We start from the raw sequence: 44,919 nt of genomic DNA on the forward strand, positions 1-44,919 counted from the left end.
CTCGTCGCCGCCGCGATCGCACAAGCCGACCCCGCTCGCGCTCAGGCCGACGCGGAGGCGGCCGCGAAAGCGCGCGGGGTGTATGTGTCGCAGTCCGATGAGGCCGGCACCAAACGCATCTGGGTGCGGGCCGCGGCGGGTGCGGTGATCCGCTTCGACGCCACCATCGATGATCTGGCCCGGGCGTTGAAGGCTTTGGGTGACACCGACTCGCTGAACCAGCGCCGCGCGAAAGCGATCGACTGGATCGCCGACCCGGCCGCCGCCCACCAGTTGATCGAGGTCGCCCGTCACCTGGCCACCACCCAAGCCACCCCAGACAAGGCGGACGCGTCGGACACGGCAGCCCCGACGGGTGGCCCGGGCTCGACCCGTACGCCGAAGGTGACGGGTTCGCCGGACATGACGCCTGCGCGGGATGCGGCGGGTACGCCGGGCACGGCTTCCCCCAATGTGACAGGTACGCCGGACCTGCCGGACGCGCAAGCTACACCCGACGCGGGCGGTGCGCCGGACGCGGACGCTGCGGAGCACCCGGTCGCCGCGACGGACCCCGCCGCGAACAACGCCCACACCCACCCAGGCACCAGCACTCCCTCAGATGCCGCCCGCGCTGCCACAGGCAACGACACCGAAGCCTCCCCGGGGACCGACACGGGAGCCGACCCGGGAGCTACCCCGGGAGCTGACCCGGGCGCGGCAGCCATGTCGCCGAGCGCGTTCGGTGCGCGCGGCGCGTCCAGCGCGTTCGGTGCACGCAGCGCGTCCAGCGCGTCCAGCGCGTCCAGGACGGGCGGCGCCTCGAGCACGGGCCATGTGTCCAGTGCGGGCGGCGTGGCCAGTGCGGGCGGCGTGGCCGGCACGGGCAGCATCGCCGAGCCGTTCGATGAGGAGCACGCGCGGCTGGAAGAGGCGTATCTGATGGAGTCCCTCGGCTGGGAACCCACGTCCACCGACGCTACCTGGCAGCCCCCGCTCGACGACACCTTCGCCACAACCCAGCCCGCACCACCCCAAAAGCCCGGCCGCACCTCCGACTGCGACACCGGCTGTGACACCGACTGGGGCATCGATTGGGACGGCGACCAGGACACGAACGCGGACGCGGACGGGGAAGTCGGCCCCGTCGGCGCGGGCGGGGCCGCTGATGCGGGTGCACCCGTGGACGAGGACACGTTCACCCGCCGCGGCCTGGCCGCCACCCTCACCGCCCGGCTGGCCGCGATCAAACACGACGCGCACCGCACCGGCCTGGGTGCCGGTTCCACAGGCCGCGGACGCGCCCGGCACACCGTCTACGTGCACCTGACCGACCTCACCCTGGCCACCGGCACCGGCGTACTGCGCGTCGAACAACTCGGACCGCAACTGGCCACCCAGTTGACGGAACTCCTCGGCCACGACCATTTCGTGGTCAAACCGGTCATCGACCTGCACGACCAAGTCAGCGTCCACAGCTACGAAATCCCCGACCGCATCCGCGAACGCGTCCGCCTACGGCACCCGGTCGACATGTTCCCCTACAGCGGCGCGGAAGCCACCGTACGCATGGACCAAGACCACATCACCCCCTACGACCACACCCGCGACCGCGGCGCCGATCCAGAACCACCAGGCAACCAAGCCGACCAGAATGACCAGGCTGACCGGGGTGACCGGGGTGACCGGGGTGGGCAAGGGACCCAGCCCGGCCAGACGAGTGTCGACAACCTGATACCGCAAGGCCGACTCCACCACCGGGCCAAAACCTTCGGTGGCTGGCACAACCGGCGCCTGCCCAGCGGCGCCGTCGCCTGGGTCAGCCCGCACGGGTTCCGGTTCATCGTCGACCACACCGGCACACACCAACTCCCACGCAACCGAACCGGCTAACGCCAGTGCCCGCCGCATCGCCCGGCCGACCGACCGAATCAACCAAGGTCGTCGCCGGGCGATCAGGCATGTCCCCGTCCAAAAGGCCGCCCGGTCACGGACGTGGTGCAGGAACCCCTGGCTCATCCCACACGACCAGCAACCAACGGCCGGCGCGGCAGCGAATGGTCGGCACACCGACGAGCGGCCGGCGCGGCAGCGAATGGTCGGCACACCGACGAGCGGCCGGCGCGGCAGCGAGTAGTCGGCACACCGACGAGCGGCCGGCGCGGCAGCGAATGGTCGGGCGCACCGACGAGCGGTCGGCGCGGCAGCGAATGGTCGGCGCGCCGGCGAACCGAGCGCGCGGAACGGATCTGCCCTGCCGACCGACCCCGAGCTCGACCGCCGCCACCCGGCATCACCGCCCGGCACCACCGCCCGCCGTCACGACCTCCACCAAGCACGCGAACCCGCCCGGAGCACAGCCAGCGCCGCGGAGCCGAGGTCCAGGAACGGCCCCGCCGGCAGCAGACCGACCCCGAACCCGACCTCGTACCCCGCCTCCTGGCATCACAGCCCGGCGTCACGACCTCCACCAAGCGCGCGGACCACCCGGCACAGGCACAGCCGGACCCGGCGAGCCGAGGACAAAGAAGAGCCATGCCTGCTGCAGACCGAACCCGAGTTCGAAGGCTCGAGCCGAGCTCGAACGCTGCCCGACACCACCGCCGGACGTCGCCGCCGGACGTCGCCGCCGGACGTCGCCGCCGCCTCCGTGCCCGCGGTCTTGACGTGTACATCCAGGCGCCGAGAATCACCAACTGTCGATGTGCAGGACCTCGTCCAGTGGCTGTCGTGGTGCGGGCTTGAAGTCGGTGCCGATCGAGTACGCGGTCGGGATCAGCACGGTCTGCCGGATCTCCTCGGGCAGGCCGAGCAGTTCGCCGACCTCCTGCTCGTAGTTGAGATGCAGTGTCGTCCACGCCGTCCCGAGGCCGCGCGCCCGTGCCGCGAGCATGTAACTCCACGCCGACGGCAGAATCGAGCCCCACAGGCCGGACTGGTTCCCGGCGGGCAGCTTGCGCGCCTCCAGGCACGGAATGACCAGCACCGGCACCTGTCCCATCCGCTCGCCCAGGTAGGCGACGCCGTCACCGATGCGGCGCTGGATCGGTCCGCGGACCGGGTCGTCGGCGTACAGCTTGCTCGCTGCGCCCGGACCGGCCAGGTACTGCTCGACAGCCCGCCGGTAGTACTCGCCGATCGCCGCGCGCTTCTCGGCGTCGGTGATGACCAGCCAGTGCCAGGTCTGGCGGTTGCTCCCTGACGGCCCCTGCAGCGCGATCTCGATACACTCTCGCACCAGCTCCATCGGCACCGGCCGTTCCAGGTCGAGCCGTTTGCGGACGGTTCTGGTCGTGGTGAGCAGCTCGTCGGGGTTCAGGTCGAGTGTGTAGGTCACGGCGACCAGTCTGTCAGTCGAGCAACCACGTCCGGCGTCACTCGAACGGCGTCGGATCCCCCGCCCCCACCCGGACCACCTCGGGGACGTCGTCGGAGAAGTCCACGACCGTGGTCGGCTCGGTGCCGGCCTCGCCGTCGATGACCGCGTCGATCTGGTTGTCGAGCTCTTCCTTGATCTCCCAGCCCTGCGTCATCGGCTCATCCTGGCCGGGCAGCAGCAGGGTGCTGGACACCAGCGGCTCACCCAGCTCCGCCACCAGCGCCTGCGTCACCACGTGGGCCGGGATGCGCACACCGACGGTCTTCTTCTTCGGGTGCAGCAGCCGGCGCGGCACCTCTTTGGTGGCTGGCAGGATGAAGGTATAGCTGCCAGGTGTGGCCGCCTTCACCGACCGGAAGACCGCGTTGCTGATGTGCACGAACTGCCCGAGCTGCGCGAAGTTCTCGCACACCAGCGTGAAATGGTGCCGATCGTCCAGTTGCCGGATCGTGCGGATCCGGTCGATGCCGTCCCGGTTGCCGAGCTGGCAGCCCAGCGCGTAGCACGAGTCGGTCGGGTACGCGATCAGCCCGTCCTCCCGCAGCAGGTCCACAACCTGGCCGAGCGACCGGCGCTGGGGGTTGTCGGGATGGATGTCGAAATACCTGGCCATGACCGCCGAGCCTACTGCGCGGGGCCGAGCGGTTCAGCCGTCACCACCAGGTTCTCCTCGTAGCCGCCGCGTGCCACGTCGTACGCGCCGGTGCAGGTGATCAGGACGAGCCGGTGCGCGGTTGTCTGGTCGAACGCCCCGCTCTGCGTCGCGAGTGCGTCCTTCCGCACCGATCCGATCGAGACGACCCGGTACGACGCAGTACGGCCGGCACCGCGCAGTACGACGACCTCACCGCGCCGTACGCCGAGCAACCGGGCGAAGAAGCCGACGCCCTCGGTCTTGCTGTCGACGTGTCCGGCCAGCACCACCGAGCCGAACGGATCACCCGCCTGGGCGCCACCGTCCCACCAACCGACCCGCCGCGCCGTCGCTGGTAACTGCAACTGCCCGTCGACCGTCACCGCCGGTACGACGGGTGCCTGCGCACCACCTGGTAGCAGGACTCGTTGGGGAACGAAACGAATCCGCTGACTGGCCGCCGGCGTGCCGACCCGCCCCGGCGGTGCTGGAGTGCCGAAAGACGGAGTGCCGAAAGTCGGGGTGCCGAAAGTCGGGGTGCCGAAAGACGGGGTGCCGGAGGGCGATGTGGTCGCGGGTGGCGTGCCACGGAGGGCGAAGAAGTCGTACGTGCGCACCGGCGACGGCGGTGCCGTAGGCGTCGCGCTGCCCGCCCCGGACGAGCATGCGGTCAGGGCGAGACAGCACAACGCCGTACCGGCGAGCCCGAGCTTCAGCGACGTACCGCCTTCCGCGCCGTCACCACCGCGACGCCGAGCGCGGCCAGGAACACCACGACCCACAGCCCCGCCTGGCCGGCTGAGCTCTGCACCTGCTGAAGCCCGGCCGCCTGGCCGCCGGTCCCTGCGTTCACCTCACCCGGTTTGTCCGACCCGGTCGCCGGGAGTTTGATCGTGCCGAGCGCGACCGTCATCGTCTGCTGACTCGGGACGCCGATCGCGAACACCCGGGTCAGCACCCCCGCCGCCACCGGCAGGTCGAGCGGACCGAGCACCACCGGCGACGTCGCGCCGGTCGGCACGATGTCGACCTTGTAGGTGGCCGCCGGCACAACCAGGTCCAGGGACTCGCCGTTCGCGACGTTCTGGAACAGGACCTGCCCGTTCACCCGGATGTCGGCCGGACCGACCGCCGCGTCGTGCGCGACCCGCAGTGCCCCCTTGTCCTTCGGCACCGCGTCCAACTTGTTCGCGTACGTCGTGATCACCGGCGCACCGCTCGGCGAGACCGGCAGGTGAACGACCACGTCCAGGCTCGCTCCGGAACCGGCTGTCACTTCACGCTGAATGACTACCTGACTGCCCTGCCGGGCAGTGACCAGATGCTTCCCGGCTGTCACCGCGAACGGACCGACAATCTTCGCCCCGGCCACTCCGGCGGCAACCTGGCGGCCGTCGACGCTGAGATCCAGAGTGCGTCCGGGCAGCCCTTGAACGAAATACAGATTGGCGCCGGTCGCCGCCTCGGCCGGCGCCGTGACCAGCGCGGGAGCCGCGACGACGGCGATGGCGACCAGCGCCGGAAACACTCGGCGAATTACCGGACCGGAAATTCTCGAAATGCTTTTGTTGACCACCCGGAATTGCTCGGACACACTCCGTCCCCGCATTGTGATTCCCCCTCCGAAGTTCCTCGGAAATATGCTTCGGAAATTCCCCACCCCGAGAATTGGGGCGTATCGTATGCCCAAGTCAGACCCGACCGCCAGGGGATACGGTCAGGTCCGTATGGGGGCGGTGGCGGCGTGTCGACAGCCGGGCGTGCCGGGTTCCTCCCGGCGAGCACGACGGGGGTGGAGGAACCCGGACGTGCCGATGCCTGCCACCCGGGCACCCAATCGCCGCGGGCGCGGCTCCTGACGGCGGCCGCACTGCTGCCGGTGTTGGTCGTGGCCGCGGGCTGCACGAGTGACGACGCCCGGCCGGTTGCGCCGAGCCCCGGTGTGGCGACGTCGGAGTTGCCCGGGCCAGGTGGCGTGCAGCCGCCGGCCGCAGACCGGACCACTCCGGGAATCACGCTGACCGCGGTACCCCGCGCGGACGGCGCGTTCGATGTCACCGAGAACGTGCTGTTCGCCGAGGCCACGCAGATTCTGTTGTTGCAGCCGCCCGCCGCAGGTGACCAATTGCCCGGACTGATGGCCCCGACCATGCCGCGGGTGACGAATCTGAAAGTCATTGCCGACGACCGGTCCGTGCCACTGGACGACGCCCAACTGACCGGTCCCCGCAGCGTCCCGTTGATGGCCGCGGCCACCAGGATCCGGTTGACGTACCGACTGACCGGCTCGACGGTCCGCGCCACTCCGTCCCGGGCCACGCGCGCCGGCGCGGCGGTCCGGCCGCTCGCGTCGAGTACCGAGAGCACGCTGCCGACCGACGTCGTCGTCACCAGCGGACTGCTGAACGCGGTCTGCCCGTTGCTCGACGAGTCCCGGTGCGCGGTCGGTAACCCACCCCGCCTGGCGATCCGCCGCGGCATTCCGGCCGGCCGCGCCCTCGTCGTACTCCAACTCGATCTGCCACGCTGACCGCATGACACAACAGCCGATCGCGCTGGGCACCGCGCGCGGGCGGTGGGTGCTCGCGGCCACCGCACTCGGGTCGGGGATGGCCTTCCTCGACGGAACGGTCGTGAACGTCGCCCTGCCGGCGATGGGCGAGGACCTCAACGCCGGGATGGCCGGCCTGCAGTGGATCGTGAACGGCTACATGCTGATGCTCGCGTCGCTGGTGCTGCTCAGTGGTTCGCTCGGCGACCGGCTCGGACGGCAGCGGACGTTCGTGGTCGGCGTGATCTGGTTCGCGCTGGCCTCGATCGTCTGCGCGGCGGCGCCGAACCTCGAGGTGATGATCGCCGGCCGCGTCCTGCAAGGCATCGGCGGGGCGCTCCTCACGCCGGGCAGCCTCGCCATCCTGCAGACGTCGTTCCAGCAGTCCGACCGGGGCAAGGCGGTCGGCGCCTGGTCGGGTCTCACGTCGGTCGCCGCGGCCGTCGGTCCGTTCGTCGGCGGCAGCCTGGTCGACCGCGGCTCGTGGCAGCTGATCTTCCTGCTGAACGTCCCACTCGCTCTGGTCACCGTGCTGATCACGGTCCGGCACGTGCCCGAGACCCGGGACGAGCAGGCCGCGGGCAAGCTCGACGTCACCGGCGCCGTCCTCGCGACCGTCGGCCTGGCCGGTCTGACCTACGGCTTGATCAGCGCGGGCGACCACGGCTTCGGCGACGCGATGGTGCTGTCCAGTCTGATCCTCGGCGCGGTGGCACTGGCGGCGTTCGTCGAGGTGGAGCGGCGCGGCTCGCATCCGATGCTGCCGCTGAGCATCTTCGCCAACCGGCGCTTCACCGGCGCGAACCTGGTCACGGTCGTCGTGTACGGCGCACTCGGTACGGCGACCTTCCTCGTCGTCGTGTACCTGCAGACCGCACTGAACTACTCCGCACTCTGGGCCGGCGCGTCACTGCTGCCGATGACCATCCTGATGCTGTTCCTGTCCGGGTACGCCGGTGGTCTGGCGGACCGGATCGGGCCGCGGATCCCGATGACCGTCGGCCCACTGCTGATGGCCGGCGGATTCCTGCTGATGCTCCGGATCAACATCGGCACCAGCTACTACACCGCAGTACTGCCGGCCGTGATTCTGCTCGGGCTCGGACTGGTCTCGACGGTCGCGCCGCTGACCGCCACCGTCCTGGCGTCGGTCGCGGACCACCACGCCGGCATCGCGTCCGGCGTCAACAACGCGGTCGCCCGGTCGGCGCAGCTGATGGCGGTCGCGGCGATCCCGATCGCGGCCGGCATCACCGGTGACACCTACCGGGATCCTGTTGCCTTCCACAACGGATTCGGCCGGGCGCTGTGGATCTCCGCCGGTCTCGCGGCGGGCGGCGCCGTGATCGCCTGGGTGACCCTGGGCGGTCCGCGCCGGCCACGCGAGGCCGAGATCGTCGAACATCACGTGCACTGCGCGCTCGAGGCGCCGCCGTACGCACACGGGAGAGCGCCAAGCTGATTTGTCGACATATCGCGGACGGGCTCAGCGCGCGAGGTAGCGTCGGCGGCTGTCCGGATCGAGGCGTTCGATGGCGTAGCGGAGCATCGTGCGCGGCATCCGGGACGAGTAGCGGTCGAGGAACGCGCGCAGTTCCTCCTCGGACACCCGCTTGCCCGCCTCGCGCAACATCCACCCGGAGGCCTTGTGGATCAGGTCCTCCCGATCGTCCAGCACCTCGACGGACAACGTGTAGGTGTCCTCGGTCTGCCCACGCCCGATCAGGTACTGCGTGGCGATCAGTGCGATCCGCCGTTCCCAGAGCGACTCAGAGCGGATCAACGTGTAGAGCGGATCGCGCGGCTTGTCGAACAGGTACCCGCCGACCACCTGCGGGGCGCTGCAATCCACCAGATCCCAGTTGTTGATGTACGCCGTACTGCGCAAATACAGCTCGTAGATCGCGGCGAGCTCGTCCGGGTCGACAGTGCGCGGTTTGAGACTGCGCGCCGCGCGATCGGCCAGCAGGCACAAAATCGCGAGACGGTGTTCGTGCACCGGGCTGGTAAGAGCGCGTTCGAGCTCGGGCAGCGGCAGGCCGGCCCGCAGGTACGGCTTGAGGATGCCGCGGATTGTCGAAAGCTTGACGCCGATCATCCGGTCGCCATGACCGTATCCGCCCGGCTGCAGCTGGAAGTAGCGCGCGAGGGCCTCCGCCACCGCGGGGTCGGCGACCGCGTCGACCTCCGCGATCAGGCTCTCCGTCGTGAGCACCGTCAGACCCATACCACCTTGTCTATCACCCGGCCTAGGTCGGGCGTTTGCTCGACTTCGGCGAGGTCACGCTCCGGGGTCGATCGTCGACAGAACCGTTGTGACACAAGCACGTTGGGGCATACGGTGGGAGTGCAGGACAGTTCCATTCCGCCAGAACCCACCCGCGTTCGTGGCGCTACCCCGGGGGAGAGACCCGCGTGACCAGCCACCCAGAGCCGCGGGACGGCGAGATGATCCGCACCACCTTCGACGCGGTGACCGAAGAGCTCGAACCAGGCGTGCTGCTGGTTCGGATGTCCGGCGAGATCGACATCGCGAGTACCGAGTTCGCCGCCGAGTCGATCCGGGCCGCCGTCGCACCGCCCGCGCGGCTGGTGCTGATCGACGTCTCCGCCGTCACCTTCTGCAGTTCGGCCGGGCTCGGCAACCTGGTCGAGGCCCGCAACCTGGCCGGCCGGCACAACATCACCCTCGCCCTTGTCGGCGTCGGCCGCCCGGTCGACCGCCCGCTGTCGGTGACCGGCCTCGGCGGCCAGTTCCGCATCTACGGCAGCGCCGCGGAGGCACTGGCCAGCCTCTGAGCACCGGCCAGTGCGTTGCCAGAGGCAACGATCACGGGCTTGGCGGCGACCGGCAGTACGCCGAATCCCGGCCGTTGGCGTCCCCCCGCTACCATCACCTTGCTGTGGTTCGTCGTCCCGACATCGACACCAAGCGCTATCACCTGCACGACCGTCGACCGGCGATGCGATAGCGTCCGGTGTCTCCGACGAAGGAAAGTCATGGGTGAGCTAGCCAAGATCGTGGTCGTCGTACCGACCTACAACGAGCGGGAGAACCTGCCCGTGCTGGCCGGGCTGCTGTCCGACCTGAACCTGCCCGGCCTGGAGCTTCTCGTCGTCGACGACAACTCCCCCGACGGCACGGGCGACGTCGCCGACGAACTGGCGAAGGAGTCGCCGGACAAGGTCAGCGTCCTGCACCGCACCGCGAAGGACGGCCTCGGCCGGGCGTACGTGGCCGGGATCACCCGCGCGCTCGACGAGGGCGCCGACATCGTCATCCAGATGGACGCCGACCTGTCGCACCCGGCCTCGGTCATCCCGACCATGGTCGAGACGCTGCGGACCACCGACGCCGGCGTCGTGATCGGCTCGCGCTACGTGCCCGGCGGATCCGCCGCGGCCGAGTGGGGCTGGCACCGGCGGGCGCTGTCCGCCTGGGCGAACTTCTACGTCAACGCGATTCTGCGGCTGCACGTCAAGGACGCCACCGCCGGGTTCAAGGCGTGGAAGGCCGACACGCTGCGCTGGATCGACGTCGGGTCGATCGAGAGCAACGGGTACTCCTTCCAGGTCGAGATGAACTACCGCACGGTCAAGCGCGGCCTGAAGATCGCCGAGGTCCCGATCCGGTTCGAGGAGCGCACCGAGGGCGTCTCGAAGATGAGCCTGAAGGTTCAACTCGAGTCCGCCCTGATGCCGTGGAAGCTGCTGTTCGGCCGTTCGTAGCCCGCTGCGCGTCCCCGCCCGCTCTCAGATCGAGCGGGCGATCGAGGCGAGCATGCGGTCGCCGTCGCGGAACACCACCTTCTGCGCGTCCCGCCGGGCCGCGACGCACAGCGTGGCCGTCACGTTGTGGATCGACTCGACGCCGGTCATCGTCGTGCACTTCGCAACCAGGGTGAAGACCGCACCGTCCGCCGAGGTGTAGCGGCCGGAGTACGTCGTCTGCGCCTGCGCACCGATGTTCGAGTTCGCCGGGCTGACGGTGCGGACCGGGCCGACCTTGGCCGACTTCAGCTTGTCGGCCTTGATCAGTGCGCGCGCCACCGCGACCACCTGGGTGCGTGGCGAGACCCCCGCCGGGGTGACCACCACCATGGCGGCGCCGGCCTGCGTGCCGGCGCCCAGCGTGACGGAGAACGTCGTCGAGCGGCTCTTGCGCCAGCCCGCGGCGGGTGCCACGTACACGTCGTCGTACACGAGGATGCCCTGGTCGATGTCCTTCAGCGTCCGGCGGCGCTCCGGGGTCGTTGACCTGGCCGACGGCGATGGTGGCGTTGTTGGTGTGGTCGAAGGCTCGGGCGACGGGGCCTCGGTCGTCGGGTTCGTCGTCGGGTTCGTCGTCGGGTTCTCGGTAGGCGTCTCGGCCGGGGCCGTGGCGGTCGGGACCGGCGGGTCGGCTTCGGCTGTGTCGCCGCCGCGGGTCAACAGGACGACGCCGCCTCCGACGAGCGCCAGCACCACAGCGGCCGCGGCTGCGGCGAACCAGGGTCCTTTGCCGCGCGGGGTGGGCGGCTGGGTGGCGTATGTGTCGTACTGCGGCGGCTGCGCGCCGTACTGCGGTTGCTGGTTGTACGGCGGCTGCTGGTTGTACGGCGGGCCTTGGTTGTACTGCGGTTGCTGGCCGTACGGCGGTTGCTGGCCGTACTGCGGTTGCTGGCCGTACCCAGGCTGCCCGTACTGCGGTTGCCCGTACTGGGGTAGCGGGCGGGTGGGTTCCGGAGGAGGGCCGTCCTGGCCGGGGCGGTTGTCCGGGTTCCAGGCGGGCGGTTGCTGATCGCTCACGGCGAGAGCCTCACTAGATCGTTCGAACGACAGGACGGACCGGTCCCCGAAACCGGGCCGCCCGAGGCTACCTCACCCGGCGCGTCCGGCCTACGGTCAGCCGTAGCCGAGTTCGTGCAGGCGGGCGTCGTCGATGCCGAAGTGGTGGGCGATCTCGTGCACGACGGTGATGTTGACCTCGTCGACCACGTCGTCGACGGTGTCGCAGATCGCCAGCGTCGGGTTCCGGTAGATCGTGATGCGATCCGGCAGGACGCCGCCGTAGTAATGCCCACGCTCGGTCAGCGGAACGCCCTCGTAGATCCCGAGCAGCTCCGGATCGTCGGCCGGCGGCTCGTCCTCGACGAAGACCGCCACGTTGTCGATCAGCGCGGCCAGCTCCTCCGGCACCTCGTCCAGCGCCGCTGCGACCAGCACCTCGAAGTCCGCCCGGCTCATCTCGATCACGGTGCCAGCGTAGTGACTCAGAGCCAGCCCTGACGGGACGCCTGGACGCCCAGCTGGAACCTCGTCTGCGCACCCAGCGCCTCCTGCAGCCGCCCGATCCGGCGGGCGATCGTCCGCTCGCTGACGCCGAACTCGCGGGCGATCGACTCGTCGGTCAGCCCCGCACTCAGGTAGGTCAGCAGCCGCTTCGCCTCCAGGCTCGGTCCGGCCGTCACGTCGTTCAGCTCGGTACCGCCGGTGATCGGTACGGCGATCCGCCACAGCGCCTCGAAGATGCGCTCCAGCCCGCCGAGCAGCGGTGAGTCGTGCACCACCAGTGCGACGAACTCAGGTCCGCGGCGTACATCCGTCCGCGCCCCCACCAGCGCCCACCGGTCGTCGACGATGTGATGTTCAGCGGTACGTGCGGAAACACCCGCGCCTGCTCGCCCGCGTCGATGCACTGCTGCACCAGGTGCAGTGCGCTCGCGTCCTGCAGTACATGCGCTCCGTAGATGACGTCGTACCGCACGCCGCGGTGCAGCGCGTCGAACAGCCCCTCCACGATGCGGAGTTCCTTCGCGGCGATGTTGCCCATGGTCATCGCCCGTACGTGCTCGTTCGCGTCACCCTGGACCGAGTTGAGCACGGACTGCGCGGCCTCGTACGTCGGGAGCACCTCGAGGTGGTCCTGCTTCCCCATCGCCGTTTTCCACAGCTCGGTGAGCAGGTCGGCGCTTTCCCTCGCCAGAGCGGCCTGTGCGGTGTGGCGCTCCGCTACAGCGTCCATGGCGAGGCGGGGCGGCTGTGCGCCGCCGTCTGCCCGCTCCACGAGCCCCAGTGCTGTCAGCTCGGCCAGACAGGTCTCGCTGTCACCGTGGCGGCCGCTATGACGTCAGACGGCGTACCCGGGTTCTGCAGCAGGTCGAGGTACAGCGTCTCGGCCGGTGCCGAGACACCCAGCGCCTGGAGCGGCTCCATGGCCTCTGTGTATCAGTCGGCGACAGGTTCCCGCCATGCCGGATTCCGACAGCACAACACCTCGTGGCGCCCACCGGTACGTGCAGATACTGATGCCGCTTTCTCCCCTCGGTCCCCCTAGGAGTTGTTTATGAGAAAGAGCATGGTCTGGTCGGCGGTAGCAGCCGTCGGCCTGTCACTCGGCCTGACGGCCACACCGGCCGCAGCCGATCCCGCGGCGCCGGCAGCGGTCCAGAGCCTCTCACCGGACGTCCAGCAGGTCGTTGACAACCTGCCGGCCATGCGGGCCCGCGCAGAGGCTCGGCGCGCCGAGCTCGGCCTGGCCGACAGCCCGGCGCGGGACGCCTTACTCGCAGCGATCGATCCGACGCAGTACGAGTGCTCCAGCGAGACACCGCCCGTCACCGCGGCCATCCTGCCCGACGTCGCCAGCTGGACCTTTGAACAGCGCCTGGCCGTTCTGCACGTGCTGCTGTTCGACATCGCGATGCTGGACGGCGTCTACTTCCCGCAGAGCGGCCCGCTCACGTACGGCGTACGGGGTGAATTCACTCACACCGTCGACAAGACGTTCCGCAACCTGAAGCGCTTCTGGGACATCTCCTCCGCCGACATCGACGTGGTACCGGCGCACGGCCGCATCATGCTCGACTCGGACCGGAACTACCGGGTCTTCACGGTCCTGTACGGCGCCGACCCGGCCGCCTCGCGCGTCTCGGCCGACCTGGTCGCGCACGAGCTGAACAGCGCGGCCCTCGGGTACGGCGACCTGCCCGTGTTCACCTTCAACGCCTACGCCTCCCCCGGCGGCGAGGACGTCCCCGGCTACGGCCTCTCGCACCGGCGGATCACCTTCGGCGACGGCGTACTCAAAGGGTTCGCCCGGGTCGGACTCGGCGACGTGGCGCCGCAGGCGATCCTCGCGCACGAGTTCGGCCACCAGATCCAGTACGGCGAGGACCTGATGAACAGCGACCTGCCCGCGCCCGAGGCGACCCGGCGGATCGAACTGATGGCCGACGCGTTCAGTGCTTACTTCCTCACCCACGCCCGCGGCGAATCGATGAACTGGAAGCGGGTGCAGGCGTTCGGCCAGATGTTCTACCAGCTGGGCGACTGCGGCTTCACCGCCGACGGCCACCACGGCACCCCGAACCAGCGGATGAAGTCCGCACTGTGGGCGTACGGCGTCGCGGACACCGCCCGGCCGCAGGGCTTCATCCTTCCCTCGTTGACCTTCGCCGACCGCTTCACCGCCCGGTACCCGCAGCTGATCGCCCCTGACGCGACGTCCTGACCGTCGCTCGATCAGCCGCCGCCGGCCGGTCACTCACCACCGGCCGGGGCGCCGTACGCCGAGTTCCTCCCGGCGTACGGCGCCCTCGCGGGACGGCGTTCGGCGCCCTCGCGGGACGGGGTTCGACGCCCTCGCGCGACGGGGTTCGGCGGCCGCGCGGGAACTCGTTTTGGAGCATGGCGGCAAACCCTCTATGCTTACGGCTGTCCCTGGAGCTTCGGCTCCCGCGGGTCCGAGTCCCCATCGTCTAGTGGCCTAGGACGCTGCCCTTTCAAGGCGGTAACGCGGGTTCGAATCCCGTTGGGGATACGGCCGAAAGGCCGGTGCAAGAAGTACCTCGAAGATGCTGTAAGATCATCGAGTCATCTGGCCCAGTGGCGCAGTTGGTTAGCGTGCCGCCCTGTCACGGCGGAGGTCGCGGGTTCGAGTCCCGTCTGGGTCGCCAGGAGAAGGCGGCGGTGTCCACAACAACACCGCCGCCGAGTTTTCTCCCCGGTCAGGTAGCTCAGCTGGTAGAGCGTCCGCCTGAAAAGCGGAAGGTCGGCGGTTCGAGACCGCCCCTGACCACCACCACCCTCTCCACCACCGGAGAGGGCTTTTTTATTCCGCAATCGCCACCCGACCAATCGGCGCGGCGAGCCCTTCTACTTCACCTCAGCACCAACGGCTTGTTTCACCGTTAGCGAGTTGTTTCACGCCAGCGCCGCAATAACCCGCCGACCAGTGGGGTCGCGGTTCTGGCCTCGAAGTCCACGTCGACGTCGAACACATCGAAAGGTGAACTGCGCCAGCCGGCGTTCAGGACCAGGTGCCGCAAGCTCACGACGATTGCTGCCGCCATCAACCCGTCGTCATCGGCGCGCATCAGCTCACTCCAGAGATCCCCGCCTGAGTCTGCAACACCCGAGTGGAGCGTTCGGCGTGGCGGGGCGTTACAGTTGGCTTCAGGTCGACTTCGGTATTACGGTAGACCCACGGTGTAACTGCGGTCGACCGCTACTTTGTCAGGAGCAGTGGTGGTCGGACCGTACGCGCGCGAGCCCCCAGCCCGACCACGGCGAACACGAACCGGGTGAACCTCGGTGGTGCGAAGTACAGCAGGGCTCGGTGAAGTCGGGTAGAGCGGGTGGCGGATCGGCCGGTCCTGGGCACCCGTAGTTGGTTGACCATTGACGGGAGTGACAGTGGCCCCTTCTCCAGAGGCCGTACGACTCGCCAGACGACTCCGGGACCTGCGGGAGACCGCTGGGCTGACCCAGAAGGACGTGTCGCAGGCGCTCAGCGCCGAGGTCCGGGTCGCGGTCGCGACGATCAGCTCCTGGGAGTCGCAGTCGAATCCGAAGCTGCCGCCGGAGGAGAAGCTCCGGGCGTACGCGTTGTTCTTCGCGATGTCGCCGCCACTGGAGCGAATGCCGCGTGAGCAGGACCTCAGTCCCGCGGAGCGTGAGCGGTTCACCTCCCTGCACCGTGAGCTCGTCATGCTGCGCGACGACGTTCGCCACCAGCAGACCGGCACGCCCTCCGCGAGTTCCTACACATTCGACTTCGAGTCCGGCCGGATCACGCTGATCTGCCCGGAGGTTCCCGAAGTCGGACGGTCGCCGCTGGCCGACGAGAACAACCCCAACCACACCAGGCTGTACCGGTACGCCGATCTCGACGCGCTGATCGAGATGTGGGGCCACGTCCGCGCGTCGAACCCGGAACTGCGGGTGCGCCACCGACTGCCGTCCGAGGTCACCGCGGACCATCTGTCCGGTCACCTGATCCTGATCGGCGGTATCGCCTGGAACCGGGTCACCAGCCGGCTGCTCCGCGTCCTCGACAACCTCCCGATCCGTCAGATGTCGGTCCCGGACCTGGCCGACGGCGAGATCTTCCGGTCGCGCGACGGCAGGGAGTACCGCCCGGTCTGGGAAGAGCGTAAGAACTCCGACGAGGAAGCCCCGACAGCAGAAGAGCTCGAGACCGAGCAGGCACAAGACGCTTGGAAGGGCGGCACGCCCCGCGAGCTCGTCGAGGACGTTGCGCTGTTCGCGCGACTCCCCAACCCGTTCAACCGCAGCCGTACTATCACCATCTGCAACGGCGTGTACAGCCGCGGAGTCTTGGGCTCGGTCCGGATGCTGACCGACGATGCCGTCCGCGAACGCAATGAGTCGTACCTGGCCAACAGATTCCCCGGCGGCGTCTACGGGCTGCTGACGCGCGTTCCGGTCATCAACGGCGAAGCCGTGACGCCGGACCTCGAGATCGAGGACAACCGGCTCTTCGAGTGGTCTCCGGAGGACGAGGGCGCATGAGCCGTCGAGCTCGACAAATCAAGGCGTCCCACGCCGGCCTGCTGTTCGACGGACCCGTCCCGATGGCGGCGTCGGCGAACACACGGCTCGATGCCATCGTCGTACCGGCTGCACGTCCGGCGTCGGAGCTGCAGAGCGTCATCAACTTGTCCGCCGAACTGCGGGTGCCGTTGGTCATCCTTTGCAGCCGGAGCGCGCAGGTCGCGCAGGTCGTTCGACGGGTGAATGCCAAGTTTCGCGCCCAGGCCCTGGTCATCGGCATTCCTGACGACTATCGACCGCCGTGCCCGGCGCCGCAGACGTCCGCCGAGAAGTTCCGGCAAGCCTCGGCGGGCCGGGTCAGCGACCTCAGCGCAAAGCGCAACATCGGCCTGTTGCTCGGCAGGCTGTGCGGATGGAACAAGATTCTGTTCGTCGACGACGACATCCGGCAGCTCAAGGCCAGGGACGTCCAGCGCCTGAATGTGTACCTCGACCGGCACCCGGTGGCCTCGATGGCGAGTTGGGATTTTCCGGACAACTCGGTGGTCTGTCACGCCCGGCGGCTGGTGAGCGCGCAGGATGTGTTCGTCAGCGGCGCGGTGCTCGGTGTCGATCTGCAGCGGCCGGAGCTGTCGTTCTTCGCCGATATCTACAACGAGGACTGGTTCTTCTTCGCCCGGCATGCGGCGCGCCGGGCGATTCCGAAGATCGGCGAGGTCCGGCAGCTCGAATACGACCCGTTCGCCGATCCGGATCGGGCCGCCCGGGAGGAGTTCGGCGATCTGCTGGCCGAGGGTTTGTTCGCGGCGTTCGAGGTGCAACCCGACGCGACCTTCGAGGATCAATTGCGGATCGCGATGCAGACGTCGTACTGGGACTACTTCAAGACTGTCCGGCTGACGACAATCACCGACACCTTGGCCGATGTGCGGGCGGCGAAGTCGTCGTTCGACGTCACCGAGTATCACCGGATCGAGAATTCGCTGGAAACCGCGCTGAAATGGGCGTTGAGCATTTCGCCGGAGCTGTGCGTCGAGTTCATCAAATGCTGGCAGGAAGACGAGGAGCTGTGGCAGAAGATGCTCAGCAACCTGCCGACCAACCTGAGCAAGCAAGAGGCGCTGAGCTACCTTCAGCTGGCGAACTGGACGTCGTGTGGCTACGGCCTACCCACCGAATCGGCGGAGCCGGGTCTCGAAACGGCCGGAGCCGTCAGCTAGCAGCTGGCGTTCGCCGGTCGGGTCGAAGCCGAGGCGTTCGTACACCGCGCGGGCGACCGTGTTGGTGTCCAGCACCCACACGCGCCACTCGGTGACGTCCGGTTCGACCGCGGCGAGCTCGGCGAGGACGGCTCGCAGGATGCCGGTACGGCGGTATCGTGGGTCGACCCAGACCGATTCGATGTGGCGTTCGGACGGCGGCCGGCCCTCGACGCGGACCGAACTGGCGAGGCCGATGATGCGGGCCGCGTCGCGCGCGACGACCCAGCGCATCCGGGTGAAACGTTCCCGCCAGCCGTCCTCTCCGACGGCGACCTCGTCCTCGTAGTCGGCGAGGTACGCGCTCGGGGAATCCTTCAGCGCCCGGAGGCGCACCTCCCGGGCGATCGGCCAGTCGTCGGCACCGAGCAAGGCGAGTTCCAAGGTCCCGGACCCCTTCGGGAGATGGCAACAGGCATCCATACCAGTGTCGCCGTTTCTCTCGGTGACGAAACCGGCCCGCCGACTATGTCACATCCGGTGACCGGTTTCTCAGCAGATCGCCTGGTCGATGAACGCGTCGACCGACGTGTCGGGGTTGTCCGGCAGCCGCGGCGTGACCGCGATCGTGACCTGGCGCCGGGTGTCCTCGGTCATGAACGTGTAGGCCTGGTAGGCCAGCGCGTCGCCGTCGTTGCCGTACACCCGGATCTTGCAGGCGGTGTCGTGCCACGAGAGGCCCAGACCGTATGCGCGGTCCGGCGTACCCGGCGTCTTCATTGCCTCGAGCAGCCGATCCGGCAACAACCGGCCGCCGAGCAGCGCATCGAAGAACCGGTTCAGGTCGCGCGTGGTCGAGATCAATTCACCGGCCGCGCCGAACAGCGACGGGTTCATCTGGGTGAAGTCGACCAGCTCGCCGTCCTTCGGTACGTACCCGTGCGCGTGCGGTCCCCTGAGGTAGGGCGACGTACCGGGCATCGACGTACCGTGCAGGCCGAGCGGGCGGATCAGGCGCCGCTCGATCTCCTCGGCGTAGGTGTGACCAGTGACCTTCTCGATGATCTCGCCGATCAGGACGTAGTTGGTGTTCGAGTAGTCGTACTGCGAACCCGGCTGGTCGAAAACGGGCGGATGTGCGAGAGCCTGCTCGATCTGTTCGGCCGGCGTCCACGTGCGGTGCTGGAGCTCGTAGAACGCCGGGTTCGGCGGCATCGGGAGTGTGTCCTTGAAGTCGTACAAACCGCTGGTGTGGTTGAGCAGGTGCCGCACCGTGATGTTCTCGCCGTTAGGGACGACGCCCGGCAGCCAGCGTTCCACCGGATCGTCGAGTCGCATCCGATGCTCGGCGACGAGCTGCAGTACGACGGCCGCGACGAACGTCTTCGTGATACTGCCGGCCCGGAACCGCCCCGCGACCGGGACCTTCCGCGTCGTGCCCAGCTCCGCCACCCCGCTGCTGCCACGCCAAACCCGCGTGCCGTCGCGTACCTCGGCCAGCGCCCCGATCGCCACCACTGCGTCGAGTTTGCGCTGCAATTCCATGTCCTGCGGCACGGCCGCTGCAGGCCCCAAAGCCATCGCCGCCGCCGTCACCAGTGCCACCATCATCCCGCTCTCCTCATGTGTCGATCCGGTTCCCCAGCCTTCCGGCGTCGCCCCGTCCGCACATCAGGGATCACCCCGTCAACCGCCTCCAGAGCCCCCAGTTCTCCAGTACCAGCACGAGGATGTTGCTCACGGCACCTACGCGGCGGCCGCAACCTCTGGGACCGGGGTGGACCTGGACCGCAGTTGCGGCGCGGCAAAGGTCAGCAGCAGGTTCGTGACGGCGAAGGCCGCGCCGACGAGGAGGCCCCGGTGATAGCCCGCTTGAAGCGCTTCAAGTCGGCCCGCGCCGTGAGCGAGTTGATGGTTGGTGTGGGCAACGGAAAGCGTCGTGACAATCGCGAGGCCGAGGGCCGCTCCGACCTGGCTCATCGAGTTGACGACGCCCGAGGTGGCGCCGGCCTCAGCAGGTCGTACGGCCGATACCGCGTTGATCTGCGCCGGAACGGTGACCAGCACGATGCTGAAGCCGAAGATGACGATTCCAGGCAGCATGTGCGTGCCGCGCCGAGGGCGTCGAACGTACGGCGACCCGTCGCGTGCCGGCGATCCGGGACGAACACCGGGATCAGCACGAGCAACGCGACCACGATCGGAACGTGGACGAAGAACACCCATTGCCAACTGAGCGAGTCAACGAGGACACCACCCGCGACGACACCGAGCGTGCCGCCGAGACCGGCCAGACCACCCCAGACGCCCAGCGCGAGGTTGCGCTCGCGGCCGTGGTCGAAGGTCGTGGTGAGGATCGCCAGCGCCGCCGGTGACAGCATCGCGCCGCCGAGGCCCTGCGCCGCCCGCGCCGCGATCAGCAGCTCCGGCGAGTTCGACAGCCCCGCGATCAGCGAGGACACACCGAACAGCACGATTCCCGCGGTGAACACCCGGCGCGCTCCGAGTAGATCGGCGGTCCGCCCGCCGAGCAGCAGGAAGCCGCCGAAGAGCAGCGTGTAGGCGTTGATGACCCACTGCAGGGTCGCGGCGGAGAAGTCCAGATCCGTCTGGATGTGGGGCAGCGCGACATTCACGATCGTCACGTCGAGCACCACGATGAACTGCGCGAGGGCCAGCACCGCCAGCGTGACCCAAGGACTGCGTCGCATCGTCGTACCTCATTCGGGAAGACTTGTGTACGCCGTACGTATACAGCGTAAGCTTACGCAGTAGACGGTAAGTCTACGGTGTAAACTTGTCAACATGGCCACCAAGGAACGACTCGATCCGGCGAAGATTGTCGACACCGCGCTGGCGATCGCCGACGAGGAAGGCCCGGCCGCGATTTCGCTCCGGAAGCTGGCCGCGCAGCACGACGTCACGCCGATGGCGCTGTACCGGCACTTCAAGGACAAGGACGACCTGCTCGCGGCGCTGGGCGCTCGCCTGCTGGCGGAGGTCGTCCTGCCGGAGCCGAGCGACGCGCCCTGGGACGTGCAACTGCGGGAGTTGCTGACCGCGGTAGTCACCGCGCTGCGCGCACATCCACGCCTGGCGGACCTGACCCGGACCCAGTTCCTGGTCGCCGAGGCCGGCCTGGCGCTGTCCGAGCGGACCCTGGACCTCCTGGTGCAGGGCGGATTCTCGGTCGACGACGCGGCGGAGGTCGGCCGGCAGACGGTCTCCGCGCTGGTCGCGCTGGTGGTCGGCGACCCGATCGCCCGCGAGGTCAGCGATCCCGAGGCGCGCGCGGCCTCGGTCCGGCGGAAGCAGGCGTCGCTCAACGCCCTGTCCCCCGAGCGGTACCCGCGGATCACCTCCGCCGCGCGCACCCTGATCTGGCCGAAGTCCCAGGACCGGTACTACGAGATCGGCATCGAACTCACCCTCGCCGGGATCCGCGGCATCCGCCCGTAGCCGGACCGAACAGCAGGACGGGCGTGTACGACCGGCGCGAGCGTGGCGAGCGGGTTACGCTCCGCAGTGGAGCGATACCACTGACAACGGAGGTACACCGATGGCGGGGAAGTTCGAGCTGTACAAGGACAAGTCCGGCGAGTTCCGGTTCCGCTTGAAAGCCGGGAACGGCGAGGTCATCGCGACCAGCAGCGAGAGTTACGGCTCGAAGGCCGCCGCGCTCAACGGAATCGATTCGATCAAGCGGAACGCCGCCGAGGCGAAGGTCGACGACCAGACCGACTGATCCGGCCGGACCCCCTGAGAACGACGAAACACGACGACGGCGGGCTTCCCCTGAGGGAGGCCCGCCGTCGTTCGTCGACTCAGAGACCGTCCTCGAACACGACCCCGCGGACCTCGACGCCCAGCCCTTCGATGGCGGCATCGGGAATCATCGCGGCCAGCTCGCAGGCACGCTCCCGAGACGCCACGTCGATCAGGTAGTACCCGCCAAGGAACTCTTTCGACTCCACGAACGGCCCGTCGGTGACGGCCGGAAGTCCGTCGCGGACCTTGACCGTCGCGGACTGCGCCGGCTGCTGCAGCGCGACGGTGCTGTGGAACTCACCGGTCGACTTGATCGTGTCGAGGAATTTCTGGTGCCCCGCGCCGATGGCCTGCTGCTCTTCCTCGGACAGCGCGTCGAGGACGTCGGAATTGATGTTCAGGACCAGTAGGTACTTCACGATGTCTCCTTCACACGCGGCACCCGGACGGGCGCCTCTCACCATCAGTACGGAGCGGGCTGGCGTCCTTTGACATCGACCGCGACTACCGTCGGATCGTGCTGAGTCTCACAGATGTCCGGGCCGCCGCCGAGCGCCTGCAGGCAGTGGCGCACCGTACGCCGGTGCTCACCTCGCGAACGCTCGACGAGCGAGTCGGGGCGCAGGTCTTCCTCAAGGCGGAGAACTTTCAGCGGATCGGTGCGTTCAAGTTCCGCGGTGCGTACAACGCGATCAGCCGGCTCACCGGCGAGCAACTGACCGCGGGCGTGGCGGCATACTCGTCGGGGAACCACGCGCAGGCGGTCGCGCTCGCCGCACAACTGGCCGGGACACCGGCGGTGATCCTGATGCCCGAGGACGCGCCGCCGACGAAGCTGGCCGCCACCCGCGGGTACGGCGCCGAGGTGGTGACGTACGACCGGTACACGCAGGACCGCACCGCATTGGCGCACGCATTGGCCGCGGAGCGTGGACGGACGCTGATTCCGCCGTACGACCACTACGACGTGATGGCCGGACAGGGAACGGTCGCGCTCGAGTTGATCGAGGAGGTCGGACATCTCGGCGCACTGCTCGTCCCGGTCGGCGGCGGCGGGTTGATGGCCGGCTGCGCGACCGCGGCGACGCTGATGGCGCCCGGAATCCGGATGATCGGGATCGAACCGGCCGCCGGGGACGACCACGCCCGGTCGCAGGCGGCCGGCGAGCGGGTCGAGATCCCCGTGCCGCGGACGATCGCGGACGGGCAGGCGATCTCGACGCCGGGCGAGCTCACGTTCGCGGTGAACCAGCGCCTGGTCGAGGCGTACGAACTGGTCAGCGACGAGGAGATCCTGGCCGCGATGGCGTTCGCGTTCGAACGGCTGAAGATCGTGCTGGAGCCGAGTGGCGCGAGTGCGCTGGCGGCCTTGCTGGCCGGACGGATCCACGGGCTCCCGGAGCGCGTCGGAGTGGTGCTGTCCGGCGGGAACATCGGGCTGGAGCGCTTCCACGAACTGCTCGGAAACTACCTGAACACGCAAGAACTTTAGGGTGCCCTGACCACCCTCTGTGCTCGTTGTCACAGAAAGCAATCATGAAATGTGACGGACGCCACACCGAAGCGCTCATTGGCCGCCTGAGCCCCGCTCGGGCACGCTCAGAGCACCAGGTCCGCACCCCCACTTCCTGATCCGTCAGAGGCCTACCGAGGGCCGCTGTGGCACTGGTCTGTGGATTCAAGGGTTTGCGCCGTGATCGTTCTGTTATACAGTCGTCGGCGGTTCGGTAAACAACACGAACCGCACACGAGTCAACGCCGAGCTCCGCCAGGCTCGTGTGCTCCCCTCGAACGAACCATGGCGGAGGTGGGGGACCCAGGAAGTTGGGTCTCGACCGTGAGTGGTCGGAACCCTGGGGTGAAGTCCGCGGGAGCGGACCGGGCGATGAATCCCAGCCCGAACCCGACAGCTAACCTCGCAGGCGTCGGGAGACAACCATGCCCGTCACTGCCCGACGGACGACGCTGTCGCGCGCCGTCACCGCTGAATCCAGTACCGACCGGCCGACCGGCCGGACCCTGGCGAAGCACCGCAAGACCAAGACCTCCCGTCCGGGCGCACCCCGCGCCGCTGCGGCCGTCCTCTCCGTCGGCCTCGCTGTCGGCGGCGGCGCCACGCTCTCCGTGACGACCACATCGACCGCCTCGGCGGCGACCACCTCCAGCGCCGCGACGACCGTTCCCCGGGGTTACTGGAGCATCGCGAGCAAGCCGCTGCTGCGGTTCCGCGACAAGGGCCCGACCGTCAAGTACGTCCAGAAGGCCCTGCACCTCGGCCCGGACGGCTACTTCGGCACCAGCACCGTCCGGATCCTGAAGAAGTTCCAGACCTCGTGGGGTCTGAAGCCGACCGGCACCACGGACAAGCTGACCTGGGGCCGGCTGACCTGGGCCGCCAAGCACAAGGTGCTCTACGGTCCGTACGGCGCCTCCGGCAGCTCGGTCGGAACGTTCCGAGCCAAGGTTCTGCGTGAGGCGGCCAAGCTCAAGGGCACGCCGTACCGCTACGGCGGCACCACGCCGCGCGGCTTCGACTGCTCCGGCTACACCGGCTACGTGTACAAGAAGGCCGGCAAGAAGCTCCCGCGTACGTCGCGTCAGCAGTACAGCGCGACCAAGCACATCAGCCGCAAGACCGCGAAGCCGGGTGACCTGGTGTTCTTCCGCAACAGCGGCGGCGGTGTGTACCACGTCGGCATCTACGCCGGTGGCAACATGTTGTGGCACGCCTCGAAGCCGGGTCGCCCGGTCGCGAAGGCGAAGATCTGGACCAGCCGCGTGGCCTTCGGCCGCGTCTGAGTCCTGACCGGACGGCGCCCGCCCCCCCCCCATCGGGCGCCCACCGGTCGTCAGCGTCCTCTCCCCCCAGGCACGCTGACTTCGAAACCGGCCCGAACCGTCGCTCTCCCCCACCCCTCCGACGGATCGGGCCGGTTTCTTGTCTCAGTCGTCCAGCAGGCCGGCTTCGTAGGCGAGGATCGCGACCTGGACGCGGTTGGTCGCGTCCAGTTTCACCAGGGCGCGGGAGACGTGCGCCTTCACCGTGGCCTCGCTCATGAAGAGCTTGCGGCCGATGTCCGCGTTCGGCAGGCCGCGACCGACCTCGACGAGCACCTCGCGCTCCCGCTCGGTCAGTCTGCCGATCCGCTCCTGCGCCGCCCGTTTCCGGTCCGCGCGCGGGTCTCCGGCGAAGTGCCCGATCAACCGCCGGGTGACCGCCGGCGAGAGCATCGCGTCACCGGCCGCCACGACCTTGATCGCCTGGACGAGCTCGCGCGGCGGGGTGTCCTTGAGCAGGAACCCACTGGCCCCTGCCTGCAACGCCCGGAACACGTAGTCGTCCAGGTCGAACGTCGTGAGCACGACGACCTTCGGCGGATCCGGCAGCGCCTGCACCGCACGAGTCGCGGCGAGCCCGTCGAGGCGCGGCATCCGGATGTCCATCAGGACGACGTCCGGCCGATGCTCCTGCACCATCACCGCGGCGTCCGCCCCGTCCTCGGCCTCGGCAACCACCTCGAGGTCGTCGTCGGACTCGAGGATCATCTTCAGCCCGGCCCGCACCAGCGCCTCGTCGTCCACGATCAACAGCCGCGTCATTGCTCCCCATCTCCGTACCGCGCCACGTCGGGCCAGGGGAGCCAGGCCTCGACTCGCCAGCCGCCCTCGGGTGTCGGACCGACCCACAACCGGCCGCCCACCAACTCGACCCGTTCGCGCAGGCCGACCAGGCCGGCGCCCGCACCGGGCAACAGTGAACCAGCGGCCACCGGCCGGACGTTCGTCACCCTGACCGTCACGCCGTCGCCGCGAGCCCCGTGGACACAGACTTCGGTCGCCGCACCACGGGCATGCTTGTGCACGTTGGTCAGCGATTCCTGCACCAGGCGATAGACGGTCCGCCCGACCGACACCGGTACGTCGAACGGCAGCGCAACGTCGTACCTGACTATGACGCCGGCCTCACGGGAGGCCTCGATCAGGCGCTCGAGGTCCGCGGCCTTCGGGACCGGCGCGAGGTCGGCTCCATCCACGCTGACGTCGGTCCGCAGGACGCCGAGCACCTCGCGGAGGTCCTCCATGGCCTGCCGGGCGGTCTCCCGGATCAGCCGGGCCGACCCTTCGACCTTCTCCGCGTCGACGGCCGGATTCACCTCCAGGCCGCCCGCGTGCAGCGCGATCAGTGAGACCTTGTGCGCGAGCACGTCGTGCATCTCCTGGGCGATCCGGGACCGCTCACCGAGCCGGGCCTGCTCACCACGCAACTCGCGCTCGGCCTCGGCCCGCTCGGCGCGATCCCGCAGCGACACCATCAGGTCGCGACGCGCGCCGATGTACGCTCCGGCGGCGATCCAGCTGCCGACCAGGAACGGCGCGGTGAAGAACGACACCCAGATCAGATTCCCGTCGCGCCAGTCGTAGACAACGTAGGCGGCGAACGCGGCCACGCCGAGAATCGCCAGCGCATGGTCGCGACGCCGGATCGCCAACGTCAGCAGGGCGAGACCCATCGGAACGAAGACCCCACCGACCAGCATCGCCAGCACGGTGATCGCCGTGACGGCCACGGGGAACCGCCGCCGCCAAAGCAGCACGACCGAGGCGACGATGCCGGCGCCGAGCACGAACCAGTCCTTGACCGACCAGCCGTTGTTGCCGGCTCCCGCTTGGACGACGATGGTCAGCAGACTGAACCCGACGTACAGAAAGTCGCGCAGGCGCGGGGCATGCCTGACCCACCAGGCGTACCACCGGCGCAACCGTCGCATTCGGTCACTGTAGTTCGGCGCTCGCCGCGATCACCTCCCACTTTCGGCTACGATCCGCGAGCGAACCGCATGACTTTCGTAGGGGGTCATCGACGCCGACCGTCCGATGTGTGACGGGGGTCCCCGACGGTTGACTCGGTGGCATGATCACCGTCGAGAACCTGACCAAGCGCTACGGCAGCACCACGGCTGTCCAGGACGTCTCCTTCACCGTCCGGCCCGGCAGCATCACCGGCTTCCTCGGGCCGAACGGCGCCGGCAAGTCCACGACGCTGCGGATGCTCACCGGCCTGACACCACCGACCTCCGGCCTCGCCACGATCGACGACCGGCGGTACGTCGACCTGCCGAATCCGGGCCGGGTCGTCGGGGTCATGCTCGACGCGGCAGCGCAGCACCCGGGCCGCACCGGCCGCGAGACGCTGCTGCTGAACGCGGGCCTGCTCGGCGCACCGAAGGCGCGTGTCGACGAGATGCTCGAAGCCGTCGGGCTGAGCCACGCCGCGAAGCGCCGCGTCGGGCAGTACTCGCTCGGCATGCGGCAGCGGCTCGGCATCGCGAGCGCGCTGCTCGGCGACCCCGCGGTCCTGATCCTCGACGAGCCCGCGAACGGTATGGACCCGGAGGGCATCCGGTGGATGCGCGGCCTGCTGCAGGACTTCGCCGCCCGGGGCGGCACGGTGATCCTGTCCAGCCACCTGCTCGGCGAGGTGCAGGCGACCGTCGACCGGCTGGTGGTCATCGGCAACGGGCGCATCGTCGCCGACGGACCGCTGGACCAACTGCTGGCCGGCTCCGGCACGCTCGTCCGCGGCCTCGACCCGGCGGGCCTGGCCGACGCCTTGAGCGCGGCCGGCCTGCAGCCCGAGTCGCTCCCGGACGGTTCGGTCCGCGTCGACGCCACCCCTGAGCAGGTCGGGCGGGCCGCCGCTGCTGCCGGCCAGATCCTTCTCGAGCTCCGCCAGAGCGACGGCGCCGGCCTGGAGGACCTGTTCTTCCAGTTGACCTCCGCGCCGGCCGCGGCCTGATCCCTTCCTCTTTCTCTGGAGACCGCTATGACCACCGTGACCGAAGCCGTTCCTCCGGCACCCGCCAAGCACCGAGACCAGGTGGCGACCAGCCTGCCGCCGGCGCGTGGACAGTCGTTCCTGAAGCTCGTCACCCTCGAGCTCCGCAAGTCCGTCGACACCCGCAGCGGCCGGGTCCTGATCGCCGCGATCCTGCTGCTCGCGGTCGCCGCGGTCGGCTGGCAACTCACGCACCTGCCCCGCGGGACCATCAACTTCGACGGCTTCCTCGCCGCCGCGACGTCCGGGCCGGTGATGATCCTGCCGGTCATCGGCGTGATGGCGATGACGTCCGAGTGGACGCAGCGGACCGCGCTGACCACGTTCACGCTGTCCCCGCGCCGGATCCGCGTCCAGCTGGCCAAGTTCGTCTCGGCGATCGTTCTCGGCGCGGTCGTGACCACCGGCGTCGTGGTTCTCGCGCTCGCCGGGACGGCGCTCGGCGGGGCGACCTCCGGCCGCGCGACGTCGTACGCCGGGATGGGCGGCGAGATCGCCGCCGGATACCTGACCGTCGCACTGAACGTGGTGATGGCCGCCGCCTTCGGTGCCGTGATCGCCCAGACCGCGGTCGCGATCCTGGTGTTCTACATCGCTCCGACCGCGTGGCGGCTGGCCGGGCCGGAGCTGTTCAAGGACAACGCGAACTGGCTGGACGTCTTCGGCGCCCTCGGCCGAATCGCGGAGCGGGATCTGCACGGAATGCTGCCCGAAACGCTCACCGCGATCGGGGTCTGGATCGTCCTGCCGACCCTCGTGGGACTGTGGGCAAGCTCACGTCGTGAGGTCAAGTAGCACCCGCGGACGCGGCGGAGCGGGCCGGTTCGAGGGGTCCGGACCCGTTCCGCTGCCGGTGATCGGACCTCTGCCAGGGGGCGGTGCGTGTGTCGATCCCAGGCTCCGGGTATTCTTGACCCACGATTACTGACGACTGATCCGTGGGCGCCACGCAGCGTACCCGGTTGACTTGTGCGAGGGGGTCGACGCTATGGGGCGCGGCCGTGCAAAGGCCAAGCAGACGAAGGTCGCACGCGACCTGAAGTACCGCACCTGGGACACCGACTTGGAGCAGCTCAAGCGCGAGCTGTCCGGTGAGCAGGGCGGCACCAGTTCTGCGAACGGCGACAACGACGGCGACGACTACTACGACGCCGACGACTACCACCCCCGTCGGTAAGCAACATCAGCCCGGCTGAACTGCTCAAGCGCCCCTCGGGTGCCTGAGCAGTTCACCGTGCGCCGACGTGCTCCACCACACCGGCATCACCCACCGCGGACGCTTCGGCGTACCCTCCGGACTGCCGGAACAGACGTGCGCCGGTCAGCGTGAGCGCACGTCTGGAGATCGCACGTCTGGAGATCGCACGACCGTTGAGCCAGCGCGGGCTACTCGGCGTACGTGCCTTCGAGGGTGACCGTGCCGCCGGGCGTTTCGGTGACCTCGCCGCAGACCCAGGCCGAGATGTCGCGGGCGGCCAGCGCCTCGATCGCGGCGTCCGCCGAGGACGGGTCGAGGACGGCGACCATGCCGACGCCCATGTTCAGCGTCTTCTCCAGCTCCGGCAGCGCGACATCGCCGAGCAGGCCGACGAGTCCGAAGATCGGCGCCGGCGTCCACGTCGAGCGGTCGATCCGTACGGTCAGCTCGTCCGGGATCACCCGCGCGAGGTTCGCCGCGAATCCGCCGCCGGTGATGTGCGACATCGCGTGCAGCGGCTTCGCGTCGGCACCGTTGAGCTCGCCGATCAGCTCGAGGCAGTGCTTGGCGTACACCCGGGTCGGGGTCAGCAGCACCTCGCCGAGCGTCGTCCCCAGCTCCGGCACGACTCGGTCGAGGTTCCACTTGGCCCGGTCGAAGAACACATGCCGCACCAGGCTGTACCCGTTCGAGTGCAGACCCGACGACGCCATCGCCACGACCACGTCACCCGCGCGCACCCGCTCCGCACCGAGCACCTCGTCGGCCTCGACGACACCGGTCGCCGCGCCCGCGACGTCGTACTCGTCCGGCTCCAGCAGCCCCGGGTGTTCGGCGGTCTCGCCGCCGACCAGCGCCGTACCGGCCTCGACACACGCCTCGGCGATGCCCTGCACGATCTGCGCGATCGTCTCCGGGACCACCTTGCCGGTGCAGATGTAGTCGGTCATGAACAGCGGCTCGGCGCCGCACACCACCAGGTCGTCGACGACCATGCCGACCAGGTCGAATCCGATCGTGTCGTGCTTACCGAGCTTCTGCGCGATCGCAACCTTGGTCCCGATCCCGTCGGTCGAGGTCGCCAGCAACGGCCGCCGGTACGACGTCAGCGCGCTTGCGTCGAACAGCCCGGCGAACCCGCCGAGCCCGCCGACCACCTCGGGGCGGGTCGCCTTCGCCACCCACTCCTTCATCAGCTCGACGGCCCGGTCACCGGCCTCGATGTCGACTCCGGCAGCGGCGTAGCTCGCGCCTTGACTCACGATCAGTTCTCCCTCTGAGGTTCGGCCGAGCGCTACGGCCGGGTCAGCGCGTCCGCGGCGCCACCGCCGCCGGACACCGTCGCCAGACCGTCCACATCGGTGGTCACCGGCAGCTCGAGCAGATGCTTGCCGAGGTGCTCCGGGTCGGGCAGGTCGACCGGGTACGCGCCGTCGAAGCAGGCCCGGCAGAGCCGCTCCTTCGGGACCGTGGTCGCCTCGACCAGACCGTCCAGACTGATGTACCCGAGCGAGTCGGCGCCCAGTGAGCGGCAGATCTCCTCGGTGTTCAGCCCGTTCGCGATCAGTTCGGCGCGGCTGGCGAAGTCGATGCCGTAGAAGCACGGCCACTTCACCGGCGGCGCGGTGATCCGGACGTGGATCTCGGTGGCGCCGGCTTCGCGCAGCATCCGGATGACGGCGCGTTGGGTGTTGCCGCGGACGATCGTGTCGTCCACCACGACCAGGCGCTTGCCCTCGATGACCTCACGCAGCGGGTTCAGCTTCAGGCGGATGCCGAGCTGGCGGATCGTCTGGCTCGGCTGGATGAACGTACGGCCGACGTACGCGTTCTTGACCAGGCCGGAACCGTACGGGATGCCGGACTCCTCGGCATACCCGATCGCGCCGGGCGTCCCGGACTCGGGCGTCGCGATCACCAGGTCGGCCTCGGCCGGGTGCTCGCGAGCAAGCCGACGGCCGATCTCGACGCGGGTCGAGTAGATCCGGCGGCCGGAGATCTGGGTGTCCGGGCGGGCCAGGTACACGAACTCGAACAAACAGCCCTTCGGGTCCGGTTCGGCGTACTTCGTCGAGCGCAGCCCGTCGGCGTCGATCGCGACGATCTCACCGGGCTCGACCTCGCGGATGAAGCTCGCGCCGACGATGTCCAGCGCGGCGGTCTCGCTGGCGATCACCCAGCCGCGCTCCAGCCGGCCGAGCACCAGCGGGCGGATACCCTGCGGGTCGCGGGCGCCGTACAGCGTGTTCTCGTCCATGAAGATCAGGCTGAACGCACCCTTGACCTTCGGCAGAATCTTCGCCGCGGCCTGCTCGATGGTGAGATCGGGGTAGCCGGCCAGCATCGACGTCAGGATGTCGGTGTCGCTCGAGGCGCCGTGCTTCGCGTTCGCCTTGGCATGGTCGACGTCGGCGTCCAGGCCAAGATCCAGGTTGCCCTCGCCGTTCAGGCTGGCGGCAAGCTCGCTGGTGTTGGTCAGGTTGCCGTTGTGCCCGAGCGCGATCGAGCCTGTCGCCGTACTGCGGAACGTCGGCTGCGCGTTCGCCCACACGCTGGACCCGGTGGTCGAGTACCGGCAGTGACCGATCGCGATGTGCCCGCGCAGCGACGCCAGCGTCGCCTCGTCGAACGCCTGGCTGACCAGGCCCATGTCCTTGTACACCAGGATCTGACTGCCGTTACTGACAGCGATCCCAGCCGACTCCTGCCCCCGGTGCTGGAGGGCGTAGAGCCCGAAGTAGGTAAGTTTGGCAACCTCTTCCCCCGGCGCCCAGACTCCGAAGACGCCACACGCGTCCTGCGGACCCAGGTCCTGCGGGTCGAGTTCCTGTGTCAGCCGACCATCGCCACGAGCCACACCGAGCAGTCTACGGGACGTCCAGAGCCCCACCGACCAACGTCTACCAGCAGACGCCACCCACGCCACAGGCCGGCATGTCATGTGTGGCCGCAGCGGGAAGTGTCGCTGCGACGAGAAGTCCCACGGACCCGATGGCTACGCTCAGCAACTTCTTGATCACTTTTCGCCCTTTCGAAATAATCCGGTCCCGACCGTTGTGTCCCCTTTATCGACGTTGTCTGGATATGGTCGGTTCCGACAAGTTCTGGAGGAGAGGGATCGTGCTGGAGCCGCTGGGGGTGGACGAAGCCACTTTCGCGGTGTATCACGCCCTTCTCAGCCACCCAGACAGTACGCCCGAGCAGATCGCGAAGCTAGTAGATCGCTCGACCGGCGAGGTCGAAGCGCTGATGGACAAGCTCCGCAGCCTGGATCTTCTGGTGCCGACCTGGACGAATCCGGACGGCGAGCATGCAGTTCATCCTCGCGTTGGGCTGACAGGCCTCGCGGAACGCCGCCGAGCCGAACTCAACAAGGCACTCCTCCAACTGAAGGAGGCGGAGGCCTCCGCGGAGGTCATCGCCGAGCAGTACAACGAGTTGCTGACATCGCGCTCCAGCGGCGATGTCGAAGTGCTCAAAGGACGCGCGAACGCTTCGCGCCGCATCGAAGAACTCGCGCTGAAGGCCAAGAACGGCTTCTGGGGCCTCGTACCGGCGCACTTCGATGACACCGTTCCCTCATCGGACCGTTCTCCCGACTTCGAGTTGCTGGAGCGCGGGCTCAGGATGCGAACCGTGTACCTCCAGAGCATGACCGTGTCGAAGCAGGCACTCGAGTACGTCGAGACCGTCCACCGGCTCGGCGGCGAGGTCCGAGTCACGCCGACCTTGCCGATGCGCCTGTTGCTTTTTGATCAAGAGATCGCGGTCATGCCGATGGATCCGGAGAACCCGACGGCCGGAGCGGTCATCCACCGCACGCCGGCAGTGGTCGCTGTCGCCGTCGCATTGTTCGATGCCTATTGGTCTCGAGCCACGGACCTTTTCGACCCGAGCGACCGCGACGGTGAGGCACCGCTCACACCTCACGAAGCCGAAGTACTGCGGCTGCTGGCCGGCGGGGCCAAGGACGAGCAGGTGGCGCGGTTGCTGGGGATCTCGTTGCGTACCGCGCGGCGGATCACCGCGAACTTGTCGGAGCGCCTGAACGCCGCCAGCCGCTTCGAGCTCGGGGTGGCCGCGGCCAAGCGCGGCTGGGTCTGACGGTCTTGTTCGATTCTCTGGGCCAATGAGGGCCAGGAACTCGCGAATTAACGAATGCAACGGCTCCGCCCCAAGCGCTCGATATGGGGCCTGATGCAGGATTCGGATCCAGCGCAGTGGAAGCCGGCACACCAGGTCGACGTAGGCGCATCGCATCAAGACCCCCGGGCCTCCCGTCGTACACATCTCGTGGCAGAAGACAATGCGCCGTGGGTGTGAACAGGTTATTGCCTGTGCTCAGGAACCAGATCTCGCTCGCACCCCCGTTCTCCTGTGCGCGCCCCAAGTCTCCTGTCCACACCCCCGGTCTCCTGTACGCACCCTCGACGTCCTGTACGCACCCTCGACGTCCTGTCCACACCCTCGACGTCCTGTCCAAACCCTCGACGTCCTGTCCAAACCCTCGGCGTCCGGTGAGAACCCCCGGCGTTCGCCTTCCCTCGGTACATATCTCGGGGCGGGGGCCAGTTCGCGGTGGGGTTGAACAGGTTATTGCCTGTGCCCAGGCACCAGATCCTGTTCACACCCCCGCCGCCTGGTCACCCCGACGACCTCCTACACCAACCCCGGCGCGACGCACGCCGTACCAACCCGGCGCAGGTACCGCTGCACCAATCCGGCGCAGGTACCGCCGCACCAATCCGGCGCAGGTACCGCCGCACCAACCTGCTGTCGTCCGTCGACCAATACCGACGAACCACGGCGCTCACCTTCCGCCAGTTCTCGGGGCGGGGAACAGTTCGCGGTGGGGTTGAACAGGTTATTGCCTGTGCTCAGGCACCAGATCCTGTTCACACCCCCGCCCGCCTGGTCACCCCGACGACCTCCTACGCCAACCCCGGCGCGACGCCCGCCGTACCAACCCGGCGCAGGTACCGCCGCACCAACCTGCTGTCGTCCGTCGACCAATACCGACTAACCACGGCGCTCACCTTCCGCCAGTTCTCGGGGCGGGGCCAGTTCGCGGTGGGGTTGAACAGGTTATTGCCTGTGCTCAGGCACCAGATCCTGTTCACACGCCCGGGTTCCTGTTCACACGCCCGAGTTCCTGTTCACACGCCCGGGTTCCTGTTCACACCCCCGGGTTCCTGTTCACACGCCCGGGCTCCGGTTCCTGTCCACCCCCCGGGTTCCTGGCCACACGCCCTGGTTCCTGTCCACGCCCCCGGCTTCCCGGCGCGGGGCTGGCTACACCGTTTTCAGGGCGTTGAGGAGTTTGGTGAGGGTTTCTCGGGCGTCGCCGAACAGGAGGGTGGTTTTGGGGTCGTAGAGGAGTTCGTTCTCGATGCCGGCGAAGCCGGGGCGCATGGAGCGTTTGAGGAAGATGACGCGTTGGGCTTCGTCGGCGTTCAGGATCGGCATGCCGTAGATGGGGGCCGACGGGGTGGTGCGGGCGGCGGGGTTGACGACGTCGTTGGCGCCGACGACGAGGACGACGTCGGTGGTTTTGAAGTCGCCGTTGATGTCGTCCATTTCGCGCAGCTGCTCGTACGGGACCTGGGCCTCGGCGAGCAGCACGTTCATGTGACCGGGCATTCGGCCGGCGACTGGGTGGATGGCGTAGTCGACCTTCACGCCGCGGCCCTGCAGTTCTTCGACCAGGTCGCGGAGTGTGTGCTGGGCTTGGGCGACGGCAAGGCCGTAGCCGGGCACGATGATGACCTTGTTCGCGTACCCGAGCAGGATCGCGACGTCCTCGGGTCCGGAGGTGATGACCGGCCGTTCGGACGCCGTACCGCCGCCGAGGGTGGAGCCGCCGCGGACCGCGCCGAAGAGGATGTTGAAGACGGACCGGCCCATCGCGTCGGCCATCAGCTTCGTCAGCAACGTACCGGCGGCGCCGACCAGCGTGCCCGCGACCAGCAGCAGCGTGTTGCCGAGGACGTAACCGCCGGCGGCGACGGTGAGGCCGGTGAAGGCGTTCAGCAGCGAGATGACGATCGGTACGTCGGCGCCGCCGACCGGAAGGACGAGCATGACGCCGATCGCGAGACCGAGCAGGCACAGCAGTACGCCGACCCACACGCGCGGATCGGAAACGAGCCAGACCGAGAGGGCGATACCGCCGAGCAGGGCGGCGATGAAGATCACCGGGAGACCCGGGAACGTCACCGGACGCGTCGTCATCAGCTCCTGCAGCTTGGCGAAGGTGATCACCGAGCCGGAGAAGCTGACCGCGCCGACGAGGATCGTGAACGCGGTGGCGATCGCCGCGACCGTCGCGTCGGCCGAGACCTCACCGAGCTCGAGCAGCGCGACCAGAGCCGCCGCGCCGCCGCCGACACCGTTGAACAGGGCAACGAGTTGCGGCATCTGGGTCATCTGCACGCGCCGCGATCCGACGACGCCGCCGACGGTACCGATGCCGAGCGCGATCAGGATCGGCGCCAGGTGATCGGGTTTGTAGGCGATGAAGGTGATGACCACCGCGAGCACCGCGCCGGCGGCACCGATCAGGTTGCCGGTGCGCGCGCTGCGAGGCGACGACAACGCCTTCAGCGCGACGATGAAGCAGACCGCGGCGACCAGATAGCCGATCTGGGCCCAGGTGGGGATCACTTCTGCAGCTCCTTCTTGCGCGCCCCCGGACCTTTGAACATCTCCAGCATCCGGTCGGTGACCACGAAGCCGCCGACCATGTTGACCGTGGCGAGTACGACCGCCAGCAGCCCGACGATCACCACCGGCGTGGATTCGGCGGCGCCGGTGACGATGATGGCGCCGACCAGGATGACGCCGTGGATCGCGTTCGCGCCGGACATCAGCGGGGTGTGCAGGGTCGAGGAGACCTTGCTGATCACCTCGACCCCGACGAACGCCGCCAGCACGAAGATCGTCAGCAGGGCTATCGACTCAGACATGGCTCAGGCCTGTCCCTTCAGGAGCTCGCGGGTGGGCTCGTGCAGCACGGTGCCGTCGTGGGTGACGCAGCAGCCGCGGACGATCTCGTCGTCGAAGTCCGGGTCGAAGGCGGCGTTGCGCGTCATCAGCCGGATCAGGTTGGCGATGTTCTGGCCGTACAGCCGGGACGCCGGGCCGGCCATCTGCGACGGGACGTTCGCCCCGCCCCAGACCAGTGCGCCGCCGATGGTCAGCTCGGTGCCGGCGACCGAACCCTCGACGTTGCCGCCCTGCTCCGAGGCCAGGTCGACGACGACCGAACCGGGCTTCATCTGCTCGACCATCGAGCGCGTCACCAGCAGCGGCGCGGTCCGGCCCGGTACGGCGGCGGTCGTGATCACGGCGTCCGCGGCCGCGACGTACGGCGCCAGCAGGTCGCGCTGGAGCTGCGCGCGCTCGGGCGTCATCTCACGGGCGTAGCCGCCGGGGCCGTCGAGGGTCCCGATCTCGAGCTCGATCGGTACGGCGCCCATCGACGCGATCTCCTCCGCGGCGGCGGCGCGGACGTCGTACGCCTTGACCACCGCGCCGAGCCGCTTCGCGGTGGCGATCGCCTGCAGGCCGGCCACGCCGGCGCCGAGCACCAGGACCTGGGCCGGCGGGACGGTACCGGCCGCGGTCATGTTCAGCGGGAAGAACCGCGGCAGCCGTTCGGCGGCAACGATCGCGGCCCGGTACCCGGCGACCAGCGCCTGCGAGGACAGCGCGTCCATCGACTGGGCCCGGGAGATCCGCGGGATGAGTTCCATCGCGAACGCCGTCAGCTTGGCCCGGGTTGCGGTCCGGACCACGTCGGGCGGGTTCGTCGGCAGGAACGACATCAGCGCCGTACCGGCGTGCAACCGCTGCAGGCGTTCGCGTTCCAGCGGCTGCACCGAGACCACGATCGTGGCCGCGTGGTCGGCGCCCCAGGCCACCTCGGCTCCGGCTTCGCGGTACTGGTCGTCGGAGAACAGCGCCCGCTCGCCGGCGGCCGGTTCGACCGCGACCTCGTAGCCGAACTCGATCAGTTTCGCGACTTGTTCCGGCACCAGCGCGACCCGGCGCTCGGCCGGTCTGGTCTCCCGTACGACTGCGATCTTCACTCGCCGAAACCTATGCCAAACTGTGGGTCGCCGGAAAGCCTCATCAGGCTTGGTTTGCCAGGTTCTGCAGCAGCAGGGCCTCGGCGAGGCACACCTTGCGGAACTCCGCGAGGTGCAGCCCCTCGTCGATGCCGTGGGCCCGGGTGTCGGGGTCCTCGACACCGGTGACCAGGATCGCGGCCTGCGGGAACGCCTGCTGGAACTCGGCGATGAACGGGATCGAGCCGCCCATTCCCATGTCGATCGGCTCGACGCCCCACGCTTCCTGGAACGCTGCCCGCGCGGCTTCGTACCCGGCGCCGCGGGCGTTCACGCTGCACGGCTGACCGTTCTGTCCTTCGGTCACGGTGACCTGGGCGCCCCACGGCGCGTTGTTCTCCAGGTGGGTGCGCAGCGCGGCGCTCGCCTTGACGGCGTCGTCGCCCGGCGCGACCCGCAGACTGATCTTCGCCCGCGCGGCCGGGACGAGGGTGTTGCTCGCCTCCGCGACCGACGGCGCGTCGATGCCGACGATCGCGATCGCGGGCCGCGTCCACAGCCGGTCGACCAGCGATCCCGAGCCGGTCAGCCGGACCGAGTCGAGGACCGAGGACTCGGCGCGCAGCCGGTCCTCCGGGTACTCGACGTCGGCGGCGCGCGACGCGTGCAGGCCGTCGACCGCGACGTCGCCCTTGTCGTCGTGCAGGGTCGCGAGCAGCCGGCACAGCGCCGACAGTGCGTCCGGGATCGGTCCGCCGAACAGACCCGAGTGGACGGCGTGGTCGAGCGTCCGCACCTCGACGTACGCCTCGACCAGGCCGCGCAGCGACACGGTCAACGCCGGACGGCCGATGTCCCAGTTGCCGGAGTCGGCGATCACGATCGCGTCCGCGGCGAGCTCCTCGGAGTACTCGTCGAGCAGCTGCAGCAGCGTCGGCGAACCGATCTCCTCCTCGCCCTCGACGAACACCGTCACGCCCACCGGCAGGTCGTTGCCGAAGGCCCGTACGGCGGCCAGGTGCGCCGCGATGCCGGCCTTGTCGTCGGCGGCGCCGCGCCCGTACAGCCGGTCGCCGCGCTCGGTCGGCTCGAACGGGTCGGAGGTCCACTGCTCGACCGGTCCGGTCGGCTGGACGTCGTGGTGCGCGTACAGCAGGACGGTCGGCCGCCCGGCCGGCGCGGGCTTCTTCGCGATCACGGCCGGCGCACCGTCGTTCACCCGGACGATCTTCGTCTCGAATCCCTCGGCCGTGAACAACGCCGCGGTCGCTTCCGCGGAGCGCTGGACGTCGGCCGCACGGGCCGGTTCGTAGCTGACCGACGGGATCCGGATGAGGTCCTCGAGGTCGGCACGGACGCTGGGCAGAACGCGGTCGATCGCCGCTGACAGATCGGTCATGCGACAACCGTACGGCGTCCGTTCCGCGAACCGACGCGCAGTGGGCCCTCGCACGTAACTCATTGGCGATCTACTCTGAAAATCTCGTAGGTTTTCGCCCACAACCGAAGAGGCCCGCCATGGTCAAGCGCCCCCTTGCCATCGTTCTCACCGTCCTCGCCGCGACCCTCACGACGGTCACCAGCGCCACCCCGGCGCAGGCTGCGATCAGTTGCGACACCTCCACCAGCGGCGGATCGACCTTCTACGACGGCCCGTCCGCGTCGTACAAGTACGACGCCCGGTTCAGCAACAGCGCGAGCATCCCCAACCTCGCTACGCACACCCCGCAAGGCGCCGGCACCTGGTACAACTGGGACGGCTCCGGCAAGAACCTGATCCTGATCGGCTCCTACCGCGCGGGCGCCGACTCGCAGATCTACGGCATCGACCCGTCCACCGGCTCCACGGTCGGCGTGGTCGCGATCGCGGAGTCCCACGTCGGCGGCATCACCGTCAGCAAGGGCTGGGCGTTCGTGTCCGGTCAGGGCAGCAGCATTCGCAAGTACCGGCTGACAGATCTGCGCGCGGCGTTGAAGGCGGCCGGTACGCCGTACCTCGCGCAGGTCGGTACGGCGCGAGACGTGGCCGGATCGTCGTTCATGGGGAGCTACGGCGACTCGTTGTTCTCCGGGACGTTCAACGCAGACGGCCGCGGCACCATGTACGAGTACAAGATCGCCGACGACGGCACACTGACCACGGTCGCCGGCGCCTGGGAGATCCCGACCAAGACGCAAGGCCTGACGGTCACCGCGAACCACTTCATCTACAGCACGTCGTACGGACGCGGGAACCGCAGCAACATCTACGTGGTGAAGCGCGGCCAGAAGGACCTGGACGCGGCCAAGCTGAGCTGCTTCCGCGCGCCGAGCATGACCGAAGGCATCACCGAGCTCAACGGGACCGCGTACCTGGTCTACGAATCCGGCTCACACCTGTACGCGCCGGACCCGGCCACGTTGAACGTCATCCCCCGGATGCACAAGGCAACCATCTCGTCGCTGACGTCGCTGGTGCCTTAGGAGTACTTCGCGGAGTCCAGCACTTTTTGGCGTTGAATCGCGTTGTCGTCACGCACCTGCACGCGTAGCAGGTGCGCGTCGTCAACCCTCTTGTACTGCTCCAGCACGGTCGGTACGCCGCTGCAGGTGTACCGGAACGTGACGACATCCTCGCCATCGCGCTCAGGATCACCTCCGGTGCAGCCGCCCGGAGGCGTTGCGCTGGTCGGCAGCGCGGTTGCGTCGACCAGTCCGACGAACACCCCTTCGGTCTCCGGATTGCTCGTCCAGGTGGACGTGTCCTTGCTGACCAGCAGTGAGTTCTCGGCAGTCGCCTGCTCGCCCCACTGGCGTGGCACCTCCACGGACAGCCGTCCGTGCTCCACCTTCACCGGCCGCGTCAAGACGTACTGATACCCGCCGTACCCGCCACCAGCCGCCAGCACCACTGCAGCGAGTGCGGTGATCACGCCGGCCCGCCGACGCCGCTGGGGCTTCACGGCGACGGTGGACTGGTTCGCACTGGCCAGCGCCGTCTCCTGGTCCACCTGCCCGGTTGGGGTGCTCGGAGCGGGCATCTCTGCAGCCGGTACGAGTCCGGCCGGGACCTTGCCCGTGGTGTGTGCCTCACGCAGCGCGTTGAGGAAGCTGTCGAGGTCCGGCCACCGCTTGTCCCGCTCCGGCTCGAGAGCACGCCGTACGACGACGTCGATCGCGTCCGGGACGTCGTCGCGCAGGGTGAGCATCGACGGCGGCGGGGCGTCGATCTGCATCACCGCACCGAGGCTCGCGACCCCGTGCGGCGCCTGACCGGTGAAGGCGGCGTACGCGACCGCTCCGAGTGAATACAGGTCGGCGCGGTGGTCCAGGCGCTCGCCCATCACCTGTTCCGGAGCGACGTACGCCGGGGTGCCGCCGGGCATCGTGATGCGGGAGACCTCGGACAATGCCTTGCCGAGCCCGAGGTCGGACAGCATCGCGCGGTCGCCGTTCGGGTCGGTGCGGAACAAGACGTTGGCCGGTTTCACGTCCCGGTGCAGGACGCCGCGGGCATGCAGGTGTTTGAGGCCGCGGCCGACCTGGTTGATGATCCGGACCGCCTCGGCCTGGTCGAGCGGACCGGCCTTGATCCGGTCCGCGAGCGTGCCGCCGTCGGCGTAGGTGAGCACCATGAACGGGCGGCCGTCGTCGGCCTCGCCGATGTCGTGCACGCCGACGACGTACAGCGAGTCGACCTTGCGCAGAAACCGGCCCTCGGCCAGGAACCGCCGGCGGACGTCCTCGTCCTCGACCCAGTTCTCGGACAGGATCTTGATCGCGACCTCGGCGTCCAACTGCTCGTCACGTGCCAGCCAAACGGTCGCGAAACCTCCGGCACCCACCCGGCGGACCAGGGAGTACCGGCCGATCCGGGGTGGCTGGTCCATGGCGTAATTATGCTTGATCCGTCCTGCGACTCGTTCGCCGCACCGAACAAACCGCAGCCCACCGGCGTCAGACGGTCAAGATTCACCGGGGGGAACGAGAAAGGGCCGACGATGCGGCACATCAACAGACGACTGGTCGTCATGGTCAGCGCGATCGCGGTCGCCGCCATCGCGATCGGGGGCAGTTTGGCGTACCGGACGGGTCCGGCCGAGGCGGAGGGCAACGCGGCGCCGCTGACCGGATCGCCCACTCCGGCGCCGACTCCGAGCGCCACGCCGACACCGGCACCACCCGCGGCGGCCCCGACGGCGACCCCGGCCACGGTTGCGCCGCGGACGCCCTCGACGAAACCGCCGGCGAAGAGCACCAAGCCACCGGAGCCCCCGACCACGACGTCGCTCACCGGGCCGACGCACGTGACGTTGAACGTCTCCAAGCTGCCGCGCGGGCGGGCGCCCCAGGTGCCGTATCTCGTCGACCGGGAGATCCGCGGCGGGTCCGCGAGCGCGGTCACGGTGCCGGGGACCGGTGGGGTGATCGCGATCGGCCGCCTCGAGCACGACACGCTGGCGGTCGTCTCGCTGAACCGCGACGTGAACAGCGGCACCGAGCTGCTGCGCCTGCAGAACGGCACGGTGCGCCGTACGCCGGGTGTCACGTCGCTGGTGACCACGCGTGACCAGAGCGCAGCGGCGTACGCGGCGTCCCGGATCAGCTCGCTCGGCGCGCAGACCAAGGGCGGGACGGTGTACGCCGAGACCTATCACTCGGTGAAATCGCTGAAGCTCCCGGAGAGCTGGAACGTCGAGGTGCTGGCGTTTGCCGACGGCAAGGTGTACTTCCGATCCGCGGCCACCGAGCGCGGCCAGCGGTCCCTGTACGCATGGACCCCGGGCGCATCGGCCGCGGTCAAGGTCAAGAGCGTGCCGTCGCCGACCGCCGTGTCCGCGAACGGCCGGTACGCCGCCGCGATGGAGTCGCTGACCGACGCCGGCAGCTGCTCGAGTGTCGTCGAGATCGCCACCGGGCGGCGGCTGTTCCGGACCTGCGACAACGTGCTCACCGCGTTCAACCCGAGCGGCTCCACGGTGACCGGCGGCCCGGCGTACCAGGACGGGTACTGCGACCTCATGAACGGCGCCCTGGACGTCTCCGGCAAGCTGCTGCGCGAGTGGAAGGGCTGTTTCCACCAGGCGGAGTTCGAGGACGACCAGCACGTCCTGATGGTGGCCGTGGCCGAGGGCGGCGGCGGGGACCCGGGGACGAAGAGCGCGATCGTCCGGTGCACGATCACGACCGGTGAGTGCGAGCTCGCCACGCCGATCAGCACCGACAAGACCCTGCGCATCGGCACCTGATCCAACCAATCGGACCTGTCCGACGTCGAAACAGTAGACCGGAACAACAGACAGAACGAACAGGACCAGCGGGGCTGGCCCGGAGGGACAGGGGAGACTCGATGCGGCACACGAACAGGCGACTCGTGATCCTGGTGGCGGTGCTCGCCGTGGCCGCGGTGGCCACCGGCGGTGCACTGGCCTACAGCCAGGGACCGCGCGTCGCCGACACCGCCGACACCGCCGCCCCGCTGTCGAGCACGCAGCCCAAGCCGACCCCCGCCGTCCCCGCCGCGTCGACGTCCACCAAGCCGACTCCGTCGAAGGCGACCACGACGAAGACCGGTCCGACGAAGACGAAACTCGTCCTGAGCAAGCTGCCCAGCGGCCGCGCGCCGCAGGTCGCCTATTTGGCCGGCCGAACGGTCCGGGGCGGCGCCGGGCCGGACATCACGATCCCCGGCACCAGCCAGATCCAGGCGGTGGCCCGGCTCGGTTCGTCGGCACTCGCCGTGGTCAGCAAGGACGCCGGTACCGAGATGCTGACCGTCGACAGCGAGGGCAAGGTCACCCGCCGGACGCCCGACGTCACTCAGATCGTCACCACCGAGGACGGCTCCGCCGCGGCGTACGTCGCCACGCGGACGAAGGACACCGGTGAGGACCTGCCCGGCGTGACCGTGTACGTCGAGGGCTACCAGAACCAGACGGTCGAGGCCGAGAAGGTCACGGTGCCGGGCGTCTGGAACACCGCACTGCTCAGCTTCGTCAACGGCAAGGTGTACTTCGACGCCTCGACAAAGCAGGACGGCGAAAGCACCCTCTACGAGTGGACGCCGGGTGAGTCGAAGGCGACGCAGCTCAAGTCGATCCCGCGGGCGATGGCCGTGTCCAGCACCGGTACGGCGGGTTCGCTGACCAGCCTGGCCGACCAGAACAGCTGCAGCAGCCTGCTGTCCGTCCCGGACGGCAAGCGCCTGTGGCGCACGTGCGAGTACCAGATCCTCGGCTTCACCCCGGACGGCGCCACTGCGATCGCCGGCCCGATCTACCAGGACGGCTACGGCAGCGGCATCGCAGCCGTGCTGGACGCCAAGAAGGGCACGCTCCTGCACGAGTGGAGCGGGGTGTTCCGTCAATGGATCCCGGAGGACGACCAGCACCTGCTGCTGCTCGCCGACGACGGTGAGGCGACCCCTGCCTCGATCGTCCGGTGCTCGGTCGAGACAGGCGCCTGCGAGCTGGCGACGCCGCTCGCCAAGGGTCAGCTACTGATCGGCGGCTGATCTGCCCTGGGCAGATCAGCCTGCACTACAAGGGCTTTCAGGGCAGACTGCCCGTATGACTTCAGTAGCTGTGCTGGCTGATATCCACGGTGTGCTGCCTGCTCTGGAGGCGGTGCTGCGGGAGCCGGAGGTGCAGTCCGCCGACCTGATCGTGCTGGCCGGGGACATCGCCAGCGGACCGCAACCTGTCGAGACGCTGGACGTGCTGACTGGTCTGGGCGACCGGGTGGTGTGGGTACGCGGCAACGCGGACCGTGAGCTGGTGCAAATGGCCCGCGGGCAGTTCGACGAGGAGCCGCCGGACGCGGTGAGCCCCTGGGCCGCCGAGCAGCTACGGCCGGACCAGGTGGACCTGCTGGCCGGCCTGCCGACCACCGTGACGATCGGGGACGTGCTGTACTGCCACGCCACCCCGCGTGACGACGAGGAGGTCGTGCTGGTGGACAGCCCGATCTCCCGGTGGACCGAGGTGTTCCAGGACCTGCCCGCCGAGGTCAGGACGGTCGTCTGCGGACACACGCACATGCCGTTCGCCCGTCAGGTCGACCGACGGCTGGTGGTGAACGCGGGCAGCGTCGGGATGCCGTACGGCGCTCCCGGTCCGAGCTGGGCGCTTCTCAACGACAACGGCGTACAGCTGTGCAGGGCACCGCTCGACGCGGCTGCGGCCGCGGACCGGATCGTCAGCGAGTCGGCGTACCCCGGGCGTGCGGAGTGGGTCGCCGAGTACCTGCTGAGCAACTACTCCGACACGGAGGCGCTCGAGGCGTTCAGGCCGCGCGCGGCCGGCTGAGCGGTTACCGTCATGGGGTGTTCGCGCGGCGGAGGAAGCATTTCGGGACTCCGGCCGACAAGGCGACGTACGCGACCCTGCATACCGCCTCGTTGGCCAGCCCCTACCTGCGTGAGGGACTGACACCAGCCGCGGCAGGCAAGGCCAGCCGCCACCTGCGGGACCTCCTGGGTACGACGGCCATCGCCATCTGCGACGCGTCCGCGGTCCTCGCCTGGGACGGCATCGGCGGACCGTACGAGAGCAACCATCGCCGCGACGCCAAGGACCTCGCCGGTCCCACACTGCGCTCCGGCCGTACGGCGGTGCTCGGCGCGCACGACGTGGCGTGCGGCGATCCGCAGTGCCCGATCCGTACGGCGGTGGTGGCTCCGATCGTCACCGAGGAGCACGTGGTCGCCGTACTGGTCGCGTACAGCCACAACACGTCGGCGGCGCTGGTCAGAGCGACCGAGGAGGTCGCCAGGTGGGTGTCCGGCCAGGTGGAGCTCGCGGAGCTCAACAAGGAGCGCACCCGCGCGATGGAGGCGGAGCTGCGTGCGCTGCGCGCCCAGATCAGCCCGCACTTCATCTACAACGCGCTGGCAGCCATAGCGTCGTTCGTCCGCACCGACCCGGAGCGGGCGCGGGAGCTGCTGCTGGAGTTCGCCGACTTCTCGCGGTACGCGCTGCGACGGGGTGGTGAGTTCACCACGCTCGCGGACGAGCTGCGCAATGTGGAGCGCTATCTGGTGCTGGAGCAGGCCCGCTTCGGTGACCGGCTCAAGGTGTCGCTGCAGATCGCCCCTGAGGTGCTGCCGGTGGTCATCCCGTTCCTGGTCGTTCAGCCGCTGGTGGAGAACGCCGTACGGCACGGGCTGGAGGGTACGACGGGGGTCGGCCACATCACGATCCGCGCCCGGGACCAGATCAACGAAGCGGAGATCAGCGTTGAGGACGACGGGTCCGGCAGCGACCCCGAGGTGATCCGGGCCGCCCTGGCCGGCGAGTCGGGTAGCGACTCCGTCGGCCTCGCGAACGTCGACGCGCGGCTCCGGCAGGTGTACGGCGACGCGTACGGGCTGGTCGTGGAGACGGCCGTGGACGCCGGTACCAAGGTCATCTTCCGGATTCCCAAATACTCGTCGGGAGTGCATGCGTCCCCTTAGCCTCGATGTTTCGTCTGGGTTGTTGGTGGGTTGCTGATGGTTGTTGTTGTGGGTGGGGGTTGTGTGGGCGTGGTTGGCCGCCGGCGCTGGTGCCG

46 protein-coding genes, 3 tRNA genes and 1 riboswitch are annotated in these 44,919 nt (G+C 68.9%); of the genes, 24 read left to right on the plus strand and 25 right to left on the minus strand.

What is annotated here, in order from left to right; translation table 11 throughout:
- Positions 1 to 1,872, plus strand: a 1,872-nt coding sequence (locus AB0B82_RS24945; protein ID WP_360173072.1) for a hypothetical protein, incomplete at its 5' end; no start/stop codon positions are given.
- A 796-nt stretch (positions 1,873 to 2,668) separates the two neighbouring features.
- On the opposite strand, the gene AB0B82_RS24950 is transcribed toward AB0B82_RS24945, so the two are convergent.
- The 4 genes from AB0B82_RS24950 to AB0B82_RS24965 form a co-directional block, all read right to left on the minus strand.
- A complete protein-coding gene (locus AB0B82_RS24950) occupies positions 2,669 to 3,316 on the minus strand; it encodes a nitroreductase family protein (RefSeq protein WP_360173075.1) in 648 nt (215 codons plus the stop codon).
- A gap of 37 nt (positions 3,317 to 3,353) precedes the next feature.
- On the minus strand, positions 3,354 to 3,971 hold the full coding sequence (locus AB0B82_RS24955; RefSeq protein ID WP_360173078.1) for an L-threonylcarbamoyladenylate synthase: 618 nt from the start codon (positions 3,969 to 3,971) through the stop codon (positions 3,354 to 3,356).
- 11 nt (positions 3,972 to 3,982) lie between these two features.
- Complete coding sequence (locus AB0B82_RS24960; RefSeq protein WP_360173200.1) at positions 3,983 to 4,438, minus strand: class F sortase; 456 nt, start codon at positions 4,436 to 4,438, stop codon at positions 3,983 to 3,985.
- Between the two features lie 266 nt (positions 4,439 to 4,704).
- Positions 4,705 to 5,520, minus strand: coding sequence for a DUF4397 domain-containing protein (locus tag AB0B82_RS24965; protein ID WP_360173081.1), 816 nt, complete (start codon positions 5,518 to 5,520; stop codon positions 4,705 to 4,707).
- Positions 5,521 to 5,736: 216 nt separating this feature from the next.
- Between AB0B82_RS24965 and AB0B82_RS24970 the strand changes: the two genes are divergently transcribed.
- On the plus strand, positions 5,737 to 6,522 hold the full coding sequence (locus tag AB0B82_RS24970; protein WP_360173084.1) for a hypothetical protein: 786 nt from the start codon (positions 5,737 to 5,739) through the stop codon (positions 6,520 to 6,522).
- Between the two features lie 4 nt (positions 6,523 to 6,526).
- Positions 6,527 to 8,005 (plus strand): DHA2 family efflux MFS transporter permease subunit, encoded by a 1,479-nt coding sequence (locus tag AB0B82_RS24975; RefSeq protein ID WP_360173087.1) that lies wholly within the window; start codon positions 6,527 to 6,529, stop codon positions 8,003 to 8,005.
- A 24-nt stretch (positions 8,006 to 8,029) separates the two neighbouring features.
- Here the strand turns inward: AB0B82_RS24975 and AB0B82_RS24980 are convergent, their stop codons facing one another.
- Entirely contained in the window at positions 8,030 to 8,770 is a 741-nt protein-coding gene (locus tag AB0B82_RS24980) for a DNA alkylation repair protein (protein ID WP_360173090.1), read from the minus strand.
- Between the two features lie 188 nt (positions 8,771 to 8,958).
- Between AB0B82_RS24980 and AB0B82_RS24985 the strand changes: the two genes are divergently transcribed.
- On the plus strand, positions 8,959 to 9,342 hold the full coding sequence (locus tag AB0B82_RS24985) for an STAS domain-containing protein (protein WP_360173093.1): 384 nt from the start codon (positions 8,959 to 8,961) through the stop codon (positions 9,340 to 9,342).
- Positions 9,343 to 9,543: 201 nt separating this feature from the next.
- Complete coding sequence (locus AB0B82_RS24990; RefSeq protein ID WP_360173096.1) at positions 9,544 to 10,272, plus strand: polyprenol monophosphomannose synthase; 729 nt, start codon at positions 9,544 to 9,546, stop codon at positions 10,270 to 10,272.
- Between the two features lie 24 nt (positions 10,273 to 10,296).
- Here AB0B82_RS24990 and AB0B82_RS24995 read toward each other — a convergent pair whose 3' ends face one another.
- The 5 genes from AB0B82_RS24995 to AB0B82_RS25015 all read right to left on the minus strand — a co-directional run bounded on the left by AB0B82_RS24995 (position 10,297) and on the right by AB0B82_RS25015 (position 12,738).
- On the minus strand, positions 10,297 to 11,331 hold the full coding sequence (locus tag AB0B82_RS24995; protein WP_360173099.1) for a hypothetical protein: 1,035 nt from the start codon (positions 11,329 to 11,331) through the stop codon (positions 10,297 to 10,299).
- A 96-nt stretch (positions 11,332 to 11,427) separates the two neighbouring features.
- Positions 11,428 to 11,778, minus strand: a complete 351-nt coding sequence (locus tag AB0B82_RS25000) for a metallopeptidase family protein (protein ID WP_360173101.1) — start codon at positions 11,776 to 11,778, stop codon at positions 11,428 to 11,430.
- 17 nt (positions 11,779 to 11,795) lie between these two features.
- Positions 11,796 to 12,092: a LuxR C-terminal-related transcriptional regulator gene (locus AB0B82_RS25005; RefSeq protein ID WP_360173104.1), complete on the minus strand. Its 297-nt coding sequence runs from the start codon at positions 12,090 to 12,092 to the stop codon at positions 11,796 to 11,798.
- On the minus strand, positions 11,999 to 12,547 hold the full coding sequence (locus AB0B82_RS25010; RefSeq protein WP_360173107.1) for a hypothetical protein: 549 nt from the start codon (positions 12,545 to 12,547) through the stop codon (positions 11,999 to 12,001). Before AB0B82_RS25010 ends, AB0B82_RS25005 begins: the two co-directional genes overlap by 94 nt.
- A 56-nt stretch (positions 12,548 to 12,603) precedes the next feature.
- Positions 12,604 to 12,738, minus strand: a complete 135-nt coding sequence (locus AB0B82_RS25015; RefSeq protein WP_360173109.1) for a hypothetical protein — start codon at positions 12,736 to 12,738, stop codon at positions 12,604 to 12,606.
- Positions 12,739 to 12,868: 130 nt separating this feature from the next.
- Here AB0B82_RS25015 and AB0B82_RS25020 point away from each other — a divergent pair, with 130 nt between their 5' ends.
- From AB0B82_RS25020 to AB0B82_RS25035, 4 genes are all read left to right on the plus strand, one after another.
- On the plus strand, positions 12,869 to 14,035 hold the full coding sequence (locus tag AB0B82_RS25020) for a hypothetical protein (RefSeq protein WP_360173112.1): 1,167 nt from the start codon (positions 12,869 to 12,871) through the stop codon (positions 14,033 to 14,035).
- Between the two features lie 236 nt (positions 14,036 to 14,271).
- Positions 14,272 to 14,344 (plus strand) — tRNA-Glu (locus AB0B82_RS25025).
- 59 nt (positions 14,345 to 14,403) lie between these two features.
- Positions 14,404 to 14,480 (plus strand) — tRNA-Asp (locus AB0B82_RS25030).
- Positions 14,481 to 14,529: 49 nt separating this feature from the next.
- Positions 14,530 to 14,605 (plus strand) — tRNA-Phe (locus tag AB0B82_RS25035).
- Between the two features lie 109 nt (positions 14,606 to 14,714).
- Here AB0B82_RS25035 and AB0B82_RS25040 read toward each other — a convergent pair.
- On the minus strand, positions 14,715 to 14,900 hold the full coding sequence (locus AB0B82_RS25040; protein ID WP_360173115.1) for a hypothetical protein: 186 nt from the start codon (positions 14,898 to 14,900) through the stop codon (positions 14,715 to 14,717).
- A gap of 319 nt (positions 14,901 to 15,219) precedes the next feature.
- Here AB0B82_RS25040 and AB0B82_RS25045 point away from each other — a divergent pair, with 319 nt between their 5' ends.
- Both AB0B82_RS25045 and AB0B82_RS25050 read left to right on the plus strand, forming a co-directional pair.
- Positions 15,220 to 16,338: a helix-turn-helix domain-containing protein gene (locus AB0B82_RS25045; RefSeq protein WP_360173118.1), complete on the plus strand. Its 1,119-nt coding sequence runs from the start codon at positions 15,220 to 15,222 to the stop codon at positions 16,336 to 16,338.
- Entirely contained in the window at positions 16,335 to 17,540 is a 1,206-nt protein-coding gene (locus tag AB0B82_RS25050; protein WP_360173121.1) for a hypothetical protein, read from the plus strand. Before AB0B82_RS25045 ends, AB0B82_RS25050 begins: the two co-directional genes overlap by 4 nt.
- On the opposite strand, the gene AB0B82_RS25055 is transcribed toward AB0B82_RS25050, so the two are convergent.
- From AB0B82_RS25055 to AB0B82_RS25070, 4 genes are all read right to left on the minus strand, one after another.
- The gene (locus AB0B82_RS25055; RefSeq protein WP_360173124.1) at positions 17,487 to 17,963 is read right to left on the minus strand and encodes a GNAT family N-acetyltransferase; all 477 of its coding nucleotides are present in this window, start codon (positions 17,961 to 17,963) and stop codon (positions 17,487 to 17,489) included. The genes AB0B82_RS25050 and AB0B82_RS25055 overlap by 54 nt on opposite strands.
- A 108-nt stretch (positions 17,964 to 18,071) precedes the next feature.
- Complete coding sequence (locus AB0B82_RS25060) at positions 18,072 to 19,130, minus strand: serine hydrolase domain-containing protein (protein WP_360173126.1); 1,059 nt, start codon at positions 19,128 to 19,130, stop codon at positions 18,072 to 18,074.
- A 135-nt stretch (positions 19,131 to 19,265) separates the two neighbouring features.
- Positions 19,266 to 19,499, minus strand: coding sequence for a hypothetical protein (locus tag AB0B82_RS25065; RefSeq protein WP_360173129.1), 234 nt, complete (start codon positions 19,497 to 19,499; stop codon positions 19,266 to 19,268).
- Positions 19,496 to 20,230 (minus strand): MFS transporter, encoded by a 735-nt coding sequence (locus tag AB0B82_RS25070; protein ID WP_360173132.1) that lies wholly within the window; start codon positions 20,228 to 20,230, stop codon positions 19,496 to 19,498. Before AB0B82_RS25070 ends, AB0B82_RS25065 begins: the two co-directional genes overlap by 4 nt.
- Positions 20,231 to 20,324: 94 nt before the next feature.
- Between AB0B82_RS25070 and AB0B82_RS25075 the strand changes: the two genes are divergently transcribed.
- A complete protein-coding gene (locus AB0B82_RS25075) occupies positions 20,325 to 20,978 on the plus strand; it encodes a TetR/AcrR family transcriptional regulator (RefSeq protein ID WP_360173135.1) in 654 nt (217 codons plus the stop codon).
- Between the two features lie 100 nt (positions 20,979 to 21,078).
- Entirely contained in the window at positions 21,079 to 21,264 is a 186-nt protein-coding gene (locus AB0B82_RS25080; RefSeq protein ID WP_360173138.1) for a YegP family protein, read from the plus strand.
- Positions 21,265 to 21,343: 79 nt separating this feature from the next.
- Here the strand turns inward: AB0B82_RS25080 and AB0B82_RS25085 are convergent, their stop codons facing one another.
- On the minus strand, positions 21,344 to 21,706 hold the full coding sequence (locus tag AB0B82_RS25085; protein WP_360173141.1) for a YciI family protein: 363 nt from the start codon (positions 21,704 to 21,706) through the stop codon (positions 21,344 to 21,346).
- A gap of 98 nt (positions 21,707 to 21,804) precedes the next feature.
- Between AB0B82_RS25085 and AB0B82_RS25090 the strand changes: the two genes are divergently transcribed.
- Together AB0B82_RS25090 and AB0B82_RS25095 are read left to right on the plus strand one after the other, a co-directional pair.
- On the plus strand, positions 21,805 to 22,779 hold the full coding sequence (locus AB0B82_RS25090) for a pyridoxal-phosphate dependent enzyme (protein ID WP_360173144.1): 975 nt from the start codon (positions 21,805 to 21,807) through the stop codon (positions 22,777 to 22,779).
- A gap of 254 nt (positions 22,780 to 23,033) precedes the next feature.
- Positions 23,034 to 23,226: riboswitch (cyclic di-AMP (ydaO/yuaA leader) on the plus strand.
- The gene (locus tag AB0B82_RS25095) at positions 23,226 to 24,086 is read left to right on the plus strand and encodes an NlpC/P60 family protein (protein WP_360173146.1); all 861 of its coding nucleotides are present in this window, start codon (positions 23,226 to 23,228) and stop codon (positions 24,084 to 24,086) included. It overlaps the preceding riboswitch by 1 nt.
- 144 nt (positions 24,087 to 24,230) lie before the next feature.
- Here AB0B82_RS25095 and AB0B82_RS25100 read toward each other — a convergent pair whose 3' ends face one another.
- Both AB0B82_RS25100 and AB0B82_RS25105 read right to left on the minus strand, forming a co-directional pair.
- Complete coding sequence (locus tag AB0B82_RS25100) at positions 24,231 to 24,887, minus strand: response regulator transcription factor (protein WP_360173149.1); 657 nt, start codon at positions 24,885 to 24,887, stop codon at positions 24,231 to 24,233.
- On the minus strand, positions 24,884 to 26,056 hold the full coding sequence (locus AB0B82_RS25105; RefSeq protein WP_360173152.1) for a histidine kinase: 1,173 nt from the start codon (positions 26,054 to 26,056) through the stop codon (positions 24,884 to 24,886). Before AB0B82_RS25105 ends, AB0B82_RS25100 begins: the two co-directional genes overlap by 4 nt.
- 143 nt (positions 26,057 to 26,199) lie before the next feature.
- Between AB0B82_RS25105 and AB0B82_RS25110 the strand changes: the two genes are divergently transcribed.
- From AB0B82_RS25110 to AB0B82_RS25120, 3 genes are all read left to right on the plus strand, one after another.
- Entirely contained in the window at positions 26,200 to 27,084 is an 885-nt protein-coding gene (locus AB0B82_RS25110; RefSeq protein WP_360173155.1) for an ABC transporter ATP-binding protein, read from the plus strand.
- 27 nt (positions 27,085 to 27,111) lie between these two features.
- Positions 27,112 to 27,918 carry an ABC transporter permease gene (locus tag AB0B82_RS25115; RefSeq protein WP_360173158.1) on the plus strand — a complete coding sequence of 269 codons (807 nt, stop codon included), beginning with the start codon at positions 27,112 to 27,114 and terminating at the stop codon, positions 27,916 to 27,918.
- A gap of 193 nt (positions 27,919 to 28,111) precedes the next feature.
- The gene (locus tag AB0B82_RS25120) at positions 28,112 to 28,300 is read left to right on the plus strand and encodes a DUF3073 domain-containing protein (protein WP_360173161.1); all 189 of its coding nucleotides are present in this window, start codon (positions 28,112 to 28,114) and stop codon (positions 28,298 to 28,300) included.
- A 209-nt stretch (positions 28,301 to 28,509) separates the two neighbouring features.
- On the opposite strand, the gene purM is transcribed toward AB0B82_RS25120, so the two are convergent.
- Together purM and purF are read right to left on the minus strand one after the other, a co-directional pair.
- The gene (gene purM / locus AB0B82_RS25125; protein ID WP_360173164.1) at positions 28,510 to 29,583 is read right to left on the minus strand and encodes a phosphoribosylformylglycinamidine cyclo-ligase; all 1,074 of its coding nucleotides are present in this window, start codon (positions 29,581 to 29,583) and stop codon (positions 28,510 to 28,512) included.
- Positions 29,584 to 29,615: 32 nt separating this feature from the next.
- Positions 29,616 to 31,178, minus strand: coding sequence for an amidophosphoribosyltransferase (gene purF, locus AB0B82_RS25130; RefSeq protein ID WP_360173167.1), 1,563 nt, complete (start codon positions 31,176 to 31,178; stop codon positions 29,616 to 29,618).
- 263 nt (positions 31,179 to 31,441) lie between these two features.
- Between purF and AB0B82_RS25135 the strand changes: the two genes are divergently transcribed.
- Complete coding sequence (locus AB0B82_RS25135) at positions 31,442 to 32,425, plus strand: LuxR C-terminal-related transcriptional regulator (RefSeq protein WP_360173170.1); 984 nt, start codon at positions 31,442 to 31,444, stop codon at positions 32,423 to 32,425.
- Positions 32,426 to 33,613: 1,188 nt separating this feature from the next.
- Here AB0B82_RS25135 and AB0B82_RS25140 read toward each other — a convergent pair.
- Genes AB0B82_RS25140 through AB0B82_RS25155 form a run of 4 tightly spaced genes read right to left on the minus strand, consistent with a single transcriptional unit; the run spans position 33,614 to position 37,789 of the window.
- Positions 33,614 to 34,984, minus strand: a complete 1,371-nt coding sequence (locus AB0B82_RS25140) for an NAD(P)(+) transhydrogenase (Re/Si-specific) subunit beta (RefSeq protein ID WP_360173172.1) — start codon at positions 34,982 to 34,984, stop codon at positions 33,614 to 33,616.
- Positions 34,981 to 35,286 carry an NAD(P) transhydrogenase subunit alpha gene (locus AB0B82_RS25145; protein ID WP_360173175.1) on the minus strand — a complete coding sequence of 102 codons (306 nt, stop codon included), beginning with the start codon at positions 35,284 to 35,286 and terminating at the stop codon, positions 34,981 to 34,983. The genes AB0B82_RS25140 and AB0B82_RS25145 overlap by 4 nt, the downstream gene beginning before the upstream one ends.
- A gap of 3 nt (positions 35,287 to 35,289) precedes the next feature.
- The gene (locus AB0B82_RS25150; RefSeq protein WP_360173177.1) at positions 35,290 to 36,411 is read right to left on the minus strand and encodes an NAD(P) transhydrogenase subunit alpha; all 1,122 of its coding nucleotides are present in this window, start codon (positions 36,409 to 36,411) and stop codon (positions 35,290 to 35,292) included.
- Between the two features lie 43 nt (positions 36,412 to 36,454).
- Entirely contained in the window at positions 36,455 to 37,789 is a 1,335-nt protein-coding gene (locus tag AB0B82_RS25155; RefSeq protein WP_360173180.1) for a dipeptidase, read from the minus strand.
- Between the two features lie 119 nt (positions 37,790 to 37,908).
- On the opposite strand from AB0B82_RS25155, the gene AB0B82_RS25160 reads away from it, so the two are divergent.
- Positions 37,909 to 38,853, plus strand: a complete 945-nt coding sequence (locus tag AB0B82_RS25160) for a hypothetical protein (RefSeq protein ID WP_360173183.1) — start codon at positions 37,909 to 37,911, stop codon at positions 38,851 to 38,853.
- Here AB0B82_RS25160 and AB0B82_RS25165 read toward each other — a convergent pair.
- Positions 38,850 to 40,259: a serine/threonine-protein kinase gene (locus AB0B82_RS25165; protein WP_360173186.1), complete on the minus strand. Its 1,410-nt coding sequence runs from the start codon at positions 40,257 to 40,259 to the stop codon at positions 38,850 to 38,852. The genes AB0B82_RS25160 and AB0B82_RS25165 overlap by 4 nt on opposite strands.
- A 111-nt stretch (positions 40,260 to 40,370) precedes the next feature.
- Between AB0B82_RS25165 and AB0B82_RS25170 the strand changes: the two genes are divergently transcribed.
- The 4 genes from AB0B82_RS25170 (at position 40,371) to AB0B82_RS25185 (ending at position 44,824) form a co-directional block, all read left to right on the plus strand.
- Positions 40,371 to 41,618, plus strand: coding sequence for a hypothetical protein (locus AB0B82_RS25170; protein WP_360173189.1), 1,248 nt, complete (start codon positions 40,371 to 40,373; stop codon positions 41,616 to 41,618).
- Positions 41,619 to 41,719: 101 nt separating this feature from the next.
- Complete coding sequence (locus AB0B82_RS25175; RefSeq protein WP_360173192.1) at positions 41,720 to 42,883, plus strand: hypothetical protein; 1,164 nt, start codon at positions 41,720 to 41,722, stop codon at positions 42,881 to 42,883.
- A 55-nt stretch (positions 42,884 to 42,938) separates the two neighbouring features.
- Positions 42,939 to 43,676 (plus strand): metallophosphoesterase family protein, encoded by a 738-nt coding sequence (locus AB0B82_RS25180; RefSeq protein WP_360173194.1) that lies wholly within the window; start codon positions 42,939 to 42,941, stop codon positions 43,674 to 43,676.
- Between the two features lie 17 nt (positions 43,677 to 43,693).
- Positions 43,694 to 44,824, plus strand: coding sequence for a histidine kinase (locus AB0B82_RS25185; protein WP_360173197.1), 1,131 nt, complete (start codon positions 43,694 to 43,696; stop codon positions 44,822 to 44,824).
- Positions 44,825 to 44,919 lie beyond the last annotated feature (95 nt).

This window comes from Kribbella sp. NPDC048915, assembly GCF_040649595.1.
GTDB lineage: Bacteria > Actinomycetota > Actinomycetes > Propionibacteriales > Kribbellaceae > Kribbella.

Bases quoted from the DNA above. Each gene is read 5' to 3' on its own strand.
- AB0B82_RS24955 (WP_360173078.1), bottom strand. From the start codon at position 3,971: ATGGCCAGGTATTTCGACATCCATCCCGACAACCCCCAGCGCCGGTCG.
- AB0B82_RS24975 (WP_360173087.1), top strand. From the start codon at position 6,527: ATGACACAACAGCCGATCGCGCTGGGCACCGCGCGCGGGCGGTGGGTG.
- AB0B82_RS24980 (WP_360173090.1), bottom strand. From the start codon at position 8,770: ATGGGTCTGACGGTGCTCACGACGGAGAGCCTGATCGCGGAGGTCGAC.
- AB0B82_RS24990 (WP_360173096.1), top strand. From the start codon at position 9,544: ATGGGTGAGCTAGCCAAGATCGTGGTCGTCGTACCGACCTACAACGAG.
- AB0B82_RS25010 (WP_360173107.1), bottom strand. From the start codon at position 12,547: ATGGACGCTGTAGCGGAGCGCCACACCGCACAGGCCGCTCTGGCGAGG.
- AB0B82_RS25015 (WP_360173109.1), bottom strand. From the start codon at position 12,738: ATGGAGCCGCTCCAGGCGCTGGGTGTCTCGGCACCGGCCGAGACGCTG.
- AB0B82_RS25020 (WP_360173112.1), top strand. From the start codon at position 12,869: ATGAGAAAGAGCATGGTCTGGTCGGCGGTAGCAGCCGTCGGCCTGTCA.
- AB0B82_RS25040 (WP_360173115.1), bottom strand. From the start codon at position 14,900: ATGCGCGCCGATGACGACGGGTTGATGGCGGCAGCAATCGTCGTGAGC.
- AB0B82_RS25050 (WP_360173121.1), top strand. From the start codon at position 16,335: ATGAGCCGTCGAGCTCGACAAATCAAGGCGTCCCACGCCGGCCTGCTG.
- AB0B82_RS25060 (WP_360173126.1), bottom strand. From the start codon at position 19,130: ATGATGGTGGCACTGGTGACGGCGGCGGCGATGGCTTTGGGGCCTGCA.
- AB0B82_RS25065 (WP_360173129.1), bottom strand. From the start codon at position 19,499: ATGAGCCAGGTCGGAGCGGCCCTCGGCCTCGCGATTGTCACGACGCTT.
- AB0B82_RS25070 (WP_360173132.1), bottom strand. From the start codon at position 20,230: ATGCGACGCAGTCCTTGGGTCACGCTGGCGGTGCTGGCCCTCGCGCAG.
- AB0B82_RS25075 (WP_360173135.1), top strand. From the start codon at position 20,325: ATGGCCACCAAGGAACGACTCGATCCGGCGAAGATTGTCGACACCGCG.
- AB0B82_RS25080 (WP_360173138.1), top strand. From the start codon at position 21,079: ATGGCGGGGAAGTTCGAGCTGTACAAGGACAAGTCCGGCGAGTTCCGG.
- AB0B82_RS25095 (WP_360173146.1), top strand. From the start codon at position 23,226: ATGCCCGTCACTGCCCGACGGACGACGCTGTCGCGCGCCGTCACCGCT.
- AB0B82_RS25100 (WP_360173149.1), bottom strand. From the start codon at position 24,887: ATGACGCGGCTGTTGATCGTGGACGACGAGGCGCTGGTGCGGGCCGGG.
- AB0B82_RS25105 (WP_360173152.1), bottom strand. From the start codon at position 26,056: ATGCGACGGTTGCGCCGGTGGTACGCCTGGTGGGTCAGGCATGCCCCG.
- AB0B82_RS25110 (WP_360173155.1), top strand. From the start codon at position 26,200: ATGATCACCGTCGAGAACCTGACCAAGCGCTACGGCAGCACCACGGCT.
- AB0B82_RS25115 (WP_360173158.1), top strand. From the start codon at position 27,112: ATGACCACCGTGACCGAAGCCGTTCCTCCGGCACCCGCCAAGCACCGA.
- AB0B82_RS25120 (WP_360173161.1), top strand. From the start codon at position 28,112: ATGGGGCGCGGCCGTGCAAAGGCCAAGCAGACGAAGGTCGCACGCGAC.
- AB0B82_RS25145 (WP_360173175.1), bottom strand. From the start codon at position 35,286: ATGTCTGAGTCGATAGCCCTGCTGACGATCTTCGTGCTGGCGGCGTTC.
- AB0B82_RS25155 (WP_360173180.1), bottom strand. From the start codon at position 37,789: ATGACCGATCTGTCAGCGGCGATCGACCGCGTTCTGCCCAGCGTCCGT.
- AB0B82_RS25160 (WP_360173183.1), top strand. From the start codon at position 37,909: ATGGTCAAGCGCCCCCTTGCCATCGTTCTCACCGTCCTCGCCGCGACC.
- AB0B82_RS25165 (WP_360173186.1), bottom strand. From the start codon at position 40,259: ATGGACCAGCCACCCCGGATCGGCCGGTACTCCCTGGTCCGCCGGGTG.
- AB0B82_RS25170 (WP_360173189.1), top strand. From the start codon at position 40,371: ATGCGGCACATCAACAGACGACTGGTCGTCATGGTCAGCGCGATCGCG.
- AB0B82_RS25175 (WP_360173192.1), top strand. From the start codon at position 41,720: ATGCGGCACACGAACAGGCGACTCGTGATCCTGGTGGCGGTGCTCGCC.
- AB0B82_RS25180 (WP_360173194.1), top strand. From the start codon at position 42,939: ATGACTTCAGTAGCTGTGCTGGCTGATATCCACGGTGTGCTGCCTGCT.